Genomic DNA, 49,438 nt, shown 5'->3' with positions numbered 1-49,438 from the left:
AGAAATGCCATTGATTCACGCAACAGTGATCAGGTACCAAATGGTACGAAGCCGTTGCGTCGAATTCGTGAAAGAAACGGGAAATCCGCAACGCTCTTCCACGTACCACTGAAGTTGATAATTAAGATTATGTCAACTGTAGCCTGCGGACAGGCACTTCACAGGTTGCTATCGGACCGTTAATGGTTTAAATTCGGTCCTGTATGAACCTTACCCGGAGCGCCTGATGCATCTCGCCGACCATGTGAAGCCGATCAGCTACCTCAAAAGCGAAGCAGCGCAAATCGTCAAGGACCTGACTGAGTCGGGAGAGCCGCTCGTCATTACGCAGAACGGCGAGGCGAAGCTCGTCGTCCAGGATGTGCGAACCTACGAATCGACGCAGCAGACCCTCGCGCTGCTGAAAATCCTGGCTATTGGCCAGAAGCAGATCGAGCGCGGGGATTACTCCGATGGCGATGAGTTCTTTGCTGAACTCAACGAACTCGACCGTCAGGAAAAGCTCCGCTGATGGCGGCACCGCTGCTGAAATACCGCATCCTCCCGACTGCGCGGATCGGCATCGACGAGATCAGAAGCTATGTCGTGCGCACATTCGGATGGGAAACCTGGCGTCAGACATCGGCCCAACTGCAGGAAACGATCGCCCACATTCGCCAGTTCCCCGCGAGCGGTCATCCGCCTGCCGAGCTTGAGGGCTTCTTCGGGGACGGTTTCCGGCAAGCTCTTTCGGGCAAGAACCGGATCATTTATCAGGATCGCGACGATACCGTTTTCGTGCATCTCGTGGTCGACGTGCGGCGCGACCTGCCCGCCCTCCTTCAGAGAATCGTGCTTCGCCTGATGTAACAGGGCCGGACGGCTGTGCCTCGGCAGAAGAGCAGCACGGTACTACTGTCCGCTCGAGCCGCAGCCTTCCGACGGATGAAAAAATTAGGTCAAATCGCAAGTAACACGGAGACGGTTTCCGCATCGTTAAGCTGCGCTGGCAGCGAACTGTAATTTCTATCTGCGCCGATAGCGTACGATCGGCAATCACAGCGCATCATCCAGTACCGGGACGAACCGTTGCATGGCGCGGAGCCTCTTCCTGAGCAGACCAGCTCGCCCAGCGATCCACCTTATGCAGAAAAGGGGACGCTAGCTCGTTGTCGAGCGGGCGAGCTATTTCTCTTCTATTGTAATTTTTTCGCTTTACCTGCCCCTCTGCTCGCGAGCAGAAAAAGGGCAGTCCTTCGAATCACACTAGCGCCAGAATTCTCTTCAATGCCGCCGCCAGCACCGCATCCGGATCATCGCCCTCGCCCATTGCTCTCCACGCGATGAAGTGATCCGGACGCACGAGCACGGCACCGGCCGGCCCGAATTCGCGCTGCTTGAGCCACTCGCAACGGAAATCGAACCGATCTCCGTCATGTACGTCGATGGTCAGCGCATCGAGCGATATCCCGAGCCTCGCGGCAAGTTTGCGAGCCGCCGTACACCATGCCTGCCCGTGCTCTCCAGCAATCAGCAGAAACCGTCCGCGCCCGACCAATTCGTTGATCGAGTAGCGCCCTCGCGTATTTTCGAGCCACGCATGCGGCAGCGAGTGACCCGGTGTGGAACTGCTTCTGAAGTCTCCATCGCGATCGAGCGGTATCGGAGCAGGAACGTCATCGGCGATGAGTGCGCCTGCCTGGTAGGTGTATCCGAAGTTGAAGTTCAGATGGTTGTAGGTCGACAGCGCGATAGAAATGCCGCGTGCCGCGCGATGCAGCCCAAGCGCAACCACCCTGCTTGTGCAGCCCAGGTGTCGCCGTCACCGGCAACCCTCCACCGCCCGTCCCACCTCAGCTGAATATGTACAGCTGTGTGTGGCCTCAACCAGTGCATCGTTACCACCCAACTCAATACGAACGCCAACATCACGATGCAGTGCTTACCTTCGGTTCCGCCAGCCTCCCCAAAAGCGAAGTAGGGATGAAGCCGAGTTGAGTGCCCGTATCTGCTCCTACCAGCAGCTGATCGACTGCTCCGGCTCTACGCTCAGGCGCTATCCGCGAAAGGCCTTGCTTTCCTAACCCCGCATGCCTATGGTTTATCCAGCCCGCTGGGCGTCGAAATCGCGGGAGCCCAACGTCTCGATTGGCAGCCCTATGGTAGGCCGGGGATCACTACATCGATCACCGGTGATTTCTGATCCGTATGTACGCCTTGACGATGCGGTTCCGGAGGGTTTGTCGTGACCAACAGCACAAGTGTAGAGCTTCTAACCGAATTGGAGCATCGCGACCGTGCGTTGTCTGCCGGGTTAGCAACGAAGGCGATCGCATGGTGCGGATCAGCGCAGCTCGCCAGATTTCGCCCCGCGTTTGCTGTTGATGGGCATGGCAATGAAGTTTTCTACCAGGGTGGCCGGTTGGGATTGTCTGCAGAAGCTTACGTTCGTGGTAGCGGCAGAAAAATGTCTCGCCTTCGAATAAGTCGCGTTGCGGGGTTGGGCGATGGGAAAAGCGTCCGTCGCCCTTACGATGCGGTGCTTTTTTCGTTTTTGACTCCGGCCGGTTCGCATCGAATTTCCTTTGTCGTAGCGAGTCAGGCTCCGCCCGCGCTAACAATTGGTCTATCGCTTCCTGATAAGCCAGTCGCGACAATCCGAGTGCTGCTAACGCCCGATGCGCACGGATTTTTTTCCCCATCGATCAGTGGCGCCATTCATGAAGGAGACTGGTCACCACCGAGCGACGGACATCGAGACGAAGGTGAAAATGATCGCGCAAGGGTCGCTGGCTGACTTGACGAGGCTGGCGAACAGGGATTCGCATCATTCACCGACCTGTTTCGCAAACTGGAACCGCAGCTTTCGGGCGTCTGCTGCCGCAGGTGTCGACAACTCGGGCGGCGGTAATGTGGGCCGAACTCGTCGTGATCGATCCGCACTGCAAGATCTGGGATGTGACGCTGTCATTACTGCGGCGACAACGGCCCTAAACAGCCTCGTCGGGGGTAATGCTTGGGTAAAAGTCAGTGTTGCCGTTGCTGGTGTACTTTTAAAAGCGATTTGCAAGGTGTACTCAATCGGCGACTCTACTGCCGATCCTGTAGACATGAACCCGCCTATGGGAAGTGAGGGAGACCCAGGCGACGCCCCTCCTGATACTGACGGCGGCGATTTGAGTGATGGCGGAGCCGGCACTGGAGACGATGACCCCGGTTTTAGTCCGTTACCACACTTTATGACGGTCGGGGATGGAATCTAGCCGTCGAACGCAACGCAGTCATGTCGTTTTCGGCATATTCCCGCGATCGAACGTGCGGCCGCCCGAAGGAACACTCAATTTGAGGTAGCGGTCGAGTTTGGTCATATACAGCAACGCGCTTCTCATTTTCGTCACACTGGTAAATCCGCCAGTGCCAGGACGCCTGATTCCGCCCGCCGACTGATTCCAGCTGAAATAGGCACCGTTACCTTCAGTGGTGACGTCGGTCCACTGCTTCCCGATCATTTTCGTCATGTCGGCATCGGCCGCGTCGGCCTTCGCGTCAAAAAAAGAAGGAAATGATAACGGTAAGAAGTCTGTAATCCGTACTCGAGTTTCTGTCCTTGGCTCCGCCGGAAGGCTTGACTTGTCGCACGATTGCTTATAGCTTAACGTTAACGAATTCTGCAAAGGATCCATAATGTCATTCCAAACCAGTGATGTGGTACCAATTACCGAGGCCCGCGCCCGGTTGACGGAACTGGCAGAGGCCGTCGTAGCAGGCTCCGAGAAGGTTCTGACGAAAAACGGTTCCGCCTACGTGGCACTCGTTGACGCGCGGAAGCTGGATTATTACCACGCGCTCGAAGCGGAACACGGCAGACTGGTCATGCTGGATGATGCCGAAAAGGGTCTCAAGGATGCGCTCGCTGGCCGGGTCAAGCCTCTGTCGGAACTACGCGACACGATGCAGCGTCGTGCTGAGTCCAAGAAATGATGCATGTCGATTTTGCGGAGACCCTCGAGGAGCGACTGGAGACCATCCAAGAATTCATGTTGCAGCAGGACGTACCTTCGGCGCCGGACAGAGTCGAACAATTGTGGAGCGAGATTTATCGTTTCGGCGATCTCGTCGCGCTCCATCCCAAAATTGGTCGTCCCGCTGGCGCTCTCAGCGCCACTTCGTTCGAAGGCAAGATGCGGCTCGAGCGCGCGTTGCGATTGGCTGCCGAAGCTGGGCTGCCTGAACTGCGGGAGTACGTGCTGCGTTCGCATCTGATCTTGTATGCGCACTCGGATACGCATGTTTTACTGCTATCTATACGTCACCAGCGAGAGCTGGGTTACGTTCCAGAGTAACCGAAAATTCCCGGAAACATGAAGCCGGCCTCGAAAGGGTCGGCCTTTTTTTTATCAACCAATAAAACTGGCGGTGAAGCACACGGAATCGTGCGCCCCTCCGGATACAACAACAAGAGAGAATGAATGGTAGCAAAAGTAAGGCAACGGGCTTTCAAAATCCTCCTGCCAACCGATAAAGAGCGCGAGCTCTTTACTGAAAACGTCGGCCCGTGTACAGGGGTCGGCGGAACCGACGGCAATGGAACCGGGTTCCTGTGTCACTTCGACTGGCCATGCTCCACACGCGGCGTCCGTGAAATCGCATCTGTCCTGGAATAGAAAGGCATCGATTTCAAGACGATGGAACTTCGAGTCATCTCGAACTCGTTCGGATGGTTCTGTCCGTGGTGGTGGCCGACCAAGCTGACGCTTTATGTGCAACTCGCGCTGCTCAGAGGCGTTAATCGCCTGCCCAAGCCAACGTGGAACCTCTTGGGTAGACGAAGCGGCTGTGGTGCAAATAGCGATCAACGAATCGGGTAGAGTGTCGAGTTGGTCGATTTGAGGGGCCGCAATGAGCAGGCTGAAGAGTTTGGACGGGCTGTTCGCCGGCCGTCACTTTGATCGTGACGTGATCATTCTTTGTGTGCGCTGGTATCTACGCTACAAGCTCAGCCTGCGGGATCTGGTCGAGATGATGGCCGAGCGGGGTTCGTCGCTGGCGCACACCACGATCATGCGTTGGGTGATGCGTTTTACGCCGGAGTTCGTCAAGTGCTGGAATCGTTTTGGCATACCCACAGGGCGGTCATGGCGTGTTGACGAAACCTACCTCAAGATTCGTGGCAAATGGGTTTATCTGTACCGGGCGGTGGATCGAGCCGGCCAGACGGTGGACTTCATGCTCAGGGCAAAGCGCGACGTGAGCGCTGCCAAAGCCTTTTTCAGAAAGGCGATCAAACATCAGGGCCAGCCGCCAGAGACGATCACGCTCGATGGTTATGCTGCCTCGCATCGGGCGGTGCGTGAAATGAAGGCCGACGGCCTGCTGCCTGAGCATACGAAGGTCCGGTCCTCGAAGTACCTGAACAACTTGGTCGAACAGGACCATCGAAACATCAAGTCCAGAACGAACGTGATGCTCGGCTTCAAACGGTTCAGGAGCGCCGCGACCACGATTGCCGGCATCGAGTTGATGCACCGAATTCGCAAGGGGCAGTTCAACCTCTCCATTCCCGGGCCCAAAGATGCCGTTGTGCCTGCCGTCTGGAATGCTGTCCTATCCGATCGATAAGGTATCCGTAACTATAAGAAACTTTTCGGCCAATCCACCTATTTGCACCAGAGCCGTAATTTGCACCACAGCCCGGAACGTGTTCCAGTCGGTGGCCACGAAGTGAACAGCGCATCGTGGGGCAGGAGAGCGTAGGCCATCTTGATTCCCGATCACATGATGCTTGATGTTTGATGCGGTAGTGCTAAAATGAAGCATCCGATGTTTGATGCGTGATGACACAGGAGTCCAGCATGCGTACCACTCTCGATATTGACGACGACGTGCTCGCCGTCGCCCGCTCGCGCGCCGAGCGTGAACACACCAGCATCGGACACGTGCTGTCGGAGTTGGCCCGTGCAGCGCTGCAGCCGCCTGCCGGTATGGTGTCGCCGGCGGTGCGCAACGGGCTGCCGGTGCTGCAGACCGCAGCCGGCAATCGTCCGGTCACGCTCGATCTCGTCAACCAGCTGCGCGACGAGGCGCCCTGATGATCTATCTGCTCGACGTTAACGTGCTGATCGCCCTGCTTGACCCGGGCCACGTCCAGCATGACGTGGCGCACGCGTGGTTTGGGCGGGTCGGACATGTGTCGTGGGCAACCTGTCCGCTGACCGAAAACGGCGTGCTGCGTATTATCGGCAATCCGAAGTATCCGAACACGCCGGGTTCGCCGGCGGCCGTCGCGCCACTTGTCGCACAGTTGCGCGCGCACCCTGGCCACCGTTTCTGGTCCGATGATGTGAGTCTGCTCGACCCGCAGCACGTGGACGCGACCCGGCTGCTGGCGACCGACCAGGTCACCGATACGTACCTGCTTGCGCTCGCGAGGGCGCACGACGGCACGCTCGCCACGTTCGACCGCCGGCTGGTGGTCGACGCGGTGCCCGCCGGCGCGCAGCACCTCGAACTGCTTACCTGACCACATCGACCATGCGCCGGGAATACGAACTCCACACCGACGTCCTTGAGACGGTCGTCGCCACCACGCCCGAATCCAGGCAAACCCTTCGTCATCTGCTCAAGGGATATCAGTGGGGCGAGTCAGAATATAACGATTATTTGCAACGCTGAATTGTGAGCTAAAGCGACGAACAGTGGCGGCGCCACAATAATACGATCCGTCCACATTCAAGTCTGGCGTACCCGACGCCCGACGAGCTTAGAGGTCTTAGGCACTTTGCGCCGTCCGGCGGACATGGAAAACCTTGCCATACTAGTGGGCTGTAACGATTGAATCGGGAGTAATTCGACGTGTTGGGTCAAAGCACTTCCACTTCACGGGCTTGGGTTGCTCGTTGTATTTGCGGATGTAGCGCATGAGCTTTCGCTTGAGATCGGGTACCGAGGTGAACACGCCGCGCGCGATCACGTCACGCTCGATCTTGGCGAACCACAACTCCACCTGGTTGAGCCAGGACGAATAGGTCGGGGTGAAGTGCATATGAACTTGCGGGTGTTCGCTGAGAAACGCATCGACCTGCCTGGTCTTGTGCGCCGAGAGGTTGTCGGCAATGACAGGAATCTCTTTGCCGCGGGGCTGGTTGGCCACGAGGTCAGTCAGGAACGCCACGAACTCGGCCGAGGTATGCCGCGTCGCGGTCTTGCCGAGGACTTCGCCGGTCTTGGTGTTGAAGGCGGCGTACAGCGAAAGCGTGCCGTGTCTGAAGTACTCGAAGCCGTGACGCTCGGCGCGTCCGGGCGACAGCGGCAGCACGGGGTCTTTTCGATCGAGCGCCTGAATTGCAGTCTTCTCGTCGACGCTGAACACGGCCGCATGCTGCGGCGGGTTGAGATACAGCCCGATGACGTCGGCTGCCTTGGTCTCGAAGTCCGGGTCATTGGAGGCAAGGTAGCCCTCCAGCCGATGCGGCTTGATGCCGTGCCTGGCCCAGATGCGTGCCACGGTCATGTGCGAGATGTCGCCTCCGAGCTCGGCAGCGAGCGTGCGCGTGGACCAGTGCGTGGAGCCGTCTGCGGGCATGTGCCTGGTCGTACGCGCGAGCACCCGTGCCTCAACGCGATCGGTCACCTTGTAGCGTTCGCGCCCGGCGTGACGAGCGAACAGGCCCGCCAACCGGTCCGCAGCAAAGCGCTTGCTCCAGCGATCGATGTAGCTGTCGCTGCAATCGAGCTTGGCTCTGATCTCCGACCAGGTCAGCCCGTCAGCGAGCAGCAAGATCAGGCGCGCGCGACGCGCCGAATCCGCTCGCACGGTCCGCGCACTGGCTCGACGCTGCAGTTCCATGATTTCGGTTTCGGTTAAGTTCATCGCGTCCTCCGAAGACGCAATGATACTTCCTATTTAAACGTTACAGCCCACTAGTAATGCTAGCGCGCCTTGCACACGCTCGAGAATTCAGTCAGAGCATCGCGCTGATGCCTTGCATCTATAGCGCCGCCTTGCACATTACGGGTGTCCACAGAGCTGGCCTGCCGCCGAACACTACGACGCGTCACAATCAGAATAGCCCTTCGTACAAGCGCTAAAGTTTCCGTTTTTGAAAACAACCATCGAAAGCTGGAGCGGCCGCTGACAACATGCGGTCGGTCATCGCTATAGAACGACGCGCATGAATAACGCCTTTTTCAATCGCGTGGTCGATTCGATTTGATATCCAGGTACCTATGCCGCGCTAGCAGCGTTACTGAACAAGCTTCCTTGTGATTGTTACCGTCGCAACAGGCATCGGATCGCGCTGATCGGGCGCATTCCCTTACACAGCAAGCGATTCGACATCTTGGCCGCTAGCATCCCTGTGAACACGGCTAGCGGCATGTGTGAACACCAACAGCACGCGGCAAAGGCGGTCCAACCTCGCTCCACTCGATGGGGGTGGCGCCTTCCGCATTTCCCGCGTTCAGCGCCGTATAGATCGCTTCGAGCCAGGGAGCCGTCGTTTCCCAATCGTCGAGAGCCGCCTGCAAAGTACGTGCAACCGAACCTGCACGCACGATATGCCGCAAGTCCCGACTGACCGCTACCAATTCACTGTCCCGCCCGGAATGCAATGACACCAGCTTCATATCTCTTCAAGCTCCTGATCCCAAGTTTCAGCAACGAGATTTGCTGCGTTTGATCTTAGGCCCGGCGTCGGACCCGTCATCGTCAATTTGCACCTACTGAACACGACCCACGCCATGGATTGCGAAGGATCACTGCTCGACAGGTTGTGGCATCACGATCCGTCCGAATTCGCCGTTCTGAAAAGCGCTGATCCGATCTTCGAGTTGCTCGCGAGTGTTCATGACAAGTGGCCCGTGCTTGGCAATCGGTTCGTTCAATGCCGGACCGGAAAGAACGACGAAGTGGCAATCTTCGTCAGAGACGAAACGGACCGGTACCGCGCTCTCTGAAAGGTCCTTATCCAACGCCACACTCACTGCGTCGCCCGCCATCAGATGCCGCACCTTGCCCCCGACGTCTATCCGTAGCGAACCCGAGACCGCGTAAATCATCCCATTCCAGCCGCGCGATAGCTCATGGCTGAATGCAGATGAACGCGAAAGGAAGGTGTCCAGCAACGTGAATGGTTCAGGCAGCAGTGCAGAGTGAGGGTTGCTCACGCCATTGCTGCTGCCCGAAACCACACGCACACGAACACCGGGAGCCTTGAACTCCGGGATCTCATGCGGTTCCACATGAAAGGCATAGGGCGCGTCGAATTTCTTGCTGGCAGGAAGATTCACGAAGATCTGCAACGCATGAACGTGCTGCCCCTCGCCCTCGGGCTGTTCGGTATGCACCGCCCCGCGGCCGGCGGCAAACCAATGCAACGCACCCGGATTGATGGGGCCGTGGTTGCCCAGCGAGTCGTAATTGACGTGTGCGCCAGTTGCGTCTTCGAACACATAGGTCACCGCCGAAATTCCCGCATGCGGATGCGGCGAAAAGGTCGGACGGGTCATATGAAAATGATCGAGCATGACGACGGGATCCATCAATCCGCCAAACGCCTCCTCGCCGAAATGCTTTGCCCAAAACGCTTCGCCAATGCTCATGTCGTGACCGGCGACGACGTGCGACATACGCACGAATTTGCTCATGATGATCCTCCGTCATACCGCAGCTGTTTAGCCTCGAAGCCGGATGGCTTCGCGACCGTTCGGACGAAGACGCGCTACGCTCTCGCCGCATCGGGTTGCCGCCTTACTTGCCAGGCGCGTTCTTCATCTGCCACACGAGCGTGGCGAACGGCATGTCGAGGTCGGCATACACTTCCTGGGCCTTCGGATCGGTGTTGCCGTGCAGCATCTCCACGCCGGCGGTGGCGTAGTCGGTGACGGGGATGCCGGCACCCGCGAGGCGTTGCAGCCCCACCGTGCGCTTGGTATCGCTAAACGTACCGGACGCGTCGAGCACCACTCGGGGGTCGTAGCCAGCGCCCTTGAGCGTCAAGGCAGGGAACGTGGCACAGACTTCCAGCGAAACACCAGCGATCAGAATCTGCTTGCGACCCGTCTTCTCGATGGCGGCCCGGACATTCGGATCGTCCCAGGCGTTGATCGACGTCCGGCTGATCACGGGGACACCGGGAAGGGCGGCAGTCAGCTCGGGGACTGTCGGGCCCCACATGCCGTCGGGCATCGTGGCGGTCACGATGACGGGGATGCCGAGCGCCTTCGCGGCTTTGGCGAGCGCCACCACGTTGTGCTTGAGTTGACCGACGTCGATGTCGCGCACGCCGGTGAACAGGCCAACCTGGTGGTCGACCAGCAACAGCACGGTGTTGTCTCGCGACAGCAACGAATACGGCGCACCCGAAGGCGCGACCGCGTTCGCGGCAGGCGCTGTGCCGCCCGCCTGGGCCGTAGTGGCAGCGGAGGTGGCAACGACCGCCATGGCAAGAACTGCAGCTTTGAGGAAAGGAAGAGTTTTCATGATCTTGTTGAACGTTGGCATTTGGATAAGGCGTCGGCATCTGAGCGCCTTCGCCTGACTGTCCGGCGCACATCCGCTCCGGTTGAGATAAATCATATTTGCGCAACGACCAACGATAAATATGGTATTTCTCAACCTATCGTTGCACACTGGAAACGATAGCGCAGCCAACTCAAGAACATCTGGACGCCGGATGAACCCCGTATCGCTTGACCTGAACGACCTCTATCTCTTTGCCCAGGTAATCGAGCATCACGGCTTTACCGCCGCGGGGGAGGCGCTCGGCGTCAGCAAATCCCACATTTCCAGGCGGATCACCGATCTGGAAGCCAACCTCGGCGTTCGGCTCCTTCACCGAACCTCACGCCGGCTCAGCTTGACCGACGCCGGCCAGGACCTTTACGCGCATTGCCGAGCCATGATTGCCGAAGCGCAGGCGGGTGAAGAGGCGGTTCGGCGCCGGACGGCCGAGCCCACAGGTCTCGTGAGGGCCAGCATGCCCGTGGCGATTACCGACATCGTGCTGGCCAGATTGCTGCCCCGTTTCATGCTGCGCTACCCCAAGGTCCGGCTGGCAATCGAGGCGAGTCACCGGCAAATCGATCTTGTCGAGGAACATGTCGATGTGGTGGTGCGCGGTCTGGGTTTTGAAGTGGAGTCTTCGAGCCTGGTCCAGGCCCCGTTGTGCACCGCGCGCTGGGGGCTGGTGGCGAGCCCCGTGTATCTGGCGCAGACGGGGACGATTGATGAGCCGGACGCGCTACCCCATGGAGATCTGTTGATCTATGCGTCGATAAATGAGCAGGCCACCGTGCTGCGCCTGCTCAGTGCTCATGGCGAGGTTGCCGTACGGACCATTCAACCCCGCCTGCAGAGCGACAATGTCGCCGCGTTGAAAGAGGCCGCATTGGCGGGAATGGGCCTCGCGAGCCTGCCTCTCTATGCATGTATGCGTGAGATCGAAATGGGGACGTTGTGCGTCGTACTGCCGGAATGGCGCCCCAGGGAGGGACGATTGGCGGTGCTGTTCCCGACGCGCCGCGGCATGATGCCGGCGGTACGCGCGCTGGTCGACTTCCTGAAGGACGAATTGCCGCCCCTGATGGGCTAATGGGCTAACGCGCTCGCGTCACTTGCCCTTGCGCGGCGCGGCAGTCGACCCTCTGACGATCAGTTTGGGAGGCAGCACGACTTTACGCACCGGTTGTTCTCGAACGTCGATTGCCTGCTGGAGAAGATCGGCCACCTGGCGCCCCATCTCCTCGTGGCTGATTCGGATGGTCGTTAAAGGCGGCTCGACCATGTCCACCAGCGGCATATCGTTGTGCCCGACTACGGATATGTAGCGAGGGCATGGCAGGCCCTTTTCGCGCAACGCGTCGTACACGCCCACCGCAAGCGAATCGTTGGCCGCGACGATCGCCGTCACTTCCGGGTGTGCGCTTAGCAAGCGCCGCATGGCCTCCAGCCCGTCTTCCCGGGTATAGGAAGCGGCCACCTCGCACGGCGCACGGTTGCCGTCCAGCCCGTGTGATGCGAGCGCCTGCACGAAACCTTTGCGCCTCAGGAAGCCTGTCGAGTTGTCTTCCGGACCCGCAATATGGCCGATCTTCACGTGCTTCAATTCCACCAGATGATCAACGGCCAATTGGGCGCCAAGCAGTTCATCGGAAACGACAGCGGACAATCTCGCCTCGTCTTCCGCCCGGTTCACCAGCACCGTGGGCACACCTCGCTCGATGCAGAACGATACCAGCGGATCGTGCCGTGTCGCCGTGGCGAGGATAAGCCCGTCGACTCGCCGCGCGATGAGGCCATGGGCAAATTCCAGTTGGGCCTCAACGTCGGTATCGAGATACCCGATGATCGAGAAGTAGCCGTGTGCAGCAAGACGCTCCGTCGCACCCGCAAGGATTGGGGTAAAGACACTCGTGGCGATCTGAGGAACCAGAATGCCGACCAGTTTGGAGCGCCCGGTTCGCAGACTTGCCGCCACGGGATCCAGACGGTACCCGAGCTTGTTGGCAGCCTTCATGACGCGAGCCACGAGATCGGGCACGACTACAGAACGCGTCGCCGGATTCAATGCGCGCGACACCGTTGACACGTGGACCCCGGCGAGTTCCGCGACCTGCTTCATGGTGACCGGCCGCCGATTGGCAGGTTGGGTTACTTTCTCTTTCACGACAAGCCTGCTTGGGTTCAGTCTGGAATGGGATCGAGCCGTGCCGACCGGAATGGTCAGGTGCGCACTTCACTACAATCGATTGTATCAATCGTACTTGAATAGGGAAACCACCTGAGGATTGGTCTCCGGCTTTGACCGTCACATCGGCCGCCAAGCAATGTAAATCTCCGGCTTGCACGCTGCAATCGATTGCAGTATATTTAATCCAGAAGCCGACAGCGATACCGACGCCGCGCGCCGTTCAGCCGGATTCCGGGCCGACGCCATAGCTGCTCTAACCCACGCAGCAAAAGGCTCTCTGCGCCAACGACCCTGTTGCACCTGCTTACTGCAGGCCACGAGTCGCTGCGTGTTTCAAATTCTGCAATCGATTGTAAGGAGCATGCCAAATGGCTGAAACTTCGCTGGATAGATCAAACCTGAATCGCCCATACTGGGGCGCCATCCTTGGAGGCAAAGTCGTCGAGGCAAACCGTGAACAGGAGTTCTTCACGGTCGAGGAAGCCGCGACCGCGAATCCGCTGGGACGCGTGGTGTCCGCGGACGAAACACTCGTAGACCGGGTCGTCGCGGATTCGCGGCAAGCGTACGAAAACGACTGGCGCCAACGCTCGCCTCGCGAGCGCGCCCAGTTACTGCATCAGGTTGCCGCGAAGATTCGCGAGCACGCCGATGAACTCGCCGAACTCGAGGCGCGCGAAGTCGGCAAACCGAAGCGCGACGCACTTCGCTTCGACGTTTCTTACTGTCAGGCCTGCTTCGACTATTTCGCTGGTCTCGCCGATACGCTCCATGGCGAAATTCTCGACCAAGGCGCGATCGAGGCGCGCGTGCTGTTCGAGCCGTATGGCGTGGTCGCGGCTATCCTGCCGTTCAACTGGCCGCCGATTCACTTCGCGAAGAAGTCCGCGCCGGCACTGGCCGCGGGCAATACCGTCATCGTGAAACCAGGCGAACAGGCGCCGCTCACCGTCATGCGCCTGGTTGAACTGGCCAATCAGATTCTTCCCCCCGGGGTTCTGAACGTTGTCCCGGGCATCAAGGCCGGCCCCGCGCTGGCGTCGCATCCCAAGGTCGAGCGCATCAGCTTTACCGGTGCAACCGCGACGGGCCGCCGTGTGCTGCAGAGCGCCGCGGAGAACATCACTTACGCGACCATGGAGCTCGGCGGCAAGAACGCCCTCCTCATTCTGGAAGACGCGGACATGGAGGTGGCCCTGAACGTCGCCCTCGAAGGGATGTTCTATAACCAAGGGGAAGCATGCACGTCTACGGCGCGGATTCTCGTCCACGAATCCCGCTACGCCGAGTTCGAAGAGAGATTTGCGCGTGCGACAGAGAAGCTCGTGGTCGGCAACGGACTGGATCCGAACACGGACATCGGCCCGATGGTCGACGGCAAGCAGCGCGACCGCGTGATGGGATATATCGACGTTGCGATGCGCGAAGGCGCCCGGCTCGTGACACAAGGCAAGGCGCCGACCGATCCGCAATACCAGCGCGGCTTCTGGGTACCGCCTACCGTGCTTGCCGACATCGTGCCGACGATGACTGTCGCCCAGGAAGAGATCTTCGGGCCGGTAGCGTGCCTGATGCGTTTCAAGACCGAGGACGAAGCCGTCGAGATCGCGAATGGCACGGCCTACGGGCTGACCGCCGCGATTGTCACGACCGATGAGAATCGAGCGTGGAAACTCGCACCGCGCCTCGAAGCCGGGATGATTTTCGTCAACAACTACATGCGCCGGGCGTTCCTCGGCTCGCCGTTCGGCGGCGTGAAAGGCAGCGGTTTCGGCCGCGAAAACGCGACCGAAACGCTCAAGGAATTCGTACGCTCGAAGAATGTCCGTTTCCCCTCCGGAAAGACACCGATCCCGACGTGGCCGCCGAAAGACTAAGCAGTAAGTGAGCCGAAAACCGATAGTACAGAAGGTAGGTGTCGTCCCAGGAGACAAGTACGGACGACACCGGTGTCCAAGTCAAGGCACTCAGGAACAGAGACCATGAAGAAGATACTCATCAAGAACGGCTATGTCGCCACCGTCAACGCAGAGCGTGAAGTATTCGAGCGCGGCGCAGTGGCGGTCGAAGGCAAGCGCATTACTGGCGTCTACGCGTATGAAAATACGCCGACCGACGGTTTCGACGAAACCATCGATGCTACCGGGTGCCTCGTCATTCCCGGTCTTATCAATCTGCATCAGCACCCCTGGTACTCGATGTTCAAGGGTCTCGCGGACGGCTTGCTGCTCGAAGACTGGATCGACGATCTGGTTTTTCCGCTGGTTCGCAATCTGTCGAACGACGCGATGCGCCTGTCCGGATATCAATGCGCGATCGAGATGGTCGCAACCGGCACGACGACGTCGTTCAACCACTCCGTCTCGGTCAGCGACGAAGCGATCGTGCAGTCAAGTGTCGAGTCCCAGGCTGAAGTGGGTATCCGTCAATTCTTCGGCAAAGAATTGCGCTGCCGCAATAGCCGGTTCCTCGACCATCCGCTTTCTCTCGACGAATCGCTTGCGGCCGCTGAAGAGGACATCTGCCGCTGGGATGGGCGACATGACGGTCTGATCCGCATGGGTATGGTCATCGAAGCCAACGCTCACTGGACCTCATCCGGCATGAGCACGGAAGAGCTCATCATTCGGGGCACGGAACTCGCGCGAAAGCTGAACGTTCGCATCAGCAGCCACATCGCCGCCGGTACGTTCTCCACCGGCAAGGGGTTCCTGAAGCATCTGCGGGAAACCGGGCGCACGGATGTGCGGTATCTGATGCAACTCGGCGTGCTGGATGAACAGTGGATGCTGATTCACGGCATCCACTGCACCGAGCTGGACCTCGAACAAATGGCGCACGTGGGCGCCGGTCTGGTGTACACACCGACCAGCGAAGCGATGCGCGGCGGCGGCATCGCCCCTGCTGCGAATGCATTGTGCGCGGGCGTTTCGACGGCACTCGGCACCGACGGCGCCATGGTCGACTACACCAACGACATGCTCGAGCAGGTTAAGGCATGCGTGCTCTTCCAACACCAGCGCCATCTCGATCCGACTCGCATGCCATTCGAGCGCGCCCTGGAAATGGCGACCATCAACGGTGCTCGCGTTCTCGGCGTCGCCGATGAGCTGGGCTCACTCGAGGCAGGAAAGCTCGCCGATATTGCGGTCTTCGATATGCGGGGTCCTCACGTTGGTTCACTTCAGCGCCCGTTGTCCGCATTCCTCGGCGCCGGCAAGGGAACGGACGCGAAGTATGTGATGGTCAACGGCGAGATCGTGTTCCGTGAAGGGAGTTTGACGAAGTTCACGGACCGCAAGGAACTTCTCGGCAACGTCGAGCAGCTTGCCACTGAAATCATCACGAAGGCCGGCCTTGCATCCCGGCTCCACATGACGTGGAAAGAAAAGTGCCCGCCGATTGTCTCCGCGCGCGCCTCCTTCTAGTCAGGCGCGCTCGACTCACCGACTTAGATCCATGAACTATGTGAATCTCATCATCGCCTTTGCGTTCCTCGCAGCGGCCATTGTCAACCTGATAGGTCCGCCTGCCATCCGCGCCGAGTTTGCGAAATGGGGCTATCCGGGCTGGTTCAGAGTGACCGTGGCAACCGTCGAGCTGGTTGGGTCGATCTTGCTGTTCGCGCCCGGAGCCCAGCGGCTCGGGGCTTTGATTCTTCTCGTGCTCACGCTGGGGATTCTTGCCTCGTTTGCCAGATCGAAAGAATGGATGCGGATGCAGTACCCGCTTGTCTTGCTCTTTCTACTGGCCACGAATGTCGCTGCTTGATTGATCGGTGCAGCTACGTATTGATAACGTCCTTCCTCAACGTGTGTTGAATCTGCCTCGCCATGCCTTGCAACTGCTTCGCGAGCACTGCTATACGTTGACGGTCCATCAGCGAGTCGATTGCCGCGACACTGATGACCGCGATTGGACGCCCGAGTATGTCGCCGATGTGCACGCCGATCGCCGGCGTGCCCAGCGTGACGCGATTTCTAACGTGCGCGTAGCCGTTGTGGCGATACTCCCCGGTCGCCAGGTAGGCTCGGAGGCAGCCGCGCTCAATGAGATGGATCAGCCCCCCCTGCCGGACGCGTGTACGTAGTCACCGATTCAAATCGGTCGGCCGCCTCTCGCGAACTGGTTCCCGCGGAATGGGCCACCTTCCCGGTGAACGAAGCAGTATCACTCAAGCGGACAGCTGAATGCTCGGTAATCGGCAAACCATTACTTCGCGTGGATTTGCCCGGAAAAGTCACCGGAAGTCACCCCTATCTGCAAAATCTACGCTTCCCGAGGATGGTCCACGCACGTGTCCTTCACCCACCCATCACCGGATCGACACTGGTCAAGGTGGACCGCAAAAGTGTCGCGACGTTGTCGGGTTTTATCGATATTGTCGTCAAACGCGACTTCGTAGCAGTGGTCTGCGAGCAGGAGTAGCAGGTGGTTGCCGCGTCAAGTGCGTTGACCATTGAATGGAAAACCCCGGCCGATGCCATCGATAGCTCGACTGTCTATGACGCGATGCGCACGGCTGGCGGACACGTCGACGAGCTACGCAAGATTGGCGATGCTGACACGGAGTTCAATCAAAGCAGGATGCCCCTGAGCGCGACGTACCGTACGCCGTACCAGACCCACAGTTCGATCGGCCCGTCGTGTGGCGTAGCCGATATCAAGCGCGACTCCGCCGTCGTATGGTCTGCCACGCAGGGTTCATTTCCGCTGCGTGATGCCATTGCCGAGCTAATCGGCCTGCCGAAGGACAAAGTCCGTGTGATCTGGACCGAAGGTGCGGGCTGCTATGGTCAGAATGGCGCTGACGACGCGTCGGCCGAAGCCGCTATTGTGTCCCAGACAATCGGACGCCCGGTGCGCGTTCAATGGATGCGCCATGACGAGCACGGCTGGGATCCGAAAGGCCCTGCAGAGGGGAACGTTGGACCGAACGGCAAAATCCGCAGCTGGTCGTACCTGATATCGACACCCACCCACATTTCGCGTCCGATGGGTAGCGCAGGGAACCTGCTGCCCGGGCGCATGATGGGCATACCGCCCAAGCCAGTCAGAATCGGCGGCGATCATTGCGCGAGAACGCTTTATCACTTACCGAACGAACGCGTCGCGGTCCGCTGGCTTCCGGATGGCGCCCTGCGGCCTTCATCCATGCGTGGTCTGGGTGCCGTGCCCAATACGTTTTTGCCAATGAGTCGTTCCTCGACGACCTGGCCAATCTCGCGAATCGCGACCCGATCGATTTCCGGATTGCGCATCTGAGCGACGAGCGCGCGATCGCGGCGCTTGCGGAAGTCAGGCGCATATCGAACTGGATGTCACGCTGGAAACAGGCAAATCGAACCGGAGCGGCAAACCGAGAAGGCGTCGGCGTCAGCATCGCGCAACTCGAACCGGGAGGCGCCTATGTCGCAACGGTGTGCAGCGTAGCGGTCGATATGAACAGCGGCGAAACGCGGGTGACGCGTGTCTTCGTCGCACATGATTGCGGTCTGATCGTCAATCCCGACGGCTTGCGCAATGAGATTCAAGGATGCGTCATTCAGACGCTGAGCCGCACCTTGAAAGAGGAGATACGCTTCAGCTCGAAAGAAATACTGACCCTCGACTGGGCCAACTACCCGATCCTGCGCTTCAGCGAGTGCCCATCCGAAGTAATCATTTCGTTGATCAACCGCCTGGACAAGGCGCCGGTCGGCGCGGGCGAGCCAACGGCGCTGACGATTGCCCCCGCAGTCGGCAATGCGATATTCCACGCCACGGGTGTTTGCATTCGGAAGACGCCCTTCACCGCAGAGCAGTTCAAGGCGTCTCGGAGCAGTTGATCACAGCACGTGCCTACGCAGACCGCGCTATCGCGTCGAAAGAACCGTTGTTACCGGTGTCTGGTATCGACGTCGATAGAAAGCGAGTCCGTAGACGCTGACCGCGGCCACGGTAATCGGCACGGACACCACGGCGAACATGACCGTGGGCGCCAATTGCGCCGAGAGCATCACGCCACCGATCATCGAGCCAACGATCGAGCCCACCCGCCCCATCCCCAGCGTCCACGCTACACCGGTCGCACGAGTTGCTGTCTGATAGAAACCCGTGGACAGGATGCTCGTCCCCGTCATGGCACCGCCGGTGCCGACTCCGGTCAGGAAAAGCGCGACCAGCGCAAGCGCAGGAACCGCCGTCAGATGACCGAACGACGCCAGGCAGATCGCCGCGCAGAGGAACGCGCCCGCCACCACGTACTGCGGATTCATCCGGTCCATCAAGAACCCAAGGAAGATCGCGCCGAGACCGTTACCGGTCAAATACAGCGCCGTCATGAGTGATGCACGGGCGAACGGCACGCCACTCTCCTGGATCAGCATGGTCAACCAGTTGCCAAGGAAATAGACGGCCAGCAACGCCATGAATCCTGTAACCCAGAGGAGCAAGGTACCGCCACGAAGCCCGGGACGCAGCAGGTGACTCACCGGGAATCCCCGAGCGGGTTCTTCATCGAGTGTCAGACGCAGGTCGCCCAGCGGCGTTTGTGGCTGGATGCGCTGAACGATAGCCTGCGCATCGGCCTGACGGCTTCGTGCCACCAGAAAAGACGCCGACTCCGGCAACCAGGCCACCAGAAGTACGGTCAACAGCACAGGCAATATGCCTCCCAGAATCAGCATCGATTGCCAGCCGTAGTGGCCGATCATATGCGAGGCGACGAGACCGCCCAGCACGCCGCCCGCGGAAATGCCGCATCCAAGGGGTGCGATGAGCGTCGAGCGCATGCGGTCCGGACTATATTCAGCGGCGAGCGTGTAGGCATTCGGCATCGCGCCACCCAAGCCGAGGCCCGTCATAAAACGCAGCGTAATCAGTGCTTCGATCGAAATTGCCCGCGACGACAGTATGCTGAACAGACCGAACAACAGTACCGCACAGATTAGCGTGGTCTTACGTCCAAAGCGATCCGCAATGGGCCCGAAGAGAAAGGAGCCAATGGCGAGGCCGAGGAACCCGGCACCGAATACAGGCGAGAACTGCACCGGGGTCGCCCCAAAATGCGCTTTGAGCGCGGGGGCAATGAAACCAACGACGACTGTGTCGTAGCCGTCCAGGACCAGGATCAGGAAGCAGAGAACCAGTGTTCTGATCTGAAACCCTGACATCTTGCGTTCGTTGATGAACGCTCGAACCGAGATGGATTGTGTTGCTGACATCCTGAAGCTCCTATTGCGTATGAAGCGTGTTCAACCTGAAAGCATCGATCAAAACGAGTGCGCGATGCCCACGCCAAATCCGGTCAACGTCATACCGGTCACCTGACCCGGCAATGGATTCGTCGAATAGTTGTACGAAGTTCCTGAGCGATTCATCAGTCGGCTGAAGATCGCATACAGCGTGGTCCGCTTCGACAGCGCATAGTCGTAACCCAATGCAATCTGGCGAGCCCCCGAGTCCACACCGGGCCGCCCGATGCCGCCGATGGGAACCGTGGCATTCCCTGTTGCTGCCTGCGCCTGGATGTACGAAACCTTGATCGATTGCACGGTCCATTGGTAGACGGCCGCCAACTGCCATGCCCAACGGTTCGTGTACGTGGAAGGGGTCGGCTCGTAATGCAGACGTTCAGCCGCACCGCGAACACTCAAACTTCCATACGTGTAGGCGGCGCCGAACCGCTGCCCATAGTCCATCGTGCCGGGTCCGAAATAGCTGTTGTGCTGCTCGTACGCGTATGACAAATAGACGGAGCCGTTCTGGTACGCCAATGACGTCGACAAGAGCGACGGTGTCTGCGTAGGGGTCTTCTCGTTGGGTAGCGAATACATCACTTGTGCCGTCACGCCGTGCCAGTTCGGTGACGTATACAGCACGCCGTTGGCTTGCCGACGGTCGAATGACGAGTCCCCCTGGGCGTTTCCTCCAGGAAAGAAACCATTGCCAATGATGCTGTTCGCACCGGCAATCGTGTTCATGAAAAACGGGTCGATCGGCATCCATGTCGACGCACGGTAAGGCGTCAATTGAAATCCCATCGACAGTTGACCATAGGGACCAGCAAGTCCGACATAGGTATCGCGGTCATTCACGCCACCGGCCCCGCGATTCACGAAAATATTCCCCTGAATCTGGAAGAACGCGCGCCAACTATCACCGAGATCCTCCGTCCCCTTCATACCCCAGAAGGACAGGTTGTTCGACTCCCGCCAGGTGGACGGAATGCCAGCTCCCCCGCTCGCTCGGACGTTCTCGATATCGGTGTTCAGATAGCCGAACAGCGTCACGCTGTCAGCAGCCATGCTAGAAGAGGAAGCGAAAAGTGTGGCGGCGGCAAGCACCGTCGGACGGACCCTGCTCATCGCGCGGTCTCCGTTGAAAAGAAGGATTGGTCATGTTTGTTGTGTTCGGTGTGCTTCATGCGTCACGCCCTTGAATTCAAAGATCCTGGTTGCCTTGTGCTGACTGTTGATTCGCCGCTGGCCGACTTGCTACCTCATGCAACCCGCCGGCATCAAAACAGCCTGTCCGAGGCACTATATTGCAATCGATTGCAGCAAACAAACTATGGTTTACCAGTGTGTATCCAGACCAACGACGTTCAAAGAATAAGCGATACGTATCGGCCTTTAGCGCTCACACTGGTCGTAGACCTGAAGATTGGCCATTTTGACAATTCGACTTCCAATGAGCTATTCTGCAATCGTTTGTAGATTTGATTGCGCTGCGACCATCAGAACGCGTGCTCACCCCCCACATGCAACGCGTTCAGATTCACTTCAACTCATGAAAGCGAGGTAGGTATGACAAATGACGTACAGAAGAAACACGTTCGAAACTATGTCAAGCGCGATGCCGCGCAAGAACGCGCGTATTCCCCTGCGGTCATCACCCAGGGCGGCAAAATCGTATGGCTGGCCGGACAAACCGTGGTCGACGACGGACATGGCAACTCCCTTGCCGGGGATTTTTCAGGGCAGGCACGGGAGATCTTTGCCAGGATTGCGAAGACGCTCGAGCAGGCAGGCGGAACGCTTGCGGATATCGTCACGATGACAGTTTCGATTACCGATTCGCGCTTTGGTGATCAGTTCACCAAAATCCGCAAGGAGATTTTTGGCGACAACTTTCCGGCGAGCGCGCTGATCACCGTGGTCGGGTTAGCCAAACCGGAAATGCTGATCGAGATACAAGCGATTGCCGTGGTCGACTAGGCACTTGAGCGGGTGGAGGTTCCGTACCATCTCCACCCAATTGCTTCGGTCCTGCACCCTGGCCTAACGCGGCCAGCGTGCCGAACTTTGGGCCATGTGAAGATACTGCCGATCCACGCAGTCGCCGCGTGCCTGGACCGTTGATACGCGCGCATGGGCCTCGCGAATGCGCGAGACCTGCTCCAGACCCGCATCCGGGATGTTCATATCGCGAATGAGTCCGTGGGACGGATCCACCAGATCTTCGAGTACCGCGCGGGCACCGTCGTCCGTCAGTTCGACAAACTCGGCGCGCAGGATTTCGACTGATGCATCGTTGTTAGCCGCGTCGAAAATCCAGTTCAATGCTTCACGGTAAGCCAGAATAAAACCGATCAGTTGCTGCTGGTTTCTGGCGACCCATGATTGCAGGACCACGCCAACCGTGCCCAGATAGTCTGAAAACAGCGAACTGCCGCGGGCCAGCACGTTGAGCCCATGGCGCCCACCCAAACGTTCAAAGGGAGTACGCACCAGTGTGCCGTCGTGCTGTCCAGCGACCAGTGCGCGATAACGATTACCCGTGCCGCCGGCTGCTTCGAAGGTCACGTCAGTCACCGCGATCTGATTTGCCGCGAGAATTTCTCTCAGCACGAACGCAAAGCCGGTTGTCAGCGCATCGACCGACAGGGTCTTTCCTCGCAACTGCGACACGGTCTTGAGTTCCGGTCTCGCCATCAACGACAGGAAACCATGATCACCGCCCATGAACGCAACCAGGTCCGGCGCACTACCGTCCACCGTTTCGCCTTGCCCGTTCCTGTATGCGAGTACGTTGTCCACGCTGGTCAAAGCGACTTGCGCGGAGCCGGACGTCAGTCGGTTAATCATATCCACGGAGCCCTTTACGTACTCCAGGTTCACGTCCAGTCCGTACTTCTCGAAGTACCGCTGTTTCTTGCCGACCCATATCGGCAGGTTGAACGCGCCCTCGAAGCCGAGGACAGTAAAACTCTTCAGATGCTCTTCCATGTGCAATCCTGTTTGACGTCTGCAATCGATTGCAGGATACTGTCGAGACACACGCGCCGTCAAGACGCCATGGTGTAAGTATTGAGCCGTTTTCTTGGGGGACCAACATGCTTTTGTTTTGCTGGAGTGCGGCGATGGATGCCTCAGCATCGGAACTATGACGCAGCGGAAGCGGACCACCCTCCGGGAATTGGCGGCATCCATCGGCGTTCATTCGTCCACGGTTTCACGCGTGATGAACCCTGAGACTCGCCATCTGATCAGCGACGGCGTGGTCGAGCAAGTGCTCAAGGCCGCACATGAGCGGTATTTCTCGCCCAATCAGACTGCCGCCACACTGCGCACCAGCCGATCTCACATCATTGGAGTCGTGCTGCCGGACATTGCCAACCCAATCTTCCCGCCGATTCTGCGTGGGCTCGAAGACGAGCTCGCGAGGAAAGGCTACATTCCACTGATTGCCAACGCTGAAGGTGGAAAGGAGCGGCAACGGTTCGTTATCGATCAGATGGTCGCGCGTCAGGTAGACGGTTTGATCCTGGCAACGTCCGACCGCAACGACCCGATCCTCGAACACTGCCTCGCTGTGGGCATACCGGTAGTGGTCGTCAATCGAAGCGAGGACAGCGGCCGCGCCTCCTGTATCGTCGGCGACAATCGGCTGGCCATGCTCCGGGCCGTCACCCATCTGGTTCAATCTGGCCACACCGCCATTGCCCACGTCGCCGGTCCGGATGATCTGTCAACCGGTCACGAGCGCCGCCTCGGATTCCTTGAGGCAGTCCGGGAGAACGGCCTGAAGGAAGCTGAATGCCCCGTGGTCGAGTCCAGGGCGTTTCACCGCGATGAAGGCCGTACCGCTTGCAACACGCTGCTTGAACTCCATCGCGGCATTACCGCGATCGTCGCCGCCAACGATCTGCTTGCGCTCGGTTGCTATGACTCCATTTGCGCACACGGCCTTCGGTGCCCACAGGACATGTCGGTGGTCGGCCATAACGATATGCCGCTGATGGATTCCGTCGCGCCGCCGATGACTACCGTACGCATCCCCCTATACGAAATGGGAGTTCGCGCTGCGACCCTGATGCTGGAAAACCTCGATGGCAGTGCAACGGCCCACGTCAACATCGTGCTGAGGCCCGAACTCGTCGTTCGCGAATCCACGATCGCCCGATAGTCCCCCTGCGCGCGGCACACTGCCGTTTTTTTGTGGAACTCGGTGCAGCAAACGATTGTAAAAATCTCAGCAAATCTCTTCTTACCGCCAGGATCGCTCCCTCAATTCCACTTTAAAGAACAATTTTTGACAACTACAAGCTGTTGTATTACTCTGCAATCGATTGCAAACGGAGACGTAAAATGTTGGAATCTGTACAACCCGGCAGCATCGTTAGCGATGCTGCATCGGTGACGGACATCGTGCTTGCCGCTATGAGCAAGACCGAGAGCCCGCGCCTGAAGGAAATCCTGAACGCGCTCGTCAGGCACAGCCACGCGTTCCTGAACGAGACCAGGCTGAGCGACGAAGAGTTCGAGCAGGGACTGGATTTCCTGAAGAACGTGGGTTTGACCTGCACGGACAGTCACAACGAAGTAGTGTTGCTAGCGGATGTGCTCGGTCTCTCCACTTTGGTGAAGGTGCTGAACAACTCGGCTCACGAAGACCGCACGGGCGGCGCCCTGCTCGGACCATTCTTTCGTGCCGGCTCGCCGCACTATGAGCTGGGCGCCTCGATCGTTCAGGACAATGCGCCCGGACCGGTGATCTTGGTGAGCGGGCAAATTCTGAACACTCAGCAGGAGCCGATCCACAATGCGAAGATCGACGTGTGGCAGGCCTCGCCAGTCGGCCTTTACGAGAATCAGGATCCGAACCAGCCGGAGATGAACCTGAGAGGCCATTTCTTCACCGATTCGAACGGCCAGTTCAATTTCCGGAGCCTGAGGCCCGCCGGTTACCCGGTCCCCACCCACGGACCCGTCGGCGAGTTGCTCCGCATCCAGCATCGGCACCCATACCGGCCGGCTCATCTTCACTTCGTTGTGGTCGCGGAAGGCTATTCGACACTAATCTCCCAGATCTTTGCCGATGACGCCGAGTACCTGGATTCCGACGTCGTTTTCGGCGTCACGCGCGATCTGCTAGGAAAGTTCGAGCGGCACGAGGTTGGCACCGGTCCTCACCCCGAGCAGAAGGCGGCGTACTACACGCTCCATTGCAAGTTCGTGCTCGCGCAAGGCGTGCCGACCTGCCCCACGCCGCCGATCAAATAGGAGGAACGTCTCATGTCTCATACGTTAGACCAGAAGGTCGCGGTCATCGTCGGCGGCACTGGCGGCATTGGTGCCGCGACGGCGCACCGGCTTGCCCTTTCAGGCGCTTGCGTTGTCGTAGTCGGTCAGGATGATCTCTCGCACGCGCGAGCCGTAGTGGAGAGTTTGCCGGGAGAAGGACATTGCGCCGCGCTTGCCTCGATCACCGATAGCGCCACGCTCAACGAACTCGCCGACACGGTGCGCGGCCGCTATGGTCGCGCCGACATACTGGTGAACGCCGCCGGTTTCACGAAACCGGTCAAGCACGACAACCTCGATGCGTTGACCGACGATCTGATCGACGACATGTTCAGGGTGAACTGGCGAGGTCAGTTCGCCGCCATCCGCGCGTTTCACGCGCTGCTCGCCGAGTCGGGCGACGGGTTGGTCGTGAACGTGTCCTCGATCTCAGCCACGACCGGCATTGGCAGCAACGTCGCGTACTGCGCAGTCAAGGCCGGCCTCGACATCATGGCGGCGTCGCTTGGCCGCGCACTGGCACCACAGATTCGGGTCGTGAATGTATCTCCCGGCGTTGTCGATACGGCCTTCGTGCCTGGCCGAGGCGCGGATTTCAACGACAAGGTGGCGGCGACCACCCCGCTCGGCCGAATCGGAACCCCCGATGACATCGCAGGCGCGATCGAGGCGTGCGCCACTCACCTGACGTTCACAACGGGTGTCACGCTCGTCGTCGACGGCGGCCGCAGACTGAGCTAGTTCATCACTCGCGCCGGAGAACACCATGCATTCACGTAAGACCATCATCACCTGTGCAGTAACCGGGAATCTGACGAAACCCGAGCAACATCCCGGCCTGCCGGTTACCCCCGAGCAGATTGCCAACGCATCGCTCGATGCGGCACGCGCTGGCGCGGCAGCGGTACACATCCACGTGCGGGACCCCGAAACCGGCCACCCCTCGATGGACATCGAGTTGTACCGCGAGGTCATCCGGCGCATTCGCGCTGAAGACGCCGACGTCATCATCAATCTGACGACCGGCCCAGGCGGACGCTTTATCCCGAGCGACGACGATCCAAAAGTTGCAGCGCCTGGAACGACGCTGATGCGCCCCGAAGATCGGGTCGAGCATATTCTTGTACTGCGTCCTGATATCTGCAGCCTTGACCTGAACACCATGAATTCCGGTGCGGATGTCGTAATCAATACGCCGAAGAACGTCACGCGCATGGCAGCGGTGATCCGGGAGGCCGGCGTCAAACCCGAACTCGAGATCTTCGATTCGGGCGATATGCATCTCGCGCTTGATCTGATCAAGTCGGGCGTACTCGACGGCCCCGGGTTATGGACCTTCGTGATGGGAGTGAAGTATGGATTTTCCGCCTCGCCTGAGTCCGTGATGTATGCCCGTAGCCTCCTGCCCACCGGCGCCCAGTGGGCCGCGTTTGGCGTGGGCCGCTTCGAGTTTCCGATGGTTGCGCAGGCATGGCTGGCGGGCGGCCACGTTCGTGTGGGCCTCGAAGACAACATCTACATTTCGCACCGTGTGCTGGCGGAAAGCAATGCGGCACTCGTCAAGCGGGCCAGTGACATTGTGCATTCGCTTGGTGGCGAGCTGGCGAGCGCGAAGGAAGCGCGCGAACAGTTGGGGCTGCGCTGATGGATACAGTCCTGAACTCTGTGCCTCTCGTTCCGTCAGTCGATCCGACTGCCTTCGTGGCCCGAGGTACACAAATCATCGGAGACGTGACAATCGGCGAACAGTCCTCCATCTGGTTCAACTGTGTGCTGCGCGGCGACGTTCAGAAGATCTCGATTGGACGACGGACCAACATTCAGGATGGTTCCATCGTTCACGGCACTACCAACGGGCTCTCCACCATTATTGGCAATGACGTGACCGTTGGCCACGGCGCGATTCTGCACGCCTGCACGCTCGAAGATGGCGCTTTTGTCGGTTTCGGCGCACGCGTGCTGGACGGCGCCGTCGTCCAATCCCGAGGCATGCTTGCCGCCGGTGCCGTGCTCTCGCCACGCAAGATTGTCGGCGCCGGAGAACTCTGGGCTGGAAACCCTGCCCGTTTGCTTCGAACCCTCACCGACGAAGAACGCGCCAGTCTGAGTCTGGCCGCTTCACGCTACGTCGCACTGAGTGAACGCTACAGGATCAATCATTTTATTACCTTGACATTTTAGGAATCCAAAATATGAAAGCAGTACATGTTACAGCGCCGAGCGCCAGTATCGATTCACTCGACCTGAATATCGCCCCCCAGGCGGTACCGACCGCCGGTGTCGGCGAATGCCTTGTACAAGTGGTGAGCGCGGGCGTCAACCCAAGCGACGTGAAGGCCGTACTCGGTGGCATGCCGCACGCAGTGTGGCCACGTACGCCTGGCCGTGATTATGCGGGGATCGTGCTCGAAGGCCCTGCCGATCTGGTCGGCAAGGAAGTCTGGGGAAGCGGAGGCGAACTCGGCATCCGGCGCAACGGATCGCATGGCCATTATCTGATTGTCCCTGCTGCGGGTGTGCGCAAGAAACCCGCCAATCTGACGATGGAGGAAGCGGGTTCCGTTGGCGTGCCGTTCATTACGGCATACGAAGGACTGCGCCGTGCCGGTGGGGTGAAAAAAGGCGATGTCGTACTTGTGTTCGGCGCAAACGGCAAGGTCGGTCAAGCCGCCATTCAGCTCGCGACGAACGCCGGCGCAAAGGTATTCGGTGTCGAACGTACCGCTCAAGACTATCTCGGGCATGCAAATGGCGAGGTGGTCATGATCGATGCGTCGTCGCAGAAGATTGCGGAGGTCGTGGGTGAGAGTACAGGCGGCCACGGCGCCGATATTATCTATAACACGGTAGGCAGCCCATACTTCGAACAGGCTAACGCGGCGCTGGCAAAACGCGGCACCCAGATCTTCATCTCCACGATCGATCGCGCAGTCCCGTTCGACATCTTTGCTTTTTACCGCGGTCAGCATACGTACGTCGGTATCGACACGCTTGCGCTGAATAGCATTGATGGAGCCCAAATCCTGGACCAGTTGCTGCCGTTGTTCGTGGGTGGAAGGTTGAAGCCATTCCCGATCAATCAGGCGGCAGTGTTCTCGATCGACGATGCCGCTCGTGCCTATCAGGCGGTGTTGCGCGGTAGTACCGACCGTGTTCTGCTCACGCCATGAACGTCACACGATTCGGCTCGGCGCCCGAGTACTTCCCGGACAACCATTTTTCGATGCGGTGCGTGAGGCTACAAGGGCATGAGGCAGGAGAGTCGGATACGCTGTGGCTTGGCGTTTCCACGATTCAGCCAGGCGGCTACACATCGCTTTCTGCATCTGCCGTCGAGAAGCACTACGTCGTATTGTCAGGCGAGCTGACCGTGGAAACGTCAGCCGGTACGGAGGTACTACGTACCAACGATTCATGCCGTCTCGCGCCAGGTGAAGCCCGGGCACTCAAGAATTTGTCTTCCGCCACGGTCACTGTACTTCTGGCCATGCCTCTTTCCTGAGACCTGTATCGATCAGCCCATGGAGCGCCGCGGTGCTCCTGGCATTTCCTGTCGCTCGCCCGCCGTCATCACACGTTAATTGGCCCAAAAGTCGGCAAGAAACCGGTGGCCATCCAGTTTCACAAACGGGAGCGTTAAAAACTTCGGGTTTCAGCGCAGGGCGCCCAGGATTGCGGCAGCCATGGCCGCCGGAGGGTTGGGATGAAAATCACAATTCGCGTTGAGATCACCACCGATTGGGATGAAACAGATACGTTCGAAATCTGTGAGCTCGAACGTCCCTATCGCCAACTTGAGCCGGAGAAGATCGGCCTGTCGCTGGCCGAACGGAAAGATGTGCCGCTGTTGGAGATCGTTAATTTTGCTAGCGGTGTCCATTGAAGCGCTAATGCTGTCCGTTAATTCTGCTAGCGCGGCTTTTCCACCAGAACACGAACTCACTGCCCGGAACGGCTCAATAAGCGCAGCACGACACGGCGCTTACCGAAATCCACCCAAGGAATGTTGAAGGCCGCCGAAGTGACGCCTAAAGTGCCATACCTTAGGGAGTTTCTGATCAGCGTACTGAGATGGGTCCCGTCTGAGGATCGAAAAAAATGACCTCGACATTTACGCTTACTGCCGCTTCTGGCCCACGTACCTATCGCGCCGCTCGGCAACCACATTCGCCGAATTAGAGGACACGCTGAACGCGCTAGCAAAATTAGCGGACAACCTGCTGCGCGCTCGTTGCTGAAACGCAACGGAAGGAAGAACCGCCATTCGCCCGTCGAGCCTTATCGGGCATGGCCTACAGCCATTCCTTCGCTAGCAAACCCAATGAGCACGGCTAGCAGAACTAACAAACATCAACAGATGCGAAACACCGCGACCGCTTCCCGCAACGCCGTCGCCTGCTCGGCCATCGACTGCGCAGCCGCCGACGCCTGCTCCACGAGCGCCGCATTCTGCTGCGTCACTTCGTCCATCTGGCTGACCGCCATGTTGACCTGTTCGATGCCGGTGGTCTGCTCGTCGGACGCTGAGGAAATTTGCGTCACGATCGCCGTCACCTGCTGCACCGACTGAACGATCTCCGCGATGATCCCGCCTGCGCCGTGCACCAGCTCGTTGCCGGTATCCACGCGGCTCGCCGACTGCTCGATCAACGCCTTGATTTCCTTTGCGGCGCCGGCGCTGCGCTGCGCGAGCGTGCGCACTTCGCTCGCGACGACGGCAAAGCCGCGCCCCTGTTCGCCCGCGCGCGCGGCTTCGACTGCGGCGTTGAGCGCGAGGATGTTTGTCTGAAACGCAATGCTTTCGATGACGCCGATAATCTCGCCGACCCTCGACGAGCTTTCCGAAATACCCGCCATCGTTTCGACCACGCGCCCCATCACATCGCCACCGCGCGTGGCCGTTTCGGAGGCGGTGCCCGCGAGCGTCGATGCATGCCGGGCGTTGCCCGCGTTCTGCCGCACCGTGCTGGTCAGTTCCTCCATGCTGGATGTGGCTTCTTCGAGGGATGCCGCCTGCTCTTCGGTCCGTGCCGACAGGCTCAGATTGCCCGCCGCGATCTCGGAACTCGCTGTCGCCACCCCTTCTGCATTGCGCCGCACATTGCTGACCACACTCGACAGACTCATCTGCATATCCTTTAGTGCGGCGAGTAGGTCTGCGATCTCATCCGAACCTGTCGCATGAAACTCGGTCGTCAGGTTGCCGAGCGCGACGGTGCGCGCGACATCCAGCGCCCGATTGAGCGGCCGCGTGATCGAGCGACTGAACATGACCGCCCCACCCAACCCCGCACTGAACGCCACCAGCATCAGCGCGACGCTGATCGCCGAAGCCTGCCTCGCGTCGGCAGCCGCTTTCGTCGACACGGCCGCGCTCGTCGCCGCGATCTCCTGCGCGGCCTGGGCCAGCAAGTGCGCCGGTTCGCGATCGACGCCCGCGACAGCGGTGTCGCCGGCTGTGGGATCGAAAGCCGCGGCCTTGAAGGCTTCAAAACCCTTCCGATAGCCGAGGCCCATCGTCGAATGTGCAGCCGCGAACTGCTCCACCAACGCACGGCCCTTGCCTTCGTCGAGATTCGATAGCAGCGCGCGGGTCTGGTCGTCGACGGAGCGCTCCTGCTGCTCGAAAGCGGCCCATCCGTGTTCGAGTTTCGCCGGGTCCTTGCCGCGCAACAGGATGTCCTTCCACTCCTGCACCTGCAGTTTGAAGGTCACCAGCACGCTAGACACTGCCCGCTCTTTTGCGACGTTGTCGCGAACCACCGTGTTGTATTCCGTAATGGGGTAATCGTCCTTTTCGTGCCAAATCTGGCGGTTCCTCCGCAGAGCCTTTATTTATAAGGCTGCCAGCGGCTCTGACTGTTGTCAGGAGGTCCCAAAAGTATCTGCGATAACATAGCTGCCCGCGATTACGGATCGCGCGACCTTGTCGGGAGGCGGAGATGCCAGGTCTGGAATTTCGCTATGTGGGACACGATCGCCTGCCCGCCCGACTTTCGGAATTCGACGTGGAGCGCTACTTCGCGTTGACTGACAGCGACGTTGCCGCAGTCAACGAGCGCTTTCGGCGCGATCACCGTGCTGGCGTCGCGATCCAGTTGGTCTTTCTGCGTGCCAGTGGCCACACTCTCGATCATGTCGGCACACTGCCACGCCAGCTGTTGCGCTATGTCGGCGAGCGGCTCAGCCTGCCCACCCCGACGATCGCTTCCCTCCGCACGCTCTATCAGCGCTATAAGACACTGTACGAACATCAGCTCTGGATTTGCGAATATCTCGGCATCACGTCGATCGGACCGAGCCATTGGGCGGAACTTAAAGCGCGGATGCGACAGGACGCCACCGAATCACTCACCGTCGACGAGTTGCTCCAGCATGCCCATTGCTGGCTGTATGAGCGTCGCATTCTGATATCTGCCGAGCGGAAACTGCGGGATCTCGGCCGTGCGATCTGGTCGGATGTTGAACGTGGTCTGCTTGCACGTATCGAGGCAACGGTCACGGAAACGCAGTTGATGCACGCCGATGCTGTCCTCTCTGCCCAGCACGGGACCTCCGGCACGAGAGTTCTCGAATGGCTTAAGATGCCGCCGGCACGACACAGCACCACGACGCTCACCGAAACCCTTGAGAAGGTTCGGTTCCTCAAAGAGCTCGGCGCGCATACGTGGGAACTCGACGCCGTGTCAATCGCAAAGCAGCACGCATACGCGCAGCGTATCCAGGCTCGCCGTCCTGCGAAGGTCCGCGAACTCAAGGAGTCGACCCGCACCATCGAGCTGATCTTTTTCCTGCGCATCACGCTGCTCGAGCTGACGGACGCGCTACTCTATCAAGCAGGGCGCCGGGTCTCCGACCTCGTACGGCAGGCTTACGATGGCACGACGGTCCGGCAGGCACGCTCTGCTATCGAATACCGGCAGCAACTGGTCGCGATCAAGGCTCTGGTTCAGGATAGCAAGCGTACGGCGCAAGAGCGTCTCGACGATATTGGCAAGTTGCTTGAGGACCTCGAGGACAGGCCACAGGCAAGTCACGCAGCCAGCGTACGCGAAACGCTCACCGACGATCATCACCGCATCCGCAATCTGCTGGGGCCGTTACGTGAGCTAGGCTTCGTGGGCCGCGAAGCGGAACCGAGCCTGCGACAGCTCGAACTTATCGGCACACTGCATGACAGCGGCACGACCGAATTGCCGCCCGACTGCGATGTGCCGGTCAGCGCCGCCTGGCGCGATCTCGTCCTGGGTGACGATCGGACGCGCGCGTTTCGGGCACTGGAGGCATCGGCAATCACGGGTCTGCGCAAGGGGCTTCGCCGCGGCTCGGTTTGGATCAACCACAGCCTGTCGTTCCGGGAGCGCGACCAGTTGCTGATTCCACCCGCGCAACGGGAAAACGAACGCGACCGCTACCTGTCGTCGCTCGGATTGCCGGGAACCGCGGAGCCGTTCCTCGAACGGTTGACGGAACACCTCAAGGCAGGCCTGGCCGCGCTGGAGGAAGCGCGCGAGGCAGACCGCGTGGCGATCGGCACCGACGGCGCGCTGCACCTGTCGGCGATCGAAGCGTTGCCGACCGATGGCATACCGAAACGCACGCGGGATCTGATATTCAGGGAGATCGGCACCGCACAGTTCTCCGACATGATCATGGAGATGGATGCCCACACTGGCTTCAGTGAAGTGCTCCGGTCACGCAAGGCGCACGATGCGAACGAACTCGTCTAGCTGTATGCTGCGTTGATCGCCCATGGCACGGAACTGGACGCGAAAAGCGTTGCCGCCATGATCCCGCAATTGGACCCGGCGCACATTTCGACGGCAATGCGCTTCCTTGAGATGCCCGGTCGGCTGCCGCGTGCAAACGATCGCGTGGTGGAGTTCCAGCGTACGCATCCGATTACGAAACTCTGGGGTACCGGACGGCAGGCATCGAGCGACTCAATGAGCCTGGATACGTCACCGCACCTCGTCTATGTGCGGGTCGATCCGCGACGTCGCACCCATGCGGTGGGCATGTACACGCACGTGCTGGATCAGCATGGCATTGTCTATAACCAGCCCATCGTGCTGAACGAACGCCAGGCTGGAGTGGCGATCGAGGGCGTGATCCGCCACAACGAGAACCGCGACGACGGCGGACTGTTGCGACTTTCAGTAGACACGCATGGATACACGAACGTAGGCATGACGGTGTCGAAGCTGCTCGGTTTTGATCTCTGCCCGCGTCTGCGCAACCTCTCGGAACGCAAACTGCATCTGCCGAAAGGCGTGGCTGCGCCCGAGGGACTGGCAGCGGTCGTCGCCTACGAGATCTCCATCAAGGCGATTCGCGCGGGCTGGACGGAACTGCTGCGCCTCGTCGCATCGATTCATGCGGGACGGGTGAGCGCATTGGTCGCATTGCAGCGGTTCGGCAGCGCGGCGCAGGGCGACCCGGTGTACCGGGCAGCAGACCACCTTGGCAGACTGCTGTGCACGCTTTTCCTGTGCGATTACTTCAGCAACACTGAATTCAGGCGAGAAATGCATACGCTGCTCAACCGCGGCGAATCGGTCCATCAGTTGCAGCGCGCGATCTATACCGGCAAGATCGCGCCGGAGCGCGGACGGCGCCGCGACGAAATGATCGCGATATCCGGCTCTTTGACGCTGCTAACAAATCTGGTCATTGCATGGAATACGCAGCGTATCCAGGCAACCCTTGATCGTTGGCGAAGCAAGGGTCAAGGGGTTGACGACGACTGGCTGCGGCGGATGGGGCCGGCGCACTTCGCACATGTCAATTTCCGCGGGACGTTGAGCTTTCCGATCGACCGCTATCTCGAGATGCTGCTCGACGCAACGCCATGGCGACGCTTGGCCGGATCGTGAAGCGGTTCTATAAAGCCGTGACGACGGAGTTGAACGGGACAACGCGCCTCTCGTCACAGAAGCCGTAGCTGCGACGAAACGTGCACGCAAACACCAAGCGCATGGTGCGGATTTGCTAGCCGCACTCAATCACGCGCTCGCCGATCGGACGCGGTCGAACACAACCGCTAGATTTTGCATCAAAAGGATGCGCTCCCGCAAAATGGGGAATTCGCCACCCCATTGTTTTTAAAAGGAAAATCAAATCAAACCGCCAGATTTAGCACGAAAAGGACGAATACCCCGGGTAAGAAACTTGCCGGGTTGACCAAAACCTCTGTAGCTGCGAACTCGCCGAATGCGCGCCGGGCGGCGTGAATTGACCTCCCACGGTTTGGTTCACTCTCCTCCGAGAGCACTACAAGTCGCCGATACCGGCGCGCAGGCGGTGTGATGCTTGCATTGCACTGCTTCAATGACGCGTCATGGTCCGCTGCAGAAAATGGCCGTTAGCAAGAGAGGGACTACTTGATGAATGACGGCGCGGCTACCGTACTGGCGCGCAAGCGCTTCTACTGACTCGGCGGCGCCAATTACTACCGCTCCATAGGCTGAGTCTGCGAAAGGCTGGCCATGTCCGCGTTTGAACAGTGCATCATCCTGTTTGTACCCGAGGATGGCGGAAACGCGAAACCCAAATGCTGTCAAGTTGCTACCTTGCACAGGTCGAAATGCGTTGACCGAGTTCGCTTCGACGCGCATCGGATTCGGATCGATATACCTGTCCTTTAGCAGCGGGGCGATAAACGCATGTGCATTCGATTTGCAGTTGAGCTGCGAATCGAGCGCGTAGGCATAGGACGAGACCGGTGGGAAACCAGCGGCGATCGCAGTAAGCATCGTAGCCCAGGCGTAGGTTGCAGAAATCTTCATCAGTTTCTTCCCTCGAGCGAACTTGCTTTCCGGTGTGAGCGAACACAATCCGGCATCAGCGTGTCCTACTGCGGATCCAGTTTCGCTACCTGCGGCGAGACCAGTATTCCGCATCGCGTCGAAAGCTCCCTTGGCAGTGCTTCGACGCCACTCCTTCAAGATGACGAAGACTCCGCGCACAGGTCGCGCCGACACTCTGGCCCGTCGGGCTTGTCGGCATTCGTCAATGCTGATTCCAATGCCTGAACAAAACGCTGAAATGCATCGAGAGTTCCATGGACACTTCGGTACTCGGTGCAACCGATTCTGGCGTCAAGTACGACTAGCATGCCAGCATCCCCAGCCAATTTCAGGATGTTCATTGCCTTCTCCTCAGATCACCTGCCTGTCGCCTCATCGCTCACGCCGCAAGCGGGTATGCATGCATCGCCGGCGCGCTTCTCTTTGCCGGAAACACGTTCCACGAACCGTCATCGTGCCGGAAGAAAACGATGGTCAAACTTCCGTCGACCCGTGCCTCGCCGATGCGCACGTACCGCTTTCCATCCGTTCGTGTGCGACTGAACTCGACTACGCGGATCGTCGTCACCGCGGAAGGGCCAAACCACTTGCCGACCAGCGTTCGCAAGCACTTCTCGCCGGAACCCATTTCGCCTCCTCTGACTGCGGTGCCACCACGTCACGCCACTCTGTGGCCAGAGCAGCGCGTCGGCGTGTCGATTACCTGTCAACAAATATAGGTTACATAACCTATAAGTCAACCACCGAATTTGAATGGTTCGGGTAAACGATAGCGCCTGAAAACCCCCGTTAAATCTGACATTTCCGATATCATCGCCTATGAAAAACAGGTTATTCAACCTATACTTAAACACGGTTAGATAACCTATTACCTGTTACACAAGTCCGGCAGCAGCCACAGCAAACGCGATGTCCAGGAGGTGCAGAATTGGCTTCTTGATTGTTGTCCCACTGGGCAGCGTAATAGCCGCCGCCGGACGCTAACTTTATGCTGAACGGCGAGACAGTCAGCGCCTCAGAACGGAGTGCAAGTGAAAAAACTGACCCTCAGTTCCACAGCGATATTTGATCCGCAGACCGCAACGTCTGTCAGGCAGCGCGGCAATCGGGAAAGCCGTGTGCCCGAGATCATTGATGTTTCGATTAATGTGCTGATTGAGATGGGTTACGCAGGGTACACGATCAATCGCGTAGCCAACGATGCAGGCATTCGTCTGAGCACGTTACAGCACTATTTTTCGACCCGTGAAGCACTGTTGCGTGCCACGACCGAGGAGATTGCAAAACGATACTTCGAACGCTTTCGGAAGTTTGTCGAAAACAGAAACCGCTCTCCGCAGGCGCGGCTCGAATCAATCATCGACGATGCATTCGCAGACTTTGTCAAACCTGGACTATCAGCAGGTATCGTCGAAAGTTGGGGATTGGCGCTGCACGAATCGTTCGCGCGCGATGTCGTTGTAGAGGCACAGAAACGGTTCACCAGGCTCTTCGCCCAACTCGTCGGCGAAATCAATCCAGAGCTGTCGATGGAAGAACGCGAATTGCGGGGTGCATTGATCGTGTCCAGTTGCCAAGGCCTGGTTATTTTTCTTCGCTGGAGTGAAGACGAAGCTTCGCGGATGCATGCGTTCCGCAGGGCTGTCAAGGTCGTATGGAGTGGCCTCGGCAAAGCTGACGAATGAGCACGCGCGGGGGAGCCTCCAACCCTAAGCGTTGGCCCGCTCGCGTCGAACCGGCAAACAGCGAGTTGGCCCGGTAATGGAGATGCATCACTAAGGCAATGACCCGTTGTCCGCACATTTCGCCACGGCAATTGCGGGCCTTGTGACGCGATATTCCGGCGTCGGCTGCGTCCGTGCTGCAAACTGCGTCACCGCCATCGGGACGCCATCTCCGTGCCGCCGCCGCCCCCATCAGTCAAGATTCGTCAGCATGCTCCTCGTGTAGGAACGCAACGTCGCCCCCTTCCTGATCTTCTCCGGCCAATCGGGATTGGCGAGAAGGGCACGACCTACCGCGACAAGATCAAAATCGCCCCGCTCGAGCGCGCTGTACACCAACGCAAGATTGTCTTCGGGTTCGCTGTCCTTGCCTTGCAACATCTCGGCCATCGAGTTATTCAGGGTGACTGATCCGACCGTGATTGTCGGCTTGCCGGTCAGCTTTTTGGTCCATCCAGCGAGGTTAAGTTCGGTCCCGAACGCACCCTCCCAGAAACGTCGCTGCGAGAGGTGAAAGCCATCCACGCCAGCTGTGACAAACGGCGTAACGATCTCGGCCCATTCCGATGGCGTTGTGGCGAGGCTTGCAGCGTAAGACTGGTTCTTCCACGTGGACAAACGCAAGGTCACTGGAAACTCCCAGCCGACACGACGGCGAATTTCCTGAATGACCTCTACCCCGAAGCGACTGCGCTTTGTACGATCGCCGCCGTACTGGTCACTTCGCTTGTTAGTCTCCGCCCAGAGAAACTGGTCGATCAGATAACCATGAGCTCCATGAATTTCGACTCCATCAAAACCGAGCTGTTTCGCCGACGCAGCGGCATTACCATAGGCTTCGATGATCTCGCCTATTTCGCGTTCAGTCGCCGGTGCTCGAACTTGAGCCAGGGGCAGTCCTCCACCGCCAATGATGCCGGATGGGCCGAGCCGCCTCGATGCCTCGGCATCTTCGTCGAATAGTCCTGAGGCACCCTCGACTTGCGGCTTGCGAACCAGACCGACATGCCATAGCTGCGGGAACATACGTCCGCCCGCAGCGTGAACTTCGTCAATGACACGGTTCCATCCCGCCAGCGCATCGTCACCATAAAAGCGGGGTGCGTTCTCCTCGTGCGAAGCACTCCAATGTGGAATGAAACTACCTTCAGAAATGATGAGGCCAACCCCCGCCTCTGCCCGGCGGCGGTAGTAATGTGCGACGTTCTCACCGGGTATCCCTTGCGCAGACATGGCCCTGGTCATCGGCGCCATGACGATGCGATTCTTCAGCTCGAGACTGCCGAGCTTGGTCGGGGTGAACAAAACCCCCGAACGAGTTCCGTGAAGCCGATTTGAAGTTGCCGTGGTGGGGGCATGGCCCAGCATAGCGGTTGTCTTCCTTTCGTAGTGAGGTGCGAGTCCAGCGATCGGCTGCACTGACGTAATAAGCAATAATCATAATTGCAATATAGACCGCGTATAATGCAAGGTCAATCATTACATTATGTTTGCGCGCTGTCTCGGCCGCCCGCGAATAGAATCGACGAGCTATGATCGACTTCCGTTTTTCGACAGCCTTTCAGATGGTCCTGAGCGTGGCGCTTGCCGACCAGGAGGGTTTCCGATGCACGAGCAAGGTACTAGCTGACGGCCTTAACGCAAATCCCAGCTTCGTACGTCAACTCCTGGTGCCACTAAGGCGGGACGCCATTATCGACGCCTCGGTCGGCAAAGGTGGAGGGCTGCGTCTCGCACGGCCCGCCGCCAGCATTACACTGCGCGACATCTACGCCTCGATCACTGGAGAGAAGCGATTCCTGCTCGCGCGTCCATCTGTTTCACCTCGGTGCCGGGTGAGCGCCAACATCGAGCCTCTCTTTGAGAAAGTGGCGGCAGACGCCGACAAAGCTCTCCTCGCTAGTCTAGAGCGCCGCAACGTCGCCGAGGCACTCAAGGAGTTACTGCGCCTGGACAAGGACCGGATCGCCCGCGGTGGCGTCCGGATCGCTCCTGAACGCGAATTTGTGCTCGAAGAGTAGCTACGATACCCGGTCGAGATCGCGCGATCGCAGATTTAGGACCGGGTAGCGCTTGCGCGCGCCGATGGCGGCAGCGCGTCATCAGTGTTATCGGCTTGCGTTTGATCGCCTGCTCCGACCAATCCGTGTTCGCTCCAGGTTCCGGATTTCTGCAATGCTGTCGGCCACTGTCCGACGTCCCAGCATATCGAGCACAAGGGCATCGGCCTCGCCGGCGATACACTCAAAGAATTCGACAATATTTGCGCTTGCCACACATTGACATGGCACAGCAGTCCGCGCGATCCAGATTTTCTTGTCATCAGTCACGGAGCAGTAAATATCACGAAGCGTGATCGTCGCGGGAGATCGAGCGAGGCGAGCACCACCATTCTTGCCCAATGAGGACGCCACTATCCCATCGCGAGTCAGAGGCACGAGAAGCTTCCTGACGAAGCTGGCGTTGACGCCCAGCGAGTCGGCGAGCTTCTGGCTCGTACATCGCACCCCGTCTTCTTCGGCTATCTGGATCCCAAGCACCATCTGCAGTGCTGTCGGGAAACGTAGATCGATCATGCCATCTCCATCGTCCCATCCACGGAAGGTCATCACTCATCGATCACCCTTATTGCAATAATAACACTTGCAATATATCGTGCAGGAGGGCAGCGCCTTAAGTTCCGATCGCCCCGTCGGAAGCAAATCTGAAAGGACCTGCTTCCCGAACGGCCGATCCACCGTCCGCCTCCCGGCATCGTCAAGCGCCCTGCCTCCCCGCTCATCAACAGTCCGGTCTCCGTCTACCGGTTGTAGATCGACAAAATGCAATTTTCATTATTGCATTTGTGTTCTATACTGCTATTATGAAACTTGCATTTTGTCGTGCAGCTCATCTGCCCCCTTACGCTGCGGATTTCATATGCAAAAACTCAGGAGTTCAATCCAATGACACTGGAAAACACCAGTCCGACACGAAGTGACACCGACATCGATATGTTGGCTCTTTTCCAACCCATCACGATCGCAGGTCTCTCACTTGCCAATCGATTCATCATGCCTGGCATGCAGCGCGGCTGGTGCGCTGACGGTCATGCTCCCCAACGTCTTGCCGACTATTACGCGGCACGTGCTCGCGGCGGCGTGCAACTCACAATCACCGAATGCGTCGCGGTGGATCACCCATCGGCAACACGCACGAGAAAATATGGCCGTCTGGCGGAGGACACGGCGGACGGGTGGGCAAGATGCATCGATGCCGTACACGAGGCTGGCGGCCACTTCTTTCCTCAAATCGGCCACGAGGGCGCACTCGTCGCGGCGCCGGACGGCGGTTACTTTGCAACGGCACCTGTCCTGAGCCCTTCCGGCCTCATGAAGCCCGGCACCGTTGTCGGAAACCCTGCGACCATCGCAGACCTGGAGGCGGTCAAGGATGCTTTTGTCCGATCAGCACGGATCGCCAAGCGGATCGGCGCGGATGGCGTCGAAATCCACGCCTGCCATGGCTATCTGCTCGACCAGTTCCTGTGGGCTGGCACGAATGTTCGCGACGACCAGTATGGCGGCCCTGACATACGCGACCGCGCGCGTTTTCCGGTGGAGGTCGTGCGTGCGGTTCGCGACGAAGTCGGGTCCCACTTTGTGATCTCCCTGCGGTTCTCACAATGGAAACTGCAGGATTACACCGCTCGCGTGGCAACCACGCCCGACGAGCTTTCAGTAATGCTGCGCGCATTCGACGAAGCGGGCGTGGATCTTTTCCACGCATCGACCCGCCGTTTCGGAGATCCCGAATGGCCTGATTCCGACCTCGGCCTTGCGGGCTGGACGCGGAAACTCTCGGGCAAGCCCGTCATTGCCGTTGGGGGCGTGGGCCTGACCGTCGACATGGTCGAAAGCTTCTCTGGCAAGGATGCAGACGCGTCGCCGGACATCAATTTTCCGGCCCTGGCCAAACGCTTCAACGGGCACGAGTTCGATCTCATTGCAGTCGGTCGAAGCGTCATCGCCGACCCGAACTGGGTCACGAAGGTGCGCGAAGGTCGCCCGGACCTTATCCGCCAGTTCAAGCTTACAGATCTGGGCGATGTCGCGGAAGAAGCCCGGCAGGCTTCGACCAAGGCTTCATAAGCAGACCTTTTGGGGCGCCTGCTACGCAGTATCGCCGGCCACTCCCTTCCCTTCTAAACGATTCAGAGGAAAACATGACTGAGAAGACACACAAAAACCGGATAGCGGTCGTGACCGGCGCGGCACAAGGTATCGGACGGGAGGTTGCCGTCCGCCTGGCGGCGCATGGCGCGAAGGTCGCGCTGGTCGATTTGAAAAAGCCCGTCGAAACCGCCTCGCTGATCGGGGGCACCGCCATTGCGATCGAAGCCGACATTTCCTACGAAAGCGGCTGGAAACACGTGGCGCAGTTCGTCGAACGCGATCTAGGTGAAGTGGACATTGTCGTGAACAACGCCGGTATCTATCCAAATATCGTGATTGACGAGCTCGACCTGGACGCGTGGCGGCGGACGTTCGCCGTCAATCTCGACTCGCATTACTTCAGCGCAAAACAGTTCCTTCCCAGCATGCGCCAGAGGAAATGGGGGCGCTTCGTCAATTTCTCGTCCAACTCGATCGGCATCGCCATCACCGGCCTGAGCCATTACATGGCTGCCAAGATGGGCGTCATCGGTTTTGCCCGGGGTTTAGCCAATGATGTTGCAACTGACGGTATTACCGTCAATGCGATCCTGCCTGCGCTCACCAACACCCCCGGTACGAGCGGTGTGCCGGACGAGTTCAAGAAAAGCGTGTGGCAGCAGCAGGCGATCAAGCGTTTTGCCGAGCCAACCGACATCGCTGGCCCGGTCCTCTTTCTCACGAGCGACGACGCGGCATTCGTCACCGGGCAAGCACTCGTCGTCGACGGCGGCCAATACAAGATTTCCTGAAGACCCTTTCGTTCGGCCAGGAATCCATACCCGGCCGTTGTCTTGATCCCCAAGAGGCAAACCCCATGAGCAACCAGTTTGCGGAACACGAAGCGCGCCTGCGCTCCGGCTTCATCCAGCGGCAACATAACCTCTTCATCGACGGCAAATGGACCGACGCACTAGGTCAGGGACGTACCGATGTCATCGAGCCAGCAACGGGACGCACGTTGACGACGGTCGCAGCCGGGAGCGCCGAAGATATTGATCGCGCCGTGCTCGCAGCCGACAAGGCTTTCAAGGGCGGATGGTCGACGATGCCCGCCGCGGCTCGCACGCGCAGGCTTCTGGCGCTTGCAGACGCCATCGAACGCAATGTAGACGAACTCGCAACGCTGGAATCGATCGACGGCGGCAACCCCGTCACCCACACCCGCTACGGTGATATCGCACGAGCAATCGACGTGCTCCGGCACAGTACGGGATGGATCGACAAGGTGGGCGGCGACGTGCCCATGAGCGATAGTCGGCCGGGCGCACTGTCATTTTCCCTTCGGCAACCGATCGGCGTGGTCGGCGCGATCACGCCCTGGAATGCGTCATTTCTTCTCGCCATGTTCAAGATCGGACCCGCCCTGGCTGCCGGCTGCACCATGGTGCTCAAGCCTGCCGGACTCGCTCCATTGACCGCGCTGCGCCTTGCCGAACTGATGGTCGAAGCTGACATCCCTCCGGGCGTATTCAATGTCGTGACAGGAGAAGGCGGCGTCGCCGGGCGCGCACTGGCCAGGCACGCCGGCGTCGCGAAGATCGCCTTCACCGGTTCGACGGACACGGGCAAGTCGCTCCTCGTGGACGCATCGGGGACGCTCAAGCGCGTCACGCTCGAACTCGGCGGAAAATCGCCGGTTTTCATTTTCCCTGATGCCGACATCGAGGCGGCCACCAATGCCGTGTCATCGGGCATCTTCTTCAAGACCGGGCAGTTCTGCGCTGCGGGCACAAGGCTTTTCGTCCATGAACGGGTCTATGACCAGGTGGTGGAAGGTTTCGAGGCCCGCGCGAGGAGTGTGAAGATCGGCGCGCCCCTTTCCCCCGACACGGAGATGGGGCCGTTGATCTCCGAAGGCCAGCGCAAGCGCGTGCTCGAATACATTGCTGCCGGCAAACGGGAGGGAGCGGAAGTGGTAACGGGTGGGCGGGCCATCGATGGTCCGGGATATTTCATCGAGCCAACGCTGCTCGCCAATACGCGTCGGGACATGTCAGTCGTTCGTGAAGAAATCTTCGGACCCGTGCTCTGTGTCTCGAAGTTCTCGGACAACGATCTCGATGCACTTCCCGAGATGGCCAACGATTCGGAATATGGCCTCGCCGCCGCCATCTGGACGCGGGATCTAGGCCATGCACACCGACTCGCCCAAACGATCGACGCCGGCATCATCGAGATCAACGGTGGCGACCTCGGTGCGCTCCCCTTTGGAGGCTTCAAGCAGTCCGGCATCGGCTACGAGTTGGGCAAAGCAGGTATCGAGGCCTACACGGAGACGAAGGCCATCGGGATCAAATACTGACCTCAATAAACGCCGTCCCGCCCGGGGGAGCCAGGTCAGGAGCAGGAGCCCACTTACCGGCTACCTGGCTTGGCAACCAGTCGACGCAGCTTCTTCACTTCTTCACCATTGCGCCTGAAACGACTGCAGCGGACATGGTGAACGTTATCCCCGTCGAGAAAATCATGCGTATTGTCGCCCTCGAAGAGCACTTCATCGCCCCCTCACTCCTGGAGGCTTATTTCGACCTCCGTACAAATCCCGGATTCACGGCCCCGCGCAAGGCCACGCTAGCGGACCTGGATAGCGGTCGTATCCAGGATATGGACGATCACGGCATCACTTACCAGGTCGTTTCTGCATCGCTGCCTGGGGCCGACCTGCTCGACGGGAACGAGGGAATACGCCTCGCGACTGAAACCAACAATACGCTCGCTGCAGCGCTGCGCAGGCACCCCGAGCGATTTGGTGGCTTTGCGCATCTGCCCATGCGCGAGCCCCACGCAGCCGCCGACGAACTGGAACGTACCGTGCGTGATCTTGGCTTCTGCGGCGCGATGGTCAACGGACTGACGGAAGACCGCTTTCTGGACGATCCTCGATTCTGCCCGGTACTGGAGCGGGCCGCAGCGCTGGACGTGCCGATTTACATTCACCCCAATCTGCCACCCAAGACCGTCTACGATATCTACTACGACCGCCTGCCGGGTCCGGCGAGTGCATTACTCGCCTCAGGAGCATTTGGCTGGCACTCCGAAACCGCCATTCATGTCCTCCGCTTGGTCCTGACCGGCGCATTTGAGCGATACCCAGGGCTGACCGTGATCGTTGGCCATATGGGAGAGATGCTTCCGTTCATGCTTGGCCGGGTGGACGACATTCTCATCGGGCATGGCGGCCTGAGCAGACCAGTCAGTGAGACGATCGTTGATCGTGTCTACATTACAACGAGCGGCATTTTTACGACGCCGCCGTTCCTAACAGCGCTGACAACATTCGGCACCGACCGTATCATGTTTAGCGTCGATTATCCGTTCAGTCAAAACTCACAAGGCAGGGCGTTCTTTGAGACCATGCCGGTCTCTCCCGCCGATCGTGCGAAAATTGCGCACGGAAATGCTGATCGAGTATTGAAAATAAATCAGAGAATGTGACTCGGCCATCCAATGAACGGCGCAGGAGTTTCGCGATGGCCTATCATCTTGTCGTGCACCACGGACTGCACCCCACCGCGCCGGCGCTTTTTCACCCCGCACCTGAACGCATCCTCACCAGACGCCGATACAGGCATTTACGGATGCAAACTTGCAACGAGGCCTGGCGCTGTGCCAAATCGAAAGCGCGCGTTCGATTACGAAATTAGTCCCTCGTCATCGATCGCAAAATCAACGTCGAACCGGGACGGATCATGTGGCAAGTTTCCGGTAACAACCGAAGCGTGCTATTGATCAGAGCAACCGTGCGTCAATCTGGAACGGTCCCGTTGCATCATGACTTCGGCTTTCGTGAACTCGCCATATCTGTCCTGCGCAAAGCGAACATGATTAGACCAGAGCCAACTCTCCATGTAATCAGGAAGCGCAGCGTTCAGGAGTGGACATCCATTTCTGGCATCGGATTCACAACGTTCAAATCACAGCAACCCACCTGACATGCCTCGGGTCGCAGATCCGACCGATGAAACTATCAGTGTCAACCCATGTAGCTACAGGATTTCCATCTCTTCACCAGAAGTCACGAGTGTCTCTTTCACTCAAACCGGAGCCGTCCATGAATCCGAAGGCAAGTAGGACTATTGGTGTACTTGCAGTTTCTGCTTTTCTGGTTGGTACCTCCATGGCCATCCCCGTCGTTAGCGTCGCGCAAGAGACTCAATCTGTACCGGTTACAAAGAAGGAGCAGCGTCGCGCTGACCGGCAGTTGTCAAAGGACGTCCGCCGCGCGCTCGAAGCGCAACACATCGATACAGGCAACGTGCTCATAACCGCACAGCGTGGAGTTATCACTCTCCATGGAACCGTCCCAGATCCCGGTCAAATTGCGAAAGCCGACGAGGTGACAAAAGACGTCCCTGGTGTCCAATCAGTGAAGACCTACCTGACGCCTTACATAAACGGTCGCTGATCGTGGTTGACGGTACGCTACGTGGCTAGTAGACGACTTACCGTTTGATTGAAGGCGGCGCACGACTCTGCGTGGGAAAGCTCGTGCGCCTTCCTCAGCGTTCGGCGAGAATGTTACGTGCAGGACCTTGTTCGAATTGCTGGTGCACGAAAGGCGACTTCTACTTGCACTGCTGAACGATACTCTGACTGTCAACGCAGGCCGTACGTACGTTCCGTGAAACGGTTCCGTTGTATAGACCAAACGGCCAGCCTACGGGCGTAGCACATCAGCAGTCTCGGATCCAGTCTACGGATTTGGCTATCGGCAGAAGACGGGGTGGGTTCCATCAGCGTCAACCAGACACTCAAAGACAATCCAAATTGCCGCAGAGCTGGGCTGCTGGTCGTAGCAGGTCAGCACACGCTCGATAAGCATGGCAGCAACATCATCCACTAGCCCCATAGCTCCGTACCACGCCCTCGTGCCAGCGACACTTCAAAACCGGCTTCGGCGTCACGATAGACCTAAAACTCATACTAACCGAAACTGATAGCGTGCGAGCAGGTAATAAAATCGTCTCTTTACGCCAATCGTCGAGTCTAACGCGCTCTACCGCGCGCCTTCGACTTGCGCTTCGTACCGGAGCTTGGTTGGATGCACCATAAAAAAGAACTGCATTTCCTTGTCACCCGATAGCACTAAAAAGTGCCTTTTTGAATCAAGCGACCCTCCGGAAGGATGCCTAATGAGCGCGGTGCCAGATTTTCTGAAAAAAGTGTATTGCAGATAACTAACGGTAATGTCTCGATCACAATTAATTAATGGACGCAAAATCCGGTAACGCCTAGAGTCCACAAATAACGCACTAACCCTTTGAACAGCGCGCTTACCTATACGCGGGTGGAATGCGCATCCAGTCCAAACGTACTGCGACAAGTAGCTGAGGCTGGCCACAACAAATCTCGGACGCAGCCCTGGAGTGCGCCCTGCGCTTCTCCTTCATGACCATCGCCCCAGTCCGTCAGCTATTCATTGTCCAGATTTCAAAAGATACTCAGCGGAGACAATGATGTCAGGTCACTATGACATACTTATCGTGGGAACCGGTCACGGTGGCTCCCAGGTTGCCATCGCCTTGCGGCACCGTGGCTTTGCTGGAACCATCGCAATGGTGGGAGAAGAGGTTGATTATCCTTACGAGCGCCCTCCTCTTTCGAAGGACTATCTCGCTGGCGAAAAAACGCTCGAACGCATATTGATCAGGCCGGGTAAATTCTGGGCAGACCGCGACGTCAACCTGCTGACCGGCAACGCCGTAGTTTCGATTGATCCAGTGCTCCACACCGCGACCACCTCGGCCGGAGGAACACTGCGCTATCGAAAGCTGATCTGGGCGGCTGGGGGCCACGCACAGCGTCTCAACTGCCCCGGACACGACGTGGCTGGAATTCACTCGATTCGCTCCCGCGAAGATGTGGACCGGATACTTCAGGAACTGGATCACACCGAGCGCGTCGCAGTAGTGGGTGGGGGGTACATCGGACTGGAAACCGCAGCAACATTCCGAAAGCTAGGGAAAAAAGTCACCGTCTCCGAAGCACGCGATCGCGTTCTCGCGCGGGTTACGAGCGAGACCGTTTCACACTTCTTCGAACAGGAGCATCGTGCTCACGGCGTCGATCTGCGTCTCGGCACATCTGTCCAGGAAATCCAAAGCGTGGGCGGAAGAGTCTGCGGCGTTCGCACCGACAAAGGTGAAACAATCGCCGCCGAAATGCTGATTGTCGGCATTGGTATCCGCCCTTCGGTCGATCCTCTACGAACCGCCGGAGCTCACGTCACGAATGGCGTCGTTATCGACGAATATGGACGCACGTCGTTGCAGGACGTCTTTGCGCTCGGCGATTGTGCCTTACATCCGAACAGCTTTGCCGACGGGCTGACAGTTCGACTGGAATCGGTCCAGAACGCCAACGACATGGCCTCCACAATCGCCGGGTTCATCACAGGGGAACCGGTGCCCTACAAAGCCGTACCGTGGTTCTGGTCGAATCAGTATGACTTGCGCATGCAAACGGTTGGCCTGTCGAGCGGTCATGATCGGGCTATCGTACGCGGTAGTCCCCAGAATCGAAGTTTTTCAGTGGTCTACCTAAAGAATCAGCGAGTAATCGCGCTTGACTGCGTTAACGCAGTCAAAGATTATGTGCAGGGCCGTGCGCTGGTACAGGATCGCATGGTCATCGATCCCGTGCGGCTCGCTGATCCATCAATCACGCTCAAGGAGCTTGCTCAAACAGCATCTCAGGATGCGGCCAGATCATCATGCCTATAATGGAAAAAGTGCTCGATTGAGGCGCCAACGGAAGTTACTCGCGCAATTCTGGCCAAATGCAACCCCGCCCTTGTTACTGCGAAGATGGAGCCAAACACTATGGATTTGCGACGGGTCCGCTACTTCGTTGAAGCGGCAGAAGATCTGCACTTTGGTCGTGCCGCAAAGCGCATGAATATCGTTCAGTCAGCGCTCAGTCAACAGATCAGGCGGTTCGAGGATGAACTTGCTATCGACCTGTTTGATCGGAACACTCATGAAATCCGGCTCACCGAAGCCGGACACTACATGCTACATGAGTGTCGTATATTGCTTGAACAGGCTGACAAAACGACGCGTATCGCTAAGGAGGCAATAGCAGGGACCCGTGGCCGCATCGGGATGGCATTTGTTGACAATGCTATCTGTACGTTGCTTCCCCCTCTCATTCGCGACTATACGCGGAGATATCCAGACGTCGAGCTTTGTTTGCAGACAATGAATCGCTCAGAGCAGATCACGGCGCTTCTCGACAGGCGGATTGACATCGGACTCCTTCCGGGGCCAGTCCAAATCGAAAATATGGAGAGTAAGGTCTTTGTTTCTTCGCCGCTTGTCGCAGTCTTTCCACGCGGACACGTTCTTGCATCTCGACCCTCGATAAGACTCGAAGACCTGACGGGTGAAGCGTTTGTACTGTTTCCGACCTCCATTCAATCCCGTCTGCTTGAGATCATTATCGCGACCTGCGCTGATGCCGGCTTTGCCCCATATGTAGCTCAGGAAGCGCATCATCTCCATACCGTGCTTGCTCTCGTTGGCGCTGGTGTCGGCGTTACCCTCGTTCCACCATGGGTGGCTCGCGCACGTGCGATGGACATCGCTTTTGTGCCGGTGGAAAACCCCACTCCCACGTACGACCTGGTTTTTGTCAGACGCCATGACAGCACCAACATCGCTCTGAAGCGTCTGTGGACCGCCGCAACGGCGAAACAATGTGCCCGGACATGCGGGGCTTGATCGGAACGAGCTTACTCCGGAGCGTACCTGATACCCCCGGCGTCAGACTACTTGTCGTGTGATTTGATTCTTAGAGGCATGGTCCGGGGGCGGTAAAATCAGGGTGAATGAAAGCCTACTCAGCTGAAAGAAAAGAAGCGCTGGTGCGACGCATGATGCCGCCGGAGAATGCGCTGGTTTCGGCGCTGGCCAGAGAAACGGGGATTACAGAACAGACGTTGTACACGTGGCGCCGACAGGCGAAAGGACAAGGGTTGGCTGTGCCTGGCGATGGGAAAAATCCCGAAGGATGGTCTTCGGAGGACAAGTTTGCAGTCGTGCTGGAAACCGCGCCGCTCAATGTAGCGGAGTTGGCCGAGTATTGCCGTCGGAAGGGCCTTTATCCGGAACAGGTCTCTGCCTGGCGAGCGGCTTGCCGTTCGGCCAATGCAAATGCCGGGGAGCAGGCACGCGAGCAGCGCCAGCAGTCGAAAGAGGACAGGAAGCGTATCCAGCAGCTCGAGAAAGAATTGCAGCGCAAGGAGAAGGCGCTGGCGGAAGCGGCTGCGCTGCTGATCCTGAGAAAAAAAGTCCAGGCGATCTGGGCAGACAAAGAGGACGATTGATCGTATGCGATCCACGAACGACGCCCTTCAGAGTAAGGTGGCAGAGCGCTTGAGGTGTGGTAGCGATGCAGGTCAGCGGGGTCCGGAGGGCATCTTCCAGGGAAGCAGCGCGTCGTAGTCATCGACGGTCTTCGCTAGTGGAAGGCACCGGAACAGCCAGGTGAGATAGCCGTACGGGTCGATGCCATTGGCTTTGCAGGTCTCGA

The 49,438-nt window shown here is 58.7% G+C and carries 49 protein-coding genes and 3 pseudogenes; 35 read left to right on the top strand and 17 right to left on the bottom strand.

The features are described from left to right. Nucleotides 1–226 precede the first annotated feature (226 nt). Nucleotides 227–511, top strand: coding sequence for a type II toxin-antitoxin system Phd/YefM family antitoxin (locus FVF58_RS44440; protein WP_149675943.1), 285 nt, complete (start codon nucleotides 227–229; stop codon nucleotides 509–511). Next, entirely contained in the window at nucleotides 511–849 is a 339-nt protein-coding gene (locus tag FVF58_RS44435; protein WP_149675942.1) for a type II toxin-antitoxin system RelE/ParE family toxin, read from the top strand. Before FVF58_RS44440 ends, FVF58_RS44435 begins: the two co-directional genes overlap by 1 nt. A gap of 391 nt (nucleotides 850–1,240) precedes the next feature. Here FVF58_RS44435 and FVF58_RS44430 read toward each other — a convergent pair whose 3' ends face one another. Continuing rightward, complete coding sequence (locus FVF58_RS44430; RefSeq protein ID WP_149675941.1) at nucleotides 1,241–1,774, bottom strand: aromatic-ring hydroxylase C-terminal domain-containing protein; 534 nt, start codon at nucleotides 1,772–1,774, stop codon at nucleotides 1,241–1,243. 925 nt (nucleotides 1,775–2,699) lie between these two features. Between FVF58_RS44430 and FVF58_RS52015 the strand changes: the two genes are divergently transcribed. Beyond that, a complete protein-coding gene (locus tag FVF58_RS52015; protein ID WP_188131148.1) occupies nucleotides 2,700–3,242 on the top strand; it encodes a hypothetical protein in 543 nt (180 codons plus the stop codon). An 18-nt stretch (nucleotides 3,243–3,260) separates the two neighbouring features. Here the strand turns inward: FVF58_RS52015 and FVF58_RS44420 are convergent, their stop codons facing one another. After that, complete coding sequence (locus tag FVF58_RS44420) at nucleotides 3,261–3,662, bottom strand: hypothetical protein (RefSeq protein ID WP_149675939.1); 402 nt, start codon at nucleotides 3,660–3,662, stop codon at nucleotides 3,261–3,263. Nucleotide 3,663: 1 nt separating this feature from the next. Between FVF58_RS44420 and FVF58_RS44415 the strand changes: the two genes are divergently transcribed. From FVF58_RS44415 to FVF58_RS44395, 5 genes are all read left to right on the top strand, one after another. After that, a complete protein-coding gene (locus tag FVF58_RS44415) occupies nucleotides 3,664–3,960 on the top strand; it encodes a type II toxin-antitoxin system prevent-host-death family antitoxin (RefSeq protein WP_149675938.1) in 297 nt (98 codons plus the stop codon). Next, a complete protein-coding gene (locus FVF58_RS44410; RefSeq protein WP_149675937.1) occupies nucleotides 3,957–4,322 on the top strand; it encodes a type II toxin-antitoxin system RelE/ParE family toxin in 366 nt (121 codons plus the stop codon). Before FVF58_RS44415 ends, FVF58_RS44410 begins: the two co-directional genes overlap by 4 nt. Nucleotides 4,323–4,878: 556 nt before the next feature. Further along, complete coding sequence (locus tag FVF58_RS44405) at nucleotides 4,879–5,598, top strand: IS6 family transposase (protein WP_149675936.1); 720 nt, start codon at nucleotides 4,879–4,881, stop codon at nucleotides 5,596–5,598. A gap of 233 nt (nucleotides 5,599–5,831) precedes the next feature. After that, nucleotides 5,832–6,068 (top strand): CopG family transcriptional regulator, encoded by a 237-nt coding sequence (locus FVF58_RS44400; RefSeq protein ID WP_149675935.1) that lies wholly within the window; start codon nucleotides 5,832–5,834, stop codon nucleotides 6,066–6,068. After that, entirely contained in the window at nucleotides 6,068–6,499 is a 432-nt protein-coding gene (locus tag FVF58_RS44395; RefSeq protein WP_149675934.1) for a TA system VapC family ribonuclease toxin, read from the top strand. Before FVF58_RS44400 ends, FVF58_RS44395 begins: the two co-directional genes overlap by 1 nt. A 294-nt stretch (nucleotides 6,500–6,793) precedes the next feature. Here the strand turns inward: FVF58_RS44395 and FVF58_RS44385 are convergent, their stop codons facing one another. The 4 genes from FVF58_RS44385 to FVF58_RS44370 form a co-directional block, all read right to left on the bottom strand. Beyond that, on the bottom strand, nucleotides 6,794–7,849 hold the full coding sequence (locus FVF58_RS44385; RefSeq protein WP_149675933.1) for an IS630 family transposase: 1,056 nt from the start codon (nucleotides 7,847–7,849) through the stop codon (nucleotides 6,794–6,796). A 497-nt stretch (nucleotides 7,850–8,346) separates the two neighbouring features. Further along, the gene (locus FVF58_RS44380) at nucleotides 8,347–8,604 is read right to left on the bottom strand and encodes a hypothetical protein (RefSeq protein ID WP_149675932.1); all 258 of its coding nucleotides are present in this window, start codon (nucleotides 8,602–8,604) and stop codon (nucleotides 8,347–8,349) included. 129 nt (nucleotides 8,605–8,733) lie between these two features. After that, nucleotides 8,734–9,624, bottom strand: coding sequence for a pirin family protein (locus FVF58_RS44375; protein ID WP_149675931.1), 891 nt, complete (start codon nucleotides 9,622–9,624; stop codon nucleotides 8,734–8,736). A 103-nt stretch (nucleotides 9,625–9,727) separates the two neighbouring features. Then, on the bottom strand, nucleotides 9,728–10,480 hold the full coding sequence (locus FVF58_RS44370; RefSeq protein ID WP_246217498.1) for an isochorismatase family protein: 753 nt from the start codon (nucleotides 10,478–10,480) through the stop codon (nucleotides 9,728–9,730). A 172-nt stretch (nucleotides 10,481–10,652) separates the two neighbouring features. Between FVF58_RS44370 and FVF58_RS44365 the strand changes: the two genes are divergently transcribed. After that, on the top strand, nucleotides 10,653–11,570 hold the full coding sequence (locus tag FVF58_RS44365; RefSeq protein WP_149675930.1) for a LysR substrate-binding domain-containing protein: 918 nt from the start codon (nucleotides 10,653–10,655) through the stop codon (nucleotides 11,568–11,570). Between the two features lie 18 nt (nucleotides 11,571–11,588). On the opposite strand, the gene FVF58_RS44360 is transcribed toward FVF58_RS44365, so the two are convergent. Further along, on the bottom strand, nucleotides 11,589–12,644 hold the full coding sequence (locus FVF58_RS44360) for a LacI family DNA-binding transcriptional regulator (RefSeq protein WP_246217497.1): 1,056 nt from the start codon (nucleotides 12,642–12,644) through the stop codon (nucleotides 11,589–11,591). Between the two features lie 392 nt (nucleotides 12,645–13,036). Here FVF58_RS44360 and FVF58_RS44355 point away from each other — a divergent pair, with 392 nt between their 5' ends. The 3 genes from FVF58_RS44355 (at nucleotide 13,037) to FVF58_RS44345 (ending at nucleotide 16,439) form a co-directional block, all read left to right on the top strand. Beyond that, on the top strand, nucleotides 13,037–14,545 hold the full coding sequence (locus FVF58_RS44355) for an aldehyde dehydrogenase family protein (RefSeq protein WP_246217496.1): 1,509 nt from the start codon (nucleotides 13,037–13,039) through the stop codon (nucleotides 14,543–14,545). A gap of 105 nt (nucleotides 14,546–14,650) precedes the next feature. After that, nucleotides 14,651–16,096, top strand: coding sequence for an amidohydrolase family protein (locus FVF58_RS44350; RefSeq protein ID WP_149675929.1), 1,446 nt, complete (start codon nucleotides 14,651–14,653; stop codon nucleotides 16,094–16,096). Between the two features lie 31 nt (nucleotides 16,097–16,127). Then, nucleotides 16,128–16,439, top strand: coding sequence for a DoxX family protein (locus FVF58_RS44345; protein WP_149675928.1), 312 nt, complete (start codon nucleotides 16,128–16,130; stop codon nucleotides 16,437–16,439). 13 nt (nucleotides 16,440–16,452) lie between these two features. Here the strand turns inward: FVF58_RS44345 and FVF58_RS55055 are convergent, their stop codons facing one another. Further along, nucleotides 16,453–16,692 carry an IclR family transcriptional regulator domain-containing protein gene (locus FVF58_RS55055; protein WP_425469026.1) on the bottom strand — a complete coding sequence of 80 codons (240 nt, stop codon included), beginning with the start codon at nucleotides 16,690–16,692 and terminating at the stop codon, nucleotides 16,453–16,455. A 131-nt stretch (nucleotides 16,693–16,823) separates the two neighbouring features. Between FVF58_RS55055 and FVF58_RS44335 the strand changes: the two genes are divergently transcribed. The 3 genes from FVF58_RS44335 to FVF58_RS44325 are packed head-to-tail and all read left to right on the top strand — an operon-like array spanning nucleotide 16,824 to nucleotide 18,496. Then, nucleotides 16,824–17,096 (top strand): hypothetical protein, encoded by a 273-nt coding sequence (locus FVF58_RS44335; RefSeq protein WP_149675927.1) that lies wholly within the window; start codon nucleotides 16,824–16,826, stop codon nucleotides 17,094–17,096. Between the two features lie 3 nt (nucleotides 17,097–17,099). Beyond that, nucleotides 17,100–17,933, top strand: a complete 834-nt coding sequence (locus FVF58_RS44330; protein WP_149675926.1) for a molybdopterin cofactor-binding domain-containing protein — start codon at nucleotides 17,100–17,102, stop codon at nucleotides 17,931–17,933. 53 nt (nucleotides 17,934–17,986) lie between these two features. After that, nucleotides 17,987–18,496 carry a molybdopterin cofactor-binding domain-containing protein gene (locus tag FVF58_RS44325; protein WP_149675925.1) on the top strand — a complete coding sequence of 170 codons (510 nt, stop codon included), beginning with the start codon at nucleotides 17,987–17,989 and terminating at the stop codon, nucleotides 18,494–18,496. Nucleotides 18,497–18,523: 27 nt separating this feature from the next. Here the strand turns inward: FVF58_RS44325 and FVF58_RS44320 are convergent, their stop codons facing one another. Then, nucleotides 18,524–19,873 carry an MFS transporter gene (locus FVF58_RS44320; RefSeq protein WP_149675924.1) on the bottom strand — a complete coding sequence of 450 codons (1,350 nt, stop codon included), beginning with the start codon at nucleotides 19,871–19,873 and terminating at the stop codon, nucleotides 18,524–18,526. A gap of 48 nt (nucleotides 19,874–19,921) precedes the next feature. Then, nucleotides 19,922–20,995: a porin gene (locus FVF58_RS44315; protein ID WP_188131146.1), complete on the bottom strand. Its 1,074-nt coding sequence runs from the start codon at nucleotides 20,993–20,995 to the stop codon at nucleotides 19,922–19,924. 462 nt (nucleotides 20,996–21,457) lie between these two features. On the opposite strand from FVF58_RS44315, the gene FVF58_RS44310 reads away from it, so the two are divergent. After that, nucleotides 21,458–21,868, top strand: a complete 411-nt coding sequence (locus tag FVF58_RS44310; protein WP_149675922.1) for a RidA family protein — start codon at nucleotides 21,458–21,460, stop codon at nucleotides 21,866–21,868. Nucleotides 21,869–21,931: 63 nt separating this feature from the next. On the opposite strand, the gene FVF58_RS44305 is transcribed toward FVF58_RS44310, so the two are convergent. After that, nucleotides 21,932–23,083: an ABC transporter substrate-binding protein gene (locus FVF58_RS44305; RefSeq protein ID WP_149675921.1), complete on the bottom strand. Its 1,152-nt coding sequence runs from the start codon at nucleotides 23,081–23,083 to the stop codon at nucleotides 21,932–21,934. On the opposite strand from FVF58_RS44305, the gene FVF58_RS44300 reads away from it, so the two are divergent. From FVF58_RS44300 to FVF58_RS44265, 8 genes are all read left to right on the top strand, one after another. Further along, nucleotides 23,070–24,059, top strand: a complete 990-nt coding sequence (locus tag FVF58_RS44300; protein ID WP_342802443.1) for a LacI family DNA-binding transcriptional regulator — start codon at nucleotides 23,070–23,072, stop codon at nucleotides 24,057–24,059. The two genes, FVF58_RS44305 and FVF58_RS44300, sit on opposite strands and share 14 nt — an antisense overlap. Nucleotides 24,060–24,241: 182 nt before the next feature. After that, the gene (locus tag FVF58_RS44295) at nucleotides 24,242–25,156 is read left to right on the top strand and encodes a dioxygenase family protein (protein ID WP_149675919.1); all 915 of its coding nucleotides are present in this window, start codon (nucleotides 24,242–24,244) and stop codon (nucleotides 25,154–25,156) included. Nucleotides 25,157–25,168: 12 nt separating this feature from the next. Beyond that, nucleotides 25,169–25,918 carry an SDR family NAD(P)-dependent oxidoreductase gene (locus FVF58_RS44290; protein WP_149675918.1) on the top strand — a complete coding sequence of 250 codons (750 nt, stop codon included), beginning with the start codon at nucleotides 25,169–25,171 and terminating at the stop codon, nucleotides 25,916–25,918. Between the two features lie 25 nt (nucleotides 25,919–25,943). Then, the gene (locus FVF58_RS44285) at nucleotides 25,944–26,822 is read left to right on the top strand and encodes a beta-keto acid cleavage family enzyme (protein WP_149675917.1); all 879 of its coding nucleotides are present in this window, start codon (nucleotides 25,944–25,946) and stop codon (nucleotides 26,820–26,822) included. Beyond that, complete coding sequence (locus FVF58_RS44280) at nucleotides 26,822–27,358, top strand: gamma carbonic anhydrase family protein (protein ID WP_149675916.1); 537 nt, start codon at nucleotides 26,822–26,824, stop codon at nucleotides 27,356–27,358. The genes FVF58_RS44285 and FVF58_RS44280 overlap by 1 nt, the downstream gene beginning before the upstream one ends. An 11-nt stretch (nucleotides 27,359–27,369) precedes the next feature. Then, complete coding sequence (locus FVF58_RS44275) at nucleotides 27,370–28,347, top strand: quinone oxidoreductase family protein (protein ID WP_149675915.1); 978 nt, start codon at nucleotides 27,370–27,372, stop codon at nucleotides 28,345–28,347. Next, a complete protein-coding gene (locus FVF58_RS44270) occupies nucleotides 28,344–28,679 on the top strand; it encodes a cupin domain-containing protein (protein WP_149675914.1) in 336 nt (111 codons plus the stop codon). The genes FVF58_RS44275 and FVF58_RS44270 overlap by 4 nt, the downstream gene beginning before the upstream one ends. 201 nt (nucleotides 28,680–28,880) lie before the next feature. After that, complete coding sequence (locus tag FVF58_RS44265) at nucleotides 28,881–29,060, top strand: hypothetical protein (RefSeq protein WP_149675913.1); 180 nt, start codon at nucleotides 28,881–28,883, stop codon at nucleotides 29,058–29,060. 467 nt (nucleotides 29,061–29,527) lie between these two features. On the opposite strand, the pseudogene FVF58_RS54365 reads toward FVF58_RS44265, so the two are convergent. Continuing rightward, nucleotides 29,528–30,958, bottom strand: a pseudogene (locus FVF58_RS54365) (methyl-accepting chemotaxis protein); the annotation flags it as partial. Between the two features lie 161 nt (nucleotides 30,959–31,119). Between FVF58_RS54365 and FVF58_RS54575 the strand changes: the two are divergent. Beyond that, a pseudogene (locus FVF58_RS54575) lies at nucleotides 31,120–34,053 on the top strand (Tn3 family transposase). Between the two features lie 462 nt (nucleotides 34,054–34,515). Here FVF58_RS54575 and FVF58_RS44250 read toward each other — a convergent pair. Together FVF58_RS44250 and FVF58_RS44245 are read right to left on the bottom strand one after the other, a co-directional pair. Then, complete coding sequence (locus tag FVF58_RS44250) at nucleotides 34,516–34,965, bottom strand: hypothetical protein (RefSeq protein ID WP_149675911.1); 450 nt, start codon at nucleotides 34,963–34,965, stop codon at nucleotides 34,516–34,518. Between the two features lie 155 nt (nucleotides 34,966–35,120). Further along, nucleotides 35,121–35,327 (bottom strand): hypothetical protein, encoded by a 207-nt coding sequence (locus tag FVF58_RS44245; RefSeq protein WP_149675910.1) that lies wholly within the window; start codon nucleotides 35,325–35,327, stop codon nucleotides 35,121–35,123. Nucleotides 35,328–36,017: 690 nt separating this feature from the next. Here FVF58_RS44245 and FVF58_RS44235 point away from each other — a divergent pair. Beyond that, nucleotides 36,018–36,671 (top strand): TetR/AcrR family transcriptional regulator, encoded by a 654-nt coding sequence (locus tag FVF58_RS44235; RefSeq protein WP_149675908.1) that lies wholly within the window; start codon nucleotides 36,018–36,020, stop codon nucleotides 36,669–36,671. Between the two features lie 231 nt (nucleotides 36,672–36,902). Here FVF58_RS44235 and FVF58_RS44230 read toward each other — a convergent pair whose 3' ends face one another. Next, nucleotides 36,903–38,078 carry an NADH:flavin oxidoreductase gene (locus FVF58_RS44230; RefSeq protein ID WP_149675907.1) on the bottom strand — a complete coding sequence of 392 codons (1,176 nt, stop codon included), beginning with the start codon at nucleotides 38,076–38,078 and terminating at the stop codon, nucleotides 36,903–36,905. Nucleotides 38,079–38,242: 164 nt separating this feature from the next. Between FVF58_RS44230 and FVF58_RS44225 the strand changes: the two genes are divergently transcribed. Next, a complete protein-coding gene (locus tag FVF58_RS44225) occupies nucleotides 38,243–38,731 on the top strand; it encodes an Rrf2 family transcriptional regulator (RefSeq protein ID WP_149675906.1) in 489 nt (162 codons plus the stop codon). An 87-nt stretch (nucleotides 38,732–38,818) separates the two neighbouring features. Here FVF58_RS44225 and FVF58_RS44220 read toward each other — a convergent pair whose 3' ends face one another. Beyond that, entirely contained in the window at nucleotides 38,819–39,286 is a 468-nt protein-coding gene (locus tag FVF58_RS44220; RefSeq protein WP_149675905.1) for an RrF2 family transcriptional regulator, read from the bottom strand. A gap of 369 nt (nucleotides 39,287–39,655) precedes the next feature. Between FVF58_RS44220 and FVF58_RS44215 the strand changes: the two genes are divergently transcribed. From FVF58_RS44215 to FVF58_RS44180, 8 genes and pseudogenes are all read left to right on the top strand, one after another. After that, nucleotides 39,656–40,840, top strand: coding sequence for an oxidoreductase (locus FVF58_RS44215; RefSeq protein WP_223191218.1), 1,185 nt, complete (start codon nucleotides 39,656–39,658; stop codon nucleotides 40,838–40,840). A gap of 74 nt (nucleotides 40,841–40,914) precedes the next feature. Further along, nucleotides 40,915–41,655: an SDR family NAD(P)-dependent oxidoreductase gene (locus FVF58_RS44210; protein ID WP_149675904.1), complete on the top strand. Its 741-nt coding sequence runs from the start codon at nucleotides 40,915–40,917 to the stop codon at nucleotides 41,653–41,655. A 65-nt stretch (nucleotides 41,656–41,720) separates the two neighbouring features. Further along, on the top strand, nucleotides 41,721–43,208 hold the full coding sequence (locus FVF58_RS44205; RefSeq protein ID WP_149675903.1) for an aldehyde dehydrogenase family protein: 1,488 nt from the start codon (nucleotides 41,721–41,723) through the stop codon (nucleotides 43,206–43,208). Between the two features lie 134 nt (nucleotides 43,209–43,342). After that, entirely contained in the window at nucleotides 43,343–44,341 is a 999-nt protein-coding gene (locus FVF58_RS44200) for an amidohydrolase family protein (protein ID WP_149675902.1), read from the top strand. 616 nt (nucleotides 44,342–44,957) lie between these two features. Then, nucleotides 44,958–45,311, top strand: a complete 354-nt coding sequence (locus FVF58_RS44195; protein ID WP_188131144.1) for a BON domain-containing protein — start codon at nucleotides 44,958–44,960, stop codon at nucleotides 45,309–45,311. A 1,051-nt stretch (nucleotides 45,312–46,362) separates the two neighbouring features. Beyond that, nucleotides 46,363–47,628: an NAD(P)/FAD-dependent oxidoreductase gene (locus FVF58_RS44190; protein WP_149675900.1), complete on the top strand. Its 1,266-nt coding sequence runs from the start codon at nucleotides 46,363–46,365 to the stop codon at nucleotides 47,626–47,628. A 99-nt stretch (nucleotides 47,629–47,727) separates the two neighbouring features. Beyond that, the gene (locus FVF58_RS44185; RefSeq protein WP_188131143.1) at nucleotides 47,728–48,627 is read left to right on the top strand and encodes a LysR family transcriptional regulator; all 900 of its coding nucleotides are present in this window, start codon (nucleotides 47,728–47,730) and stop codon (nucleotides 48,625–48,627) included. A 107-nt stretch (nucleotides 48,628–48,734) separates the two neighbouring features. Then, nucleotides 48,735–49,234, top strand: a pseudogene (locus tag FVF58_RS44180) (transposase); the annotation flags it as partial. Nucleotides 49,235–49,304: 70 nt separating this feature from the next. Here the strand turns inward: FVF58_RS44180 and FVF58_RS44175 are convergent. Further along, nucleotides 49,305–49,438 (bottom strand): transposase domain-containing protein (locus FVF58_RS44175; protein WP_149675897.1); only part of this gene is annotated, 134 nt, incomplete at its 5' end.

This window comes from Paraburkholderia panacisoli (assembly GCF_008369935.1).
Classification (GTDB): Bacteria; Pseudomonadota; Gammaproteobacteria; order Burkholderiales; family Burkholderiaceae; genus Paraburkholderia; species Paraburkholderia panacisoli.
The sequence above is the reverse complement of the archived record's forward strand: the minus strand, read 5'-3'. Positions and strand labels throughout refer to the sequence as shown.

What these genes read in the sequence shown, in the direction of transcription:
- FVF58_RS44270 (WP_149675914.1), top strand. Translation starts at nt 28,344, where the DNA reads ATGAACGTCACACGATTCGGCTCGGCGCCCGAGTACTTCCCGGACAAC.
- FVF58_RS44190 (WP_149675900.1), top strand. Translation starts at nt 46,363, where the DNA reads ATGTCAGGTCACTATGACATACTTATCGTGGGAACCGGTCACGGTGGC.
- FVF58_RS44200 (WP_149675902.1), top strand. Translation starts at nt 43,343, where the DNA reads ATGGTGAACGTTATCCCCGTCGAGAAAATCATGCGTATTGTCGCCCTC.
- FVF58_RS44385 (WP_149675933.1), bottom strand. Translation starts at nt 7,849, where the DNA reads ATGAACTTAACCGAAACCGAAATCATGGAACTGCAGCGTCGAGCCAGT.
- FVF58_RS44265 (WP_149675913.1), top strand. Translation starts at nt 28,881, where the DNA reads ATGAAAATCACAATTCGCGTTGAGATCACCACCGATTGGGATGAAACA.
- FVF58_RS52015 (WP_188131148.1), top strand. Translation starts at nt 2,700, where the DNA reads ATGAAGGAGACTGGTCACCACCGAGCGACGGACATCGAGACGAAGGTG.
- FVF58_RS44215 (WP_223191218.1), top strand. Translation starts at nt 39,656, where the DNA reads ATGACACTGGAAAACACCAGTCCGACACGAAGTGACACCGACATCGAT.
- FVF58_RS44195 (WP_188131144.1), top strand. Translation starts at nt 44,958, where the DNA reads ATGAATCCGAAGGCAAGTAGGACTATTGGTGTACTTGCAGTTTCTGCT.
- FVF58_RS44365 (WP_149675930.1), top strand. Translation starts at nt 10,653, where the DNA reads ATGAACCCCGTATCGCTTGACCTGAACGACCTCTATCTCTTTGCCCAG.
- FVF58_RS44420 (WP_149675939.1), bottom strand. Translation starts at nt 3,662, where the DNA reads ATGGATCCTTTGCAGAATTCGTTAACGTTAAGCTATAAGCAATCGTGC.
- FVF58_RS44410 (WP_149675937.1), top strand. Translation starts at nt 3,957, where the DNA reads ATGATGCATGTCGATTTTGCGGAGACCCTCGAGGAGCGACTGGAGACC.
- FVF58_RS44370 (WP_246217498.1), bottom strand. Translation starts at nt 10,480, where the DNA reads ATGCCAACGTTCAACAAGATCATGAAAACTCTTCCTTTCCTCAAAGCT.
- FVF58_RS44250 (WP_149675911.1), bottom strand. Translation starts at nt 34,965, where the DNA reads ATGAAGATTTCTGCAACCTACGCCTGGGCTACGATGCTTACTGCGATC.
- FVF58_RS44220 (WP_149675905.1), bottom strand. Translation starts at nt 39,286, where the DNA reads ATGATCGATCTACGTTTCCCGACAGCACTGCAGATGGTGCTTGGGATC.
- FVF58_RS44380 (WP_149675932.1), bottom strand. Translation starts at nt 8,604, where the DNA reads ATGAAGCTGGTGTCATTGCATTCCGGGCGGGACAGTGAATTGGTAGCG.
- FVF58_RS44415 (WP_149675938.1), top strand. Translation starts at nt 3,664, where the DNA reads ATGTCATTCCAAACCAGTGATGTGGTACCAATTACCGAGGCCCGCGCC.
- FVF58_RS44205 (WP_149675903.1), top strand. Translation starts at nt 41,721, where the DNA reads ATGAGCAACCAGTTTGCGGAACACGAAGCGCGCCTGCGCTCCGGCTTC.
- FVF58_RS44400 (WP_149675935.1), top strand. Translation starts at nt 5,832, where the DNA reads ATGCGTACCACTCTCGATATTGACGACGACGTGCTCGCCGTCGCCCGC.
- FVF58_RS44405 (WP_149675936.1), top strand. Translation starts at nt 4,879, where the DNA reads ATGAGCAGGCTGAAGAGTTTGGACGGGCTGTTCGCCGGCCGTCACTTT.
- FVF58_RS44185 (WP_188131143.1), top strand. Translation starts at nt 47,728, where the DNA reads ATGGATTTGCGACGGGTCCGCTACTTCGTTGAAGCGGCAGAAGATCTG.
- FVF58_RS44395 (WP_149675934.1), top strand. Translation starts at nt 6,068, where the DNA reads ATGATCTATCTGCTCGACGTTAACGTGCTGATCGCCCTGCTTGACCCG.
- FVF58_RS44345 (WP_149675928.1), top strand. Translation starts at nt 16,128, where the DNA reads ATGAACTATGTGAATCTCATCATCGCCTTTGCGTTCCTCGCAGCGGCC.
- FVF58_RS44290 (WP_149675918.1), top strand. Translation starts at nt 25,169, where the DNA reads ATGTCTCATACGTTAGACCAGAAGGTCGCGGTCATCGTCGGCGGCACT.
- FVF58_RS44350 (WP_149675929.1), top strand. Translation starts at nt 14,651, where the DNA reads ATGAAGAAGATACTCATCAAGAACGGCTATGTCGCCACCGTCAACGCA.
- FVF58_RS44230 (WP_149675907.1), bottom strand. Translation starts at nt 38,078, where the DNA reads ATGCTGGGCCATGCCCCCACCACGGCAACTTCAAATCGGCTTCACGGA.
- FVF58_RS44285 (WP_149675917.1), top strand. Translation starts at nt 25,944, where the DNA reads ATGCATTCACGTAAGACCATCATCACCTGTGCAGTAACCGGGAATCTG.
- FVF58_RS44435 (WP_149675942.1), top strand. Translation starts at nt 511, where the DNA reads ATGGCGGCACCGCTGCTGAAATACCGCATCCTCCCGACTGCGCGGATC.
- FVF58_RS44355 (WP_246217496.1), top strand. Translation starts at nt 13,037, where the DNA reads ATGGCTGAAACTTCGCTGGATAGATCAAACCTGAATCGCCCATACTGG.
- FVF58_RS44295 (WP_149675919.1), top strand. Translation starts at nt 24,242, where the DNA reads ATGTTGGAATCTGTACAACCCGGCAGCATCGTTAGCGATGCTGCATCG.
- FVF58_RS44305 (WP_149675921.1), bottom strand. Translation starts at nt 23,083, where the DNA reads ATGGATGCCGCCAATTCCCGGAGGGTGGTCCGCTTCCGCTGCGTCATA.
- FVF58_RS44325 (WP_149675925.1), top strand. Translation starts at nt 17,987, where the DNA reads ATGTCACGCTGGAAACAGGCAAATCGAACCGGAGCGGCAAACCGAGAA.
- FVF58_RS44245 (WP_149675910.1), bottom strand. Translation starts at nt 35,327, where the DNA reads ATGAACATCCTGAAATTGGCTGGGGATGCTGGCATGCTAGTCGTACTT.
- FVF58_RS44375 (WP_149675931.1), bottom strand. Translation starts at nt 9,624, where the DNA reads ATGAGCAAATTCGTGCGTATGTCGCACGTCGTCGCCGGTCACGACATG.
- FVF58_RS44440 (WP_149675943.1), top strand. Translation starts at nt 227, where the DNA reads ATGCATCTCGCCGACCATGTGAAGCCGATCAGCTACCTCAAAAGCGAA.
- FVF58_RS44275 (WP_149675915.1), top strand. Translation starts at nt 27,370, where the DNA reads ATGAAAGCAGTACATGTTACAGCGCCGAGCGCCAGTATCGATTCACTC.
- FVF58_RS44210 (WP_149675904.1), top strand. Translation starts at nt 40,915, where the DNA reads ATGACTGAGAAGACACACAAAAACCGGATAGCGGTCGTGACCGGCGCG.
- FVF58_RS44280 (WP_149675916.1), top strand. Translation starts at nt 26,822, where the DNA reads ATGGATACAGTCCTGAACTCTGTGCCTCTCGTTCCGTCAGTCGATCCG.
- FVF58_RS44225 (WP_149675906.1), top strand. Translation starts at nt 38,243, where the DNA reads ATGATCGACTTCCGTTTTTCGACAGCCTTTCAGATGGTCCTGAGCGTG.
- FVF58_RS44320 (WP_149675924.1), bottom strand. Translation starts at nt 19,873, where the DNA reads ATGTCAGCAACACAATCCATCTCGGTTCGAGCGTTCATCAACGAACGC.
- FVF58_RS44310 (WP_149675922.1), top strand. Translation starts at nt 21,458, where the DNA reads ATGACAAATGACGTACAGAAGAAACACGTTCGAAACTATGTCAAGCGC.